This is a genomic window from Rugamonas sp., assembly GCF_025354735.1.
Lineage (GTDB): Bacteria > Pseudomonadota > Gammaproteobacteria > Burkholderiales > Burkholderiaceae_D > Rugamonas.
In genome coordinates, this window is the sequence record NZ_JANXMI010000054.1 from 1 (window position 1) to 49,291 (window position 49,291).

The following is a 49,291-nucleotide window of genomic DNA, read 5'->3' on the forward strand; positions in this document are numbered from 1 at the left end:
CACGCGCGCGTGGTGTGGCGATACGGCGGTTGCGCTTCTTTTGCGTATCGGAGATGCCTTTGGTGGCGCTGCCTTTGCGCTGGATATGCACACGCCAGCCATCTTGTTTCAGCTTCGCCTCCCGTTCGGCGGTGGGGTAGCGGCCGTTTTAATCCAGTGCAGCGAGATCACCGTTTAAAATTGACAGGGAGAAGTCGGCATGGGCCGAAACGCACACTTTTCACGGTTTCCTCGCCCCTTTTTCATACGCAGGACGCAACTTGGGTATGCGTGCGGCCAAGGGATCTACGCGCCAATACCAGGTTGGCCAAAGCGAACAACGAGTACAGCTGCGCAGTATTCTTGGCCAAGCCACGATACCGGACCTTGCGATGACGGAACAGGCATGTGACGACGTGGAAACAATGCTGGCCTTGGTCTGCTCCAGTTTTTCTTTGACGCGGCCCAGTTCGGTATTCTTGAGCACCTTGCGCAATCCAGCTCGCATGCCGGTGTGCCAGTCGACCTCTGTCGCCGCGTTTTCTGCCCGTTTGCCGACACCCTGGTAGCCGGCATCGCCAGGCACGACCTTCGTAAGAGAAAGTTGCGGATGACACCTTCATCATCTCAGGCGCCAAGTTATTCGACTGCCTGCTTTACGTTTTATCAGCGTGCGCCGAAAAAATTTTACTTTTCTATGGCGCCGAAATTTTTGAAGGATAGACCGATTTAATGATATGGAGCGGGGCGTGGCCTCGGCCTCCCCCCCTGGGGGGGGGGCGGCGGCGCCACAAGCCCTCCAGCGCGGCGATTCCTTCGCTGGCGGCAGGCGCAAGAACAAGCTTACCCGAGCGGCAGATGATGCGGCCGCACTAGCATATGCCAGTCCTTGTGCTCGTCCAGAATCAAGCCCACAGCCGATCGCACCGCCTGGCGCAAGGCGTGGGTGTCGGCCAAGGGATCGGACGCCTGGAGTGCCTGCCGGATCGGCGCCATCGCCTGCCCCAGTTCCAAGGCCAAACGGCGCTAGGTCGCTTCGAGGCGATAAGCCTCCGATTGCGCCAGTGCGCCGTGCAGCGATGCGCCCAACGCCGGGAAAAACGTCGTGACCAGCGTCAGTATCTTGGAATGCACCAGCAGATGGCTGGCCGCTCCCAGCGCGGTCAGGCCGAACAAGCAGGTATTGATGGCATGCACCCGATGCTGCAAGGCGTGCTGGCGCTCGGCAATGCGAGCGTGATACTGGCGCTGGCCTTCCAGCAAATCGGCCGCCCACTGCGCATAGGCCACCACGAATTGCGGGCTCAGCCATGCTTCGCGCAGCAGTTCGCCCACGCCCGCTTCATGCGCCGAGCACAAGGCGTCGATGTCCGTGCCAGTCTCGAGCTGGTGCGCCGGATCGAGTAGGCGGATGTACCAGTTAGTCGCAGTCGCCGCCGTTGAAAAATCGACCAGCGGTGCGATCAGCGGCAGATACCAGGCCAGTTCCGCCTGGGTGCGCGCGGCCAGCCATTGGCCCTGCCAATCCTGCTGGTGGCCGCGCCAATAAATCAAGCCGACCGACGCGATGACCAACAGTTCGGCCACCACCCACACCACCGAGAAGTGGCCCATGCCACTGGCCGCGTCGTCCCAGCCCAGCGCGAGCGGCAGCACCGCGCACAGCACCGCCACGGCGCTGAGCAGGTAGATGGCCCAGAAGGCGCTGCGATAGCGGTTGCCGTAGTCGATGGCGCGCGCATTGAACCTCCGGTGGCTGGCGGCGACCGCGTCGATCAGCGGGAGCAGGATGGCCGGCGGACGTGGCTCCGTCTGCGCCGGCGCGGGCGTGCGCGTCACGCCGGTCAACAGGATTTTTTGTATCGTGTGGTGCAAAGCCATGTCAGGAAGATTCCAAAATGTCGTAGGTGGCGGAGAAAATGGCGGGCGCCACCACGCCCAGCGTGCCGTCACCGTAATCGACCAGCCAGTCGCCCGCCTGCCCGGCCAGCGACGCCTGTTGATCGGCCAGCAGCACCGTGAACGGCGCCGCGACCGGCAGCGCCAGCACGTCGACCGGCAGGCTCAGATAGGTGCCGTCGGCGCCGGCCGCCAGCGCGCCCTGCGGCGCATATTTTCCGGCGAAGTGGGCGCGCGCCACCGGCCACTGTTCGCCGGCCAGGCCGGTGACGATGGCGTCGCCGGCGCGCGCCGGCACCGGGCCTTCGAGGGTAGCCACCACGCCGTCGGCGTCGGCAAAGCGCACCTGCACCGGGAAGGCGCGCTTGCGCGCCCGCACCCGCTCCGCCGCGTTCAGCAATGCAGGCTGGTAGCCGGGCGTGCCGGTGGCCTGGAACGACAGCGGCGCCGTCTTGTCGGTCATGACGCGCTCCCTGCGGCCAGGCCGGCGCGCGTGTTGAGCCGCATCTCGTCGGCGATGCGCCCGCGCCACAGGCGCACGGTGCGATAGGCCTGCATCTCCGCCGGCAAGCGGTCCAGCAGCGCCGCCGCTTCCTTCAGTTCGGCCATGCCGGCGGTGGGCTGGGTCAGCGCCGACACGTACAGGCTTTGCGCCAGTTCCATGCGCAGCGTCTGGTCGTCGCTGCCGGCGGCGATCTGCGCGCGCTGCTCGTCCAGCGCCAGCTTGACCAGCGCCCTCGCCTCGGGCAGCCGGCGCAGGCGCGCCAGCGCCAGCGCGTGCTCGGCGAGGAACACCGGCCGCGCCACATCGCTGATGTCCATGTTGTGTAATTTCAGCGCCGCGCCACTTTCGGCCTCGGCCCGCGCATAGTCCCCGGCCGCGAAAGCCTGGTGGGCCGCTGCACGATGAGCTATGAGCAGCGCTACCTGGACATAGAACAGGCTCACTCCGTGGCTTTGCGCCAGCAGGCCTTCGCTGCGTTGGCGTAGCTGGACCAGCGCCTGGGGCGATGCGGTGTCGCCGGCGATATCGGCAACGGCGATCTCGGAAGCCTCCCCCATCAACGATATCGCCAGCGCTTCACTGCTGTTCTTGCCAGATTTGAGCAACCGGAGATACCCGTGAAAACGCTCGATCATCGGGCCTATCTTGTCCCGCTCTCCGAGTTCGGCATGGATCGTCGCCATCTGGTAGGCATAAGTATATAGGTTGTTCGCCTGATAAGTGGAAGCGGCTTTGTTCTTATACAAGCTCCAGATCTCGTCCATGATCTCAGTAACTTCATGCGGCCGGCCCAGGCTGGCCAGCGCCCTGCCTTGCCACCCCAAGTCGATCACCACGGCATCGACGATGAACTGGTTGTCGGGATCGGAGCGCAAGGCCTCGCGCTGCATCGCCGCCGCGTTCGCAAAGATCTTCAGCGCGAGGCCGGCGTTCCTCTGTTGAAAAGCGAAAAAGCCGCGCATGAACCGCACCGCATCGCGCATGACCAGCGCCTGCTTGTGATTCGGCTGCCGCTGCAGCACCTGCGCGATGCCGAGCAAGTCCTCCTGCGCCAATGCTTCAGCGCGGGCATAATCCGTACTGTCGCCTCGGGCCTCGCACTCCTGCAGCCATTGGCCTGCTTTGAGGTAGGCGATCATCACCGGCATGCTGGCCCGACGCTCGGCGACGTCGCTCAGGACGGCGCGCGCGGCGTTCAACTCGACCACCGCACCATCCATGTCGTTAGAGGAGCGCAGCTTGATGTAACCGGCGCGGGTGCGCGCCCTGGCGTAGCTCAGGCGCGCGGCCTGCGAGGCTCCGGGCGCCAACGCGAGCGGCGAGGCCATGCCAACCGATCGATCAATCAATTTTTTCGCAGCGGTGAAATCATCGCCGGCGATGGCGGCAGAGGCACGCCCGTTAAGCGCGTCTGCGAGAACCAGCCGGTCCGCGTCGCTGGCCTTGCCGTCTGCGATAACGGGCTCGATCAGCGCGATGCTCCGCCTGTAAGTCAGGTCCGCCTCCGCCGCCTTGCCTTCATTTTCCTGCACGTCCCCCAAGCGCAGCAGCGCCCGGGCGTGATTGGCGTCGGTCTCGGCCGTGCGCATGGCCGCCGGCAGTCCCTGGTAATAGGCGCTGGCGCGCTTGGCCATTTCGCCGATCAACTCCAAGCGCCCCACCGGCGCCAGTTCCACATAAAAATCGTCGAGCAGGTAGCCGACCAGCTTCTCGGCACCGGCGCGCGAATTGACGGCCAGCGCCCGCGTTTCCTGCGCCTGCTTCATTTGACATACCCGAACACCGCGCTGCCGACCGACACCACCGTCAGCACCACGCAGCCGGCCGTGATCTGGCGCGCCCGCAACAGCGCCTTGCGGGTGGCGCGCTCGCGTTCGCGCTGGGACGCCAGCTTGCGCTCGGCGATACCGCGTTCCTCGCGCTCGTGGCGCAGCGCGCGGCTGGCCAGCACCACGCCGCACAGCACGTCGTGCGTCAGCTCGACCCGGCGCACGTCGAGCCGCTCCTCGATGCGCAACAGGCGCCGGTCCACCAGCAGCGCCAGCACGCTGTGCGCATCGGGCGCGGCGCCGGCCGCCGTCAAGGCATGCAGCACGCCCTCCTCGGCCACGTTTTCGCGGTAGCCCGACGCGGTCAGCAGCATGTCCTCGATCACGCTGCGCACGGCTTCCGGCTGCTCCAACAGCACGCGCGCATAAAAGTCGGACAGGATGCTGGCGTGCGAGCCCGCCAGCAGGTCGAGCGAAATCTCGTCGCGGCCGGCGGCGGTGCGCTTGTCGTTGAGCTCGCGGCAGATCAGGCTGAGCAACGACGGCTCGACCTGGGCGTGCGCCAGTTCCGCGCCCCCGGCCACGAAGCGCACGATCGCCGCCGCCACTTCCTCGGTCACCAGCCGGCCGCCCGGCCCGGTCACCGCCGCCAGCGCCTGCTGGCCGGTCATCGGCGCCAGGCGCATGCGGTTCTGGGTGATGCTGGGCATCGCGGCCTTGAGCGACTCCAGGTGCGCCAGATAATCCTCGCGCAGCGTGATCAGCACGCGGTAGTCGTTGCGCGCGAAGTCGAAGCGTTCGACCACGCTGTCGTCGTCCTCCAGCCGGGCCTCCAGCGCCGCCGACGGGCGGTTCTCCACCAGCTCGGCCAGGTCTTCCAGAAAGGCGGCCGCGCGCCGGCGGCCGCCGTCGTCGCCCTGCGCCAGCGTGAAGATTTCCTCGAACTGGTCGAAGATCAGCAGCGGCAGCAGGACCCGGCCGTCGGCGTCGTGCAGCACGTCGTCGCGGTGGTGGAAAAACTCCCACAGCGATTCGTCCTGCCCGGCCACGCCGGCGCGGCTCCAGGTGCCGGCGGCGGCCGTCTCGCGCAGGATCGCCTGCTTGATCTGCAGCGCGGGGCTGGGGGCGTCCGGTCCGTAGTCGATGCGCACGTACACCGGGCAGTAGCCCTCGGCGCGCAGGCGCGGCACCAGGCCGGCGCGCAGGATCGAGGTCTTACCCAGGCCGGACTGGCCGAACAGCACCGTCAGCAGCATGCGCTGGACGCGGCGCGCCAGTTCGGCCACTTCCTCCTCGCGGCCGTAGAAGAAGCCGCGCGTGGACTCGCTGAAGGACGCCAGGCCCAGCCAGGGATGACGCTGGTCGACCACGGCGTCGGTGGTGGGGAGCGGCGCGTTCATGCGGCGCTCCTGGCCTGCATGCCTTCGCGCAGGCGCGCGCCGAAGTCCGCCGTCACCTCGCCGCCTAGTAGGGCGGTGAAGTGCAGCGACAGGAACTTGTCCGGCACCAGCGCGTTGCCGGCCAGTGTGCCGTCGATGGTCACGGGCAGGATGAACAACGCGCCGTCGGCCATGTTGCGGGCGCGGTCGATGGCGTAGCTCCATTCGCGCCGGAAGTAGCCTTCGTGGCGGCCTTGGGTGCTGTCCGACACCACCGCGATGAAGTAGGAGCAGCGGCTGATATTGCGCTGGATCTTACGGTCGTAATCGTCGCCCGGCTCCAGCCGGTCCATGTCGAACCAGGTGGTCACGCCGGCCGCCTCCAGCCCCGCCTTGATGCGCTGCACGGCGGCGATATCGTCGCGCGCGTAGCTGATGAAGACGGCGTTGTCGGGCATCTCGCGCGCCGGCGGCAGGAAGCGTTGCGGCGCGACTAGCCCCCGGACCGACTGGCCTTGGATTTTTTGCTGGCGCGCGGACCAGCGCTCATACAGTTCGTCGACGAATTTTTCCGCGCCGCTGTACACCCGCGTGCGGACGCTGACCTGCTGCAGGAAGCCCATCAGCCGTTCGTCCTCGCCCGAGTGGCTGTCGGCGAGGATCTCGCCCACGTCGCGCGGATCGGACAGGCGTTGGCGCTTGGCCATGCGCAGAAACAGGCGCGCCAGCCAGTTCGAGAAATTGCTGCCGATGAACAGCAGATGGTTGTGCTCCAGTTCATGGAACAGCTTTTCCGGCGCCAGGTGGTCGCTTTGCAGCGCGCAGATGAATTCCAGCGTGTCCTCGTCCGAGATCACGTAGGTGGGTGAGGCGGCCACCTTGCCGAACAGGTGGTACACCACGGGACGCGCCAGCAGGTCACGCTCGCACGGCAGGTCGGCGACGCGGTTGGGCGCGTAGGCGATCACGTCGGCCGCTTCGTTGGCCAGCGCGCCGCCGAAGCGCTCGGCGTTCAAGGCTTCCTCCAGCATAGAGTCGAAGGTGGTGGTGACGAACAAGTTGAAGTCGCTGATCGCCGCCAGCCGCCGCAGCGCGCGCGGCGGGGCGAACGCCGCCTCGCGCAGGATGGCGCGCAGGCGCACATAGGCCTCCTCGCGCCGGCCGCGCATGGACAGGAACCAGCAGACCACGTCGTTCAAGGTGTAGGGCTGGGGCAGCAGCGTGGTGTCGACGTTGAGCTTGGCCGCCAGCTTTTCAGCGAGCCAGTCGTACAACAGACGCGGACCGGCGTCGGTCTCGACCTCCAGCAGTTCCGGGCCGATGATGGGAATGACGCGCTTGTCTTCGATGAAGGTCAGCAGATCATCCCATGCGTCATCGTCGAGAGTGACCGCTTGAAAGTGCGCTGGCGCGCTCATACTACGCCGCCTTGTCGCGGCGTAAAAGCTTCGGCAGTCTTCATTTGCTGTATCCCGTGGTGGCGCTAACGCGCCTGGTTGAACTTCGGCAGCCTATGAACAGTGCTTCCCAGACATCGCCTTGCATTTATTGCACGGCATATTAACATATGCCCAATCACCGCAATCCGCTGCCTTCCCCTCGCCACCGCAGACGTGACTTTTGGTCGGTGTCACTTTCCAGCGCCGGCAGGAAACCGTCGTGCGTGCTTTGTGCGGGCGACGGGTCGACGCGCAGCAGCGCCCTCCATTTCTGGCGCAGACAGGGAATGAACCATGCATAGTGCGCGCGCTCGGGCGTCTCGCGGGTCGACATGACGATGCCCACCTCGCCGCTTTTCAGCCACAGCAAGGCGCGTGCGCGCGGCATCACCATGCGTTCAAAACGACAGCCGCTGAGCCTGCCGAGTTCGTCGAGCAGGTCGTGATCGATGCCCTTGCCTTGCCACGACAGATAGCCGCTCTCGTACATCGCCACCCCTAGCGGCCGCTTGGGGCAGAGGTCGACGGCCGCGGCCGGATGCTGCGTCATCACCCACAGGATCAATAGCAGCGGCGCCAGGCTCGGCACTACGCGGCGCACGCTCCGGCGCTGCGGGGCGGGCAGGAAGAACGCATCGTGCAAGCCCTCCGCAATCTTTATCACATGGTAATTATCACACCCATCATGCCAAAACCAGCGCCGGCCGCGATGCCGTCCTTCGGGCCGGTCGGTCGCCTAAATTATTGCTTGGTGACAATTGGTGAGGAAGATTTTCACAAATACAAATATAATGTCCCCCCCATTTGTCCATCACCACCATCAGGGATTTCCATGTTCATCAAGACCAAATTCGCCGCCGCCGTCAGTGTTGCTTCCTTGTTGGCCGCATGCGGCGGCGGTGGCGGCGACGCCGGCTCGACCACGGCCCCGACGGCGCCGGTCAACGCCAGCTTCCCCATCCAGGGAGCGGTGATATCGGCCTATCTGCACGGCTTGCAACAGACCCTGAACGTCACCGGTTTCGCCTCCAGCGGCGCCATCACCACGCCGATCACCGGCGCGCTGACCTTCACCATCGGCCAGCCGCTGAGCACCACCTTCAACGGCGCCGCGGCCCTGCAAGTGACGCAAACCATCACCGGCAGCGTGGTCATCAACGGTCAATCGACGCCGCTCAATTCGACCGGCAACAATCTGCTCAGCCCCTCGTATGCGGAAGTCGGCAGCACCGGCAGCGGCAGCTATTGCGTGGCCTCGACGCCGGGCGCCTTCCCGGCCACGGCCAGCGCCGGCCAGACCGGCAGCATCGTGGCGAAGGCTTGCTATGCGGACAGCAGCAAGTCGTTCGGCATCGGCACCGAGACCCAGACCTACGCCACCAAGGCCGGCAGCGCCGCCAACACGCTGGACTTCCAGATCATCGACAACGTCTACAACGCCGGCGGCACGCTGACCGAGACCAGCGCGCTCACCTACACCATCAACAGCGCCGGCGTGCCGACGCTGACCCAGGTGCAACTGCAAGGCTCGGCCAGTGGCGTGAGCATCAACCTGACGGCGAAATAAGCCACATTGCCGGCGGCGCTCCGGTCGCCGTCGCGCCGCCCGGCCGCCACGGCCGCCCTCGCCCGCCGCGACGTTTTTTTCCGCGCGGCGCGGCAAGCATTTCCCAATGGAATTAAAAAAACGCTACAATGCAAGGGCGCCGTTCCCTGTCCCGCATGGCTGCCGATCGCACTACCGAGGGCCGTATCGCCGCCCTGACCATACCAGTATTCACTTTAGAAGAGGAGCTGCACGCCCGAGGCGCGCGGCCAATGAGCTTATGTCTGAGAAAACCACAGAATTCAGTTCCTACGGCAAGGATACGCCGGTGGGACGCCCCGATATCGACGGCCGCGCGGCCGTGTTTGTACCGAACGACAAGTTCGACCTGGAAAACAGCACCACCATCCGCAAGGGCGCGGGCATCGTCGGCTTCGGCAACCCGGACGGCTCGCTGACGGTCTATTTCGAAGCCAACCGCTTCGACGACAGCAGCCTGCACAAGTGGGAACACAAGACGCGCAAGGCTTATGAGCGCATGGTCATGGGCGCGCCCACGGTGTCCAAGTCCAAGATCGACGCCCGCATGATGGAACAGGTCGGCCACATCGACGGCACCGGCATACATCTGAAGCTGATGGAGCGCCTGCAACACTGGCTGGCCGTGTCGAACGCCAGCGACACGGCGCCGGCCGACGCGGTCGTGACGTGGAAGAACAACAATAAATAAGGGAATAAAGTAGACGCGAGGCATCGTCCTACACTTGATCGGACAAATTGCCGATACGCGCGGTCAGGCGCCATGTGTAATCTGGAGACATAGCACTTCGTCATCCACTCCGGGAGTACGACATGGCACACTATCTCCACCTCGCCTACGGCAGCATGCTGCTCACCCTGGCCGGCGCCTCCGCTTATGTGCTGTGCTCAGCCAACTTGCTTGACGATGCGACGTTGTTCCTGATCCGCTGATCCGCTGATCCGCCGATTTTCTGATTCGCTGTTATCCGCACTGCCGGCTCGGCAGGCGCCACGGTCGCCGTCGCCATGGACTAAAGCGCGCACACACATCCATATCAATATGCAAAAAGCCCTGCGGCGCGTGCCGCAGGGCTTTTTTTAAGGTCGCCGGCGATCAGCGGTGATGGTAGCCGCCCCGGCCCCATCCACCGCGGCCCCAGCCGCCGCCGCGGCAGCACCAGCCACCGAAGCCGAAGTCCAGGCCGATCGACACCGGCGGATAATAATAGGGCTGGTACGCCGGCGCCGCATACATCGGGGCCGACACATACACGGGCGCGGCATACACCGGCTCGGTCGTGTAGACGGTGCCCGGTTGCTGCGCCACATATTGCTGCGGCACGCCGCCCGGTCCCTGGTCAGCCAGCACGGTATGCCACTGATGCGGATCGTAATTGGCCTGCGGAGCGCTGTAATACACCGGCCCCGGCGGCACGACCGCGCAGCCCGCCATTACCGCCATCGCGGCCAAGATCAATAAGTGTTTCATCGAATTCCTCCTATTCCCAGCCCCCTACTATAAGGATTATTAAACGGGACGGCCGCTGATTTAACGGATTGTTACACTCAACCGCACAATGCTACACGCCTCAGATGAAGGGGATGTCGCAGGCGTCGAGCACCTGCCCGGCGGCATCGATACGGCGCACACAGATGTCATATGCTACGCCCAATTCCAGCACCACGTGCCGCACCTGCCCGTATTGCAATTGCAGGTGCTGATGCCACGGGCGCTGCGACTGCAAGGCCGCCACATCGGACGGTATCGCCATCGCCGCGTTCATTTCCGCCTGGTGCACTTCCTGGCGCCGCGCCACATCCTGCACCAGCGTCACGTCGAGCGCGACGCCGGACGGCCCATAGCTGATGCCGTCTATGCTGCGCTCGGCGCGCATCACGCCCCAGGCGCAGCTGCCGTCGGGCTGGCACTGGCGCAGCTGGGCCAGCGGAAACTGTTCGTGCGCGCCGCCGGGACTGAGCAGCGGCCAGCTGGTGCGCGCGCCGTCGCGCTTGCCGCTGAGCGGATTGGTCCAGCTCAGGCTGTTGACCACGGACACGGTCAATTGCTGGCGCGCCGGATCGTCGCGGCCGAGCATGGGCGCGCACGCCGACAGCAAGCAGGCCGCGCCGCAGGCGAGCAAAGACAGGTGCAACGGAATCCGCATGGTGACCCTTATCGTGTAGAAATAAATCAGGGTAACAGATAGGCGGGAAAGGCGGCACGCCGCTGGCGATCAGGGCGGGCCCGCCATCGGGAAGGCGCAGGCCGGGGTTGCGGCGCGCCGGAACGCGGGTCCCGGCTGCCGTAGCGGCCGGCGCGCGGGCGCCGACCGGGAAAATCAGATCAGTCCAGCTTCCAGGCGTAATCGACCTTGGTCCAGGTTTCGGCGGCGGCGCCGTCCTTGGTGCCCGGCTTGAACTTGCAGGCGCTCAAAGCCTTGACGGCGGCCTTGTCCAGATTCTTGTAGCCGCTAGACTTGTCGACCTTGGAATCGATGACGCTGCCGTCGGCCTTGACCAGGAAGCTCATCGACACCGTGCCCTGCTCTTCGTTCATCAGCGATGCCTTCGGATACTCGGCCTTGCAGCTCTTGGCGTCGAAGCTGGCGGCAACTTCGCCGGCAAACGCCACCGGCGCGCCCGTGATGAGCAGTGCCGCCAAGACGCTGAAGCAATGTTTGTTGATAGACATCTGACTTCCCCTCAATAGATAGAATACGGCGCCTTACAGCTTCCAGTCGTAAGCGACCTTGGTCCAGGTCTGCGCCACGGCGCCGTCCTTGGTGCCGGGCTTGAACTTGCAGGCGCTCAGGGCCTTGATGGCGGCCTTGTCCAGATTCTTGTAGCCGCTCGACTTCTCGACCTTCGATTCGATGACGTTGCCATCGGTGCCGACCAGGAAGGCCATGGCGACGTTGCCCTGCTCTTCGTTCATCAGCGACGCTTTCGGATATTCGGCCTTGCAGCTCTTGGCGTCGAAACTGGCGGGGACTTCGGCCGCGAAAGCGGCGGTGCTCAGGCCGGACAACAGGGCGGCGGCGATCAGGCTTTTCGAGATGGTGTGCATGTTTATTCCTACATTAAATAATTAAAACGGTTGATCTGCCGCGTCGCAGCGCGGCGGTGTGGCGATAAAAGGTGGGGCGGGATTAAAACTCTTCCCATTCGTCGCCGGCGGCGGCGGTGGCCGTGGCGGCGGCGGCAACTTTCTTGGCCCGTGGCGCGGGCGCCGGCACGGACGCAACCAGCTTGCGGGCCGGCGCGGCGCGCGGCGTCAGCGTGCGCACCGTCGCTTTCGGCGCGCTGACCAGGGCGCCGACCGGCGCGTAGCTCACGCGCTCCTCGCCTTCGACCAGCTTGAAGATGCTGACCACGCGCGACAGTTCGCCGGCCTGGTCTTGCAGACTCTGGGCGGCGGCGGCCGCTTGCTCGACCAGGGCCGCGTTTTGCTGGGTCATGCTGTCCATCTCGATGATGGAGTGGTTGACCTGTTCGATGCCGGCGCTCTGTTCCTGGCTGGCGTTGGCGATCTCACCCATGATGTCGGTGACGCGGCGCACCGAGGCGACCACTTCATCCATCGTCACGCCGGCCTGGCCCACCAGCTTGGTGCCGGCGCCGACTTTTTCGACCGAATCGTCGATCAGCAACTTGATTTCCTTGGCGGCGCCGGCCGAACGCTGGGCCAGGTTGCGCACTTCGGACGCGACCACGGCGAAACCACGGCCCTGTTCGCCGGCACGGGCCGCTTCCACGGCGGCGTTCAGCGCCAGGATGTTGGTCTGGAAAGCGATGCCATCGATGACGCCGATGATGTCGACAATCTTCTTGGCCGACGCGTCGATCGAGCTCATCGTGTCCACCACCTGCGACACCACGGCGCCGCCCTTGCGGGCCACGTCGGACGCGGTGGCGGCCAGCTGGTTCGCTTCGCGGGCATTGTCGGCGTTCTGTTTCACGGTCGACGTCAGCTCTTCCATCGCCGACGCGGTTTTTTCCAGCGCGCTGGCCTGCATTTCGGTGCGCGACGACAGGTCGATATTGCCGGCGGCGATTTCACGCGAGGCCGTGCCGATGGTTTCGGTGCCGGTGCGGACCTGGCCGACGATGCTGACCAGGCTGTCGCGCATTTCCTTCATTTCCGACAGCAGGCTGTCCTTGTCGTTGCTGTCCGTGTCGATGACGATGGACAGGTCGCCGTTGGCGATGCTGCCGGCGATGCTGGCCGTGTAATCGGGTTCGCCGCCCAGCTGCTTGAGCAAGCCGCGGGTGATGACCCAGGCCGCGACGATGGAAATGGCGACGGCCAGCACGCCCATGATAATCATGAAGTTGCGGGCGTTCGAGAAACCGCTGGCGGCGTCGGTCTGGACTTGCGCGTTGAGCTTGTCTTCCAGCGTCGCCAGTTGGTCCAGCGAGGTCATCCATTTTTTCTGGACCGGACGGATTTCCTTGATCAAGACCTTGGTCGCTTCTTCGGCCTTGTTGGCCAGCCACAGTTCCGAGGCCTTGGCGATGGCCGGCATGGCGGCCGTTTCGGCATCCTTGATCTCGGCCAGCAGCGCCTTCTCTTCCGGCGTCGCCTCGACGGCGAACTGGGTGCTCAGCTTTTGCTGGGCTTCATCGTATTTGCGGCCCTGTTCCTTGATGCGGTTCATTTCCGGTTCCATGTCGCCGGCGTCGCTCATCAAGGTCAAGATGCGCAGCGAGGTGACGCGGTCGCTGACATTGGCGCGCATGTCGATCACCAAGCGGGTGACGACGTTGTTCACGCCCACCACATGGTCCAGGCGGTCCTGGATCTGTGCCATGCGCGCAATGCCGACCACCGTCACGGCGACCAGGAACATCAACACCAGTGCGAATCCCAAACCGAGGCGCGTACCAACTTTCATTTTTGCTAAATTCATTTCGTCTTCTTCGTAAGTGACACTGTTGTTTAGAAATGTCGAAAAGCTGACGTGACTAGGTACGTAGCCCGACCGGTCCTTGTTGCTAGGCAATAACACCTGACAGTAGCAAACAATGACTGCGAATGCAAAAAATGCGGCTCCACCAGCAGCAAGCTGTCGCTTTTAAGCCGCAATATACAAACGGAAACCGGTGGATATGTGTGTATATTCAGCAATTATAGATGCGAAATTTGCCTCAAAGCAAGCAAAACCTGCCTCAATTTTACGCAAGCGAACTTTCTGCGTGGAAATACCAACACTGCCGTGCATTGCACGCCGAAAGCGCAAAAATCAGGCAAATTGTGGTAAACGGCTGGCAGCTTCGAGCAACAGGCGGGGATCGTTGGCGGCGAGCTTTTTCGAGTCGGACAAAACCTGACGGAACGCACGGGCGCCCGGCAAACCCTGCATCAGCCCCAGCATGTGGCGCGTGATGGAATTGAGCTTGACGCCCCGGGTGCCGAGGGCGAGTTGGGCCGTAATATACGGAATTATCGCTTCGAGCACTTCCTCGCGCGTGCGGGCGGCGCGCGCGTCGCCGTAGTAGCGCTGGTCGAAATTGGCCATCACATAGGGATTATGGTAAGCCTCGCGGCCCAGCATGACGCCGTCGACGTGTTGCAGGTGCAGGTCGATCTCGGCCTCGGTCTTGACGCCGCCGTTGAGTATGATTTCGAAGTCAGGAAAGTCGCGCTTGAGCTGATACACATAATCGTACTTGAGCGGCGGCACTTCGCGGTTTTCCTTGGGCGACAAGCCCTTCAAGATGGCGTTGCGGCCGTGCACGATGAACGTCGTGCAACCGGCGGCGGCGACGGTGCCGACGAAGTCGCGCACGAAGTCGTAGCCGTTGATGTCGTCGATGCCGATGCGGTGCTTGACGGTGACGTCGATGGTGACGGCGTCGCGCATGGCCTTGACGCAGTCGGCCACCAGTTGCGGCTCGGCCATCAGGCAGGCGCCGAACGCGCCCTTTTGCACCCGCTCGGACGGGCAGCCGCAGTTCAGGTTGATCTCGTCATAGCCCCACTGCTGGCCCAGCCTGGCGGCCGTCGCCAGGTCGGCCGGATCGCTGCCGCCCAGTTGCAGCGCGACCGGATGTTCCTCCTCGTTGAAGCGCAGGTGGCGTTCGACGTCGCCGTAGACCAGCGCGCCGGTGGTGACCATCTCCGTGTAGAGCCAGGTGTGCGCGGTGATCTGGCGGTGGAACAGACGGCAGTGGCGGTCGGACCAGTCCATCATGGGCGCCACGGACAGGCGGCGGCCGCGCGCGGCGCCCGGCAAGGCGGCGGCGGAGGCGGAGGGGGCGAACGATGGGATCACAGCTGAAGTCATGGCAATTTACTCAAGTCAAAGGCGGCGCCTCGCAGCGGCGAGGCCGAACCCGACATGATAGCGTTAAAAGCCCGCAACGTCAGAAAGCGGCCACGTTGGCGCCCCTGCCTCGACCGACGAGGCCGCGCCACGCCATCCTCGCGCCCAAAGAAAAACCCGCTGGCCGCGCGAGGCGAAACAGCGGGTTCTGTGCGGCGCCGGCCGGAGCCGGGCGCGTGCAGGCGACTATTACGCGTCGCGCGAGGCTTTCTTGCGCTCGTTCTCTTTCAAGAAACGCTTGCGCAGACGGATCGATTTCGGCGTGATTTCGACCAGTTCGTCGTCGGCGATGAATTCGACCGCGTATTCGAGCGACATCTGGACCGGCGGCACCAGGCGCACCGCTTCATCGGTACCCGAGGAACGCACGTTGGTCAGCTGCTTGCCCTTGATCGGGTTGACGACCAGGTCGTTGTCGCGCGAGTGGATGCCGATAATCATGCCTTCGTACACTGGATCGTTGTGGACCACGAACATGCGGCCGCGATCCTGCAGTTTCCAGATGGCGTAGGCGACGGCGGCGCCGTCGTCCTGCGAGATCAGCACGCCGTTGCGGCGGGCCGCCATTTCACCCTTGCTGTTGTCGACGGCTGCGTACTCGTCGAAGATGTGGCTCATCAGGCCGGTGCCGCGGGTCAGGGTCATGAACTCGCCCTGGAAACCGATCAGGCCACGGGCCGGGATGCGGTATTCCAGGCGCACGCGGCCTTTGGAATCCGATTCCATGTTTTGCAGGTCGCCGCGACGACGGCCCAGTTCTTCCATGACGCCGCCCTGGTTGGCTTCTTCCACGTCGACCGACAGCAGCTCGAACGGCTCATGGCGCACGCCATCGACCATTTTGTAGACCACGCGCGGACGCGACACGGCCAGCTCGAAGCCTTCGCGGCGCATGTTTTCGATCAAGATCGTCAGGTGCAATTCGCCACGGCCCGACACTTCGAAGATGGTGTCGTCGTCGGTCGGCGACACGCGCAGCGCGACGTTGGCTTTCAGTTCGCGGTCCAGGCGGTCGCGCAGCTGACGGCTCGTGACGAACTTGCCTTCGCGGCCGGCCAGCGGCGAGTTGTTGACCATGAAATTCATGGTCAGCGTCGGCTCGTCGACGGTCAGCATTTCCAGCGCGTCTGGTTTTTCCGGAGCGCAAATGGTCGAACCGATGCCGATTTCTTCGATACCGTTGATCAGCACGATGTCGCCGGCGACGGCTTCATCGACGATCACGCGGTCCAGGCCCTTGAAGTTCAAGACCTGGTTGATGCGGGCCTTGATCGGGGTCGAACCGGGACCGTTCATGACGATCACGTCCTGCAGCGCCTTGACGCGGCCGCGGGTGATGCGGCCGATGCCGATCTTGCCGACATAGGACGAATAGTCCAGCGAGGTGATCTGGAATTGCAGCGGACCGTCCTGGTCGTCTTCACGCGCGGGCACGTGTTTCAGGATCGCTTCGAACAGCGGCGTCATGTTGCCTTCGCGCGCTTCGGCGTCGAGGCTGGCGTAGCCGTTCAGGGCCGATGCGAACACGACCGGGAAGTCCAGCTGTTCATCGGTGGCGCCCAGTTTGTCGAACAGTTCGAACGTGGCGTTGATGGCCCAGTCCGGACGGGCGCCCGGACGGTCGATCTTGTTGATGACGACGATAGGCTTCAGGCCCAGCGCCAGCGCTTTGCGCGTGACGAAGCGGGTCTGTGGCATCGGGCCTTCCTGGGCATCGACCAGCAGCAGCACCGAGTCGACCATCGACAGCACGCGCTCGACTTCGCCGCCGAAGTCGGCGTGGCCTGGGGTGTCGACGATGTTGATGTGGGTGCCTTCGTATTCGACCGCGCAATTCTTCGACAGAATCGTAATGCCGCGTTCTTTTTCGAGGTCGTTCGAGTCCATCACGCGGTTTTCAACTTGCTGGTTGTCGCGGAAGGTACCGGACTGGCGCAGCAGTTTGTCGACCAGGGTGGTTTTACCGTGGTCAACGTGGGCGATGATGGCGATGTTGCGAATTGCGCGTTTTGTAGTAGACATGGTCGTTATATTTGCTGAAAAACTGCGGGGTGCGTACGGGCTGTACGAAGGTGTTCGATATGCTTCTTAGCTGCGGTGCTACGTGCTGTGATACTTGCCAATTTCTGGAACCGCGTAGTATAGCATGGCGCGCCGCAAGTCCCCGAAAAATGCTCGATATTTCAAAGAGTTGCTACGGCGCGGCGGGAACCGGGGCGGCCGGCGGGTGGGCCGTGGCGATCAGCCGCTCCGGCGCCAGCACGGCGTACTCCTGCACGTGGGCGGTGCCGAGCAGCTTGTCGCCGAGGTAGACGCGCACCCGGCCCGGCTCGGCCGGCAGCGCCACGTCTTCCTTGCCCAGCGCCAGGCGCTGGCCCTGCAAAAACCGCTGCGCCAATGCCTCGGTCAACTGTACGGCCGGAAAACTGGCCAGCAGCGCGTCGACCGGGGCCAGCAAGCCGAGCGGCGCCGGGTGGGCGATCAGGGCGTCCAGCGTCAGCATGCCGTCCATGGTCAGCGCGCCGACCTGGGTGCGGCGCAGCGCGTTGAGGTGGGCGCCGCAACCGAGCGCCTCGCCGATGTCCTGGCCCAGCACGCGGATATACGTGCCCTTGCTGCACCTGACGGACAGTTTCAGGAACGGCGCCTCGTAGGCGATCAATTCGAGCTTGTGGATGACGACGTTGCGCGCCTCGCGTTCCAGCGTGATGCCGGCGCGCGCGTATTCGTACAGCGGCTTGCCGTCACGCTTCAAGGCCGAGTACATGGGCGGCACTTGCGCGATCGGGCCGCGGAAGCGCGCCAGCACCGTCTCGATTTGTTCCAGTGTGACGTCGACCTCGCGCGTGGCGATGACCGCGCCCTCGGTGTCGCCGGTGTCCGTGGTCAGGCCCAGGTGAACGGTGGTGTCGTAGCTCTTGTCCGCTTCCAGCAAGTCTTGCGAGAACTTGGTGGCCTCGCCGAAGCACAGCGGCAGCAAGCCGGTGGCGAAGGGGTCGAGCGTGCCGGTGTGGCCGGCCTTCTTGGCGTTGAGCACGCGCTTGGCCTTGATGAGGGCGTCGTTGCTGGACCAGCCGACGGGCTTGTCGAGCAGCAGCACGCCGTCGACCAGGTCGCGGATTTTTTTAGGATGGTTTTGCTTCATGGGATGGCGTAGGCCGATGCTCGGTTAAAGATGGGACGCATGGCGCCGAATGCGCACACCGCGGCCGCGAAAAATCGGGACCTGGGCCGAAGGTCAGACCCCGATGCCAGGCGCCGTTCGATTACTCCGCGCCCTTGTCGGCCGCTTCGTTCGCTTCATCCGCTTCATCCGCGTCATCCGCCTCATCGTCCACCGGCGCCGCGCGCGCCGCCGCTTCGGCCGCCGCGTTCTCGTCGTCGAGCGAACGGCTGGCGTTGGCCTGGTCGATCAGCAGCGACAATTCCATGCCGCGCGAGGTCGACGTGTCGTGCACGAAGTGCAGCATCGGCAGCGTGTGGATGTGCAGGCGCTTGCCCAGCTGGCCGCGCATATAGCCGGCCGCCGCGCTCAGGCCGTCGACCGTATTCTTCACTTGTTCCTTGCTGTCTTTGAGCATGGTGAAGAAGACCTTGGCGTGCGCGTAGTCGGGCGTGACCTGCACTTCGGTGATGGTGATCATGCCGACGCGCGGATCTTTCAATTCGTAGGCGACGATTTCGGACAGGTCGCGCTGGATCTGGTCCGCCACGCGCAAGCCGCGCGCGGGTATGTTTTTGCTGTGCTTAGCCATTTCGGTATTGCTCTTCTTAAAATAACAAGTGGACGGGAGCATTATGCGCCCGTCCACCTGGTCCAACTAGTTCAATCTGATCTGCTTGATTACAGGGTACGAGCGATTTCCTGCACTTCAAACACTTCCAGCGTGTCGCCGACTTGGATGTCGTTGTAGTTCTTCAGCGACAAGCCGCATTCCAGACCGGCGCGCACATCTTTGGCGTCGTCCTTGAAGCGTTTGAGCGAGTCGATTTCGCCCGACCAGACCACGATGTTGTTGCGCAGCAGGCGAACCGAGGAGGCGCGCTTGACCACGCCATCGGTGACCAGACAGCCGGCGATGGCGCCCACTTTCGAGACCAGGATAACCTGGCGGATCTCGACCTGGCCGATGACGGTTTCGCGTTTTTCCGGCGCTAGCATGCCCGACATCGCCGCTTTGATCTCATCGATCGCATCGTAGATGATGTTGTAGTAACGGATGTCGACGCCGTTCGACTCGGCCAGCTTGCGCGCTTGCGCATCGGCACGGGTGTTGAAGCCGATGATGACCGCTTTCGAGGCCACCGCCAGATTGACGTCCGATTCCGTGATGCCGCCCACGCCGGCGTGCACAACCTGCACACGCACTTCCGAGGTCGACAACTTCTGCAACGACTGCACCAGCGCTTCTTGCGAACCCTGCACGTCGGTCTTGATAATCATCGGCAAGTTTTTGACTTCGCCTTCGGCCATCTGGTCGAACATGTTTTCCAGCTTCGCGGCTTGCTGCTTGGCCAGTTTCACGTCGCGGAACTTACCTTGACGGAACAGACCAATTTCACGCGCCTTGCGCTCGTCGGCCATGACCATGACTTCTTCGCCGGCGACCGGCACTTCCGTCAAGCCCTGGATTTCGACCGGGATCGAAGGACCGGCTTCGTTGATCGCCTTGCCGTTTTCGTCGAGCATGGCGCGCACGCGGCCATAGGACGAACCGGCCAGTATCACGTCGCCGCGCTTCAGTGTACCGGACTGCACCAGGATGGTCGCAACCGGACCCTTGCCCTTGTCCAGACGGCCTTCGATGACCAGGCCACGGGCCGGGGCGTCGATCGGCGCTTTCAGTTCCAGCACTTCGGCCTGCAACAACACTTGTTCCAGCAGCGCGTCGATGCCCTCGCCGGTCTTGGCCGACACCGGCACGAATGGCGATTCGCCACCGTATTCTTCCGGCACCACCTGTTCGGCGACCAGTTCCTGCGTCACACGGTCGACGTTGCCACCCGGTTTGTCGATCTTGTTGATCGCCACCACCAGCGGCACGCCGGCCGCCTTGGCGTGAGCGATCGCTTCCTTCGTTTGCGGCATCACGCCGTCGTCCGCCGCCACCACCAGGATGACGATGTCGGTGGCTTTCGCACCACGGGCACGCATGGCCGTAAAGGCTTCGTGACCCGGCGTATCGAGGAAGGTGATGATACCGCGCGGGGTTTCCACGTGGTAGGCACCGATGTGCTGCGTAATGCCGCCGGCCTCACCCGACGCCACTTTGGCGCGGCGGATGTAATCGAGCAGCGAGGTCTTGCCGTGGTCGACGTGACCCATGACGGTGACCACCGGCGCGCGCGGCTTGGACTCGAAGTGAGCGTGCTCACCCTGGTCGGCCAGCAGCGCTTCCGGATCGTCCTGTTCGGCGGCGAAGGCCTTGTGGCCCATTTCCTCGACCAGAATCATGGCCGTTTCCTGGTCCAGGACCTGGTTGATGGTGCACATCTGGCCCAGCTTCATCAATTGCTTGATGACTTCGGAAGCCTTGACCGACATCTTGTGCGCCAGTTCGGCCACGGTGATGGTTTCGGGCACGTAGACGTCTTTGATGACGGCTTCGGTAGGGGCCTGGAAATTGGTCTCGCGGTCGTCCGCATGCGATTGACGACGGCCACCCTTGGCGCCACCGCGCCAGCCGTCGCGGCCGGTCGATGGACCGCTGCGGCCCTTGTTCGCACCGCCGCCGGGGGCGCCGCGTTTTTTCGCGTCGTCCGACCAGGTCGACGAGACATTGGCCGACTTGATCGACTTCTTGTCGGCGGTGACAGGTTTCTTGTCGTCTTTTTTCTCGCCCGGCTTTTTATCGGCCGGCTTGTGCAGCGTGCCTTCGGCCACTTTCGGCTTGACGGCGACGACCGGCGCGACCGGCTCGGGAGCCTTGATCGCACGGCGCGGCGCATTCATCATGGCCTTGATCTGGGCGACTTCATCGGCCACGGCCTTGCGGGCGCGGTCGGTGGCTTCGGCTTTTTCAGCGGCTTCCTTGGCGACGACGGCGGCTTTTTTCTTCGCTTCGTCGGCGGCGGCCTTTTTCTTTTCCTCGGCGGCGCTGTCGGCGGCCGGTTCGGCACCGGCGGCCACGGCGGTCGCGGCGGCGGCGGCCTTGACGGCGGCTTTCTTCGCTTCGGCGTCGGCTTCCTTCTTGGCGTCCGCTTCGGCCTGGGCGGTCGCTTTCGCTTGCGCATCCTTCTCGGCGTCGAGCTTGGCCAGGTGCTCCTGCTTCTCGCGCAGGTCGGCTTCCTGACGGGCGATCAATTCAGCCTGCTTGCGGGCTTCCTCTTCGCGGCGGGCGACGTCGGCCGGATCGATGACCGGCGCGGCCGGCGCGGCGGCGGCCGGCGCGGGCACATCATCGCGCTGCACGAAGGTGCGCACTTTCTTGACGGCGACCTGGATCGTGCGCGACTTGCCCGTGGCGTCGGCCTGCTTGATCTCGGTCGTTTCCTTGCGCGTCAGTGTGATTTTTTTCTTTTCGGTGTCCGACGCTGCGCCGTGGGTGCGGCGCAGGTGATCCAAAAGCTTATCCTTATCATCTTTCGACAATGGATCTGACGTCGAACTTTTATCGACGCCGGCAGAACGCAGCTGCGTCAGCAGCAAGTCTGCAGGCATCTTCAGTTCGGTGGCAAATTGGGCTACGTTGTTACTCGCCATTCAGTCCTCTTTTCTATGTGTCGCGGAGATGATAAAGATACTCAAATTAAGCCTTTGCGGATTCGGCAAGACTCCATGCCTTGGCTTGCAAGCCTTTGGCACGGTCGTCGTACTTTGAGTCGACCAATTTCATCTCATCATCGGTCACATCGTCAAATTCACTCTTAATCAGTTCACGTGCGCGGTCGGCCGACAGGGCCAAAATCGCGCCGAATTCGTCGTACGCCAGTGCGGCAAATGCCGCCACCGTCTTGATACCGGACAGGCCCAGCTTGCCGGCGGTGACACGGTCCATGCCTTCCAGACCGACCAGCGCCTCGTCCATGCCTTCCAGACCTTCTTCCGAAGCGATCGCTTCGGTGACCAGCGCATCGCGGGCCCGGGTCCGCAGTTCGTTGACGGTGTCTTCGTCGAACGAGTCGATTTCCAGCATTTCGGAGATCGGCACGTAGGCGATTTCTTCCAGGCTGGCAAAGCCCTCTTCCACCAGGATGTCGGCCACTTCCTGGTCGACGTCGAGTTTTTCCATGAACAGCGCGCGCACGGCGGCCGTTTCCTGGGCTGCCTTGTCGGCCGATTCTTCGGCCGTCATGATATTGATCTTCCAGCCGGTCAGGTCGGACGCCAGGCGCACGTTCTGGCCGGAGCGGCCGATGGCGATGGCCAGGTTTTCCTCGTCGACGACGACGTCCATGGCGTGCTTTTCTTCATCGACCATGATGGACGACACATTGGCCGGGGCCAGCGCGCCGATGACAAATTGGGCCGGATCCTCAGACCACAAGACGATGTCGACGCGTTCGCCGCCCAGTTCGCCGGTCACGGCCTGCACGCGCGAACCGCGCATGCCGACGCAGGTGCCGATCGGGTCGATGCGCTTGTCGGCCGTGTAGACGGCGATCTTGGCGCGCACGCCGGCATCGCGGGCGGCCGATTTAATTTCCAACATGCCCTGTTCGATTTCCGGCACTTCCAGCTCGAACAGCTTCATGATGAAGTCGGGCGCGGTGCGCGACAGAATCACTTGCGGGCCGCGCATATTGCGGTCGATGCGCAGGATGAAGGCGCGGACGCGGTCGCCGATCCGCAGATTCTCTTTCGGGATCATCTGGTCGCGCGGCAAGCGGGCTTCGATCTTGCCGGACTCGACGATCGCGTCGCCGCGCTCCATGCGCTTGATGGTGCCGGTCACGAGCGAATCGCCGCGTTCCAGGAAGTCGACCAGGATCTGCTCGCGCTCGGCGTCGCGGACGCGCTGCAACACGACTTGCTTGGTGTCCTGGGCGAAGCGGCGGCCGAACTCGACGGACTCGATGGGCTCTTCGATGTGGTCGTCGACTTCGATGTCGGAAATCTGTTCCTTCGCTTCGAAGTGGAGGATTTCCTGGTCCGGCAGTTGCAGGCCGGCTTCATCGGGGACCACGTGCCAGCGGCGGAAGGACTCGAACTCGCCCGACTCGCGGTCGATCGAAACGCGGATGTCCACTTCGCCTTCATAGCGCTTCTTCGTGGCTTGCGCCAACGCGAATTCCAGCGCGCCGAAGACGACATCTTTATCGACGTTTTTTTCACGCGCCAGCGCGTCTACCAATAATAAAACTTCGCGACTCATGCTTTGCGTCCCTTAAAATCCACCTGCGGCACCAAGCGTGCCTTATCCACATCGGCGAGCGTAAACTCCAACAGCGCCGGACCATCTTTACCTTCAAATACCAAGGACAAATTCTCGCCATTGGGTTCCTGCAATTCGCCTTCGAACGACTTGCGGTTGTTCGAGTCGGGCATTGCAACGCGCAGCTTGACGATGACCTGATGGCCAGCGAAGCGCACAAAATCTTCCAGCTTGCGCACCGGGCGGTCGAGGCCAGGCGACGAGATTTCGAGACGTTCGTAAGGAATGTTCTCGACCGTCAGCAAATGCGACAGCTGATGGCTGACCGTGGCGCAATCCTCAACGGTGATCGGGCCTTTTTCTTCCGCGTCGGCGGCGGTGAAATCGATATACACGCGCAGCAGTCCGCGCTCGGCCCGTTCGACATCAACCAGCTCGTAGCCCAGACCGGCGACGGTCTTTTCAATTAGTTCCGGCAGCTGCAAGAAATTCTCCAAATCAAGGTCTGTTACTCGACAGACCATGCAAAACGATTTACCAAAAAAAAAATGGGCATCTGCCCATCTTCTTGTATTCCTAGCCAGATGAAAGCAGTTTTGAGCAGTCTTGGTAAGACTCCCCGCGAACAACTTTTCCTAGGCTGCCTATTATAACCGCTTATTGACTGCACCGCAATGCTGCACGGGCGGTGCAGACCGGCTTACAACAGTGCAAAAGTGGCTACAAAGGGCTAAAAGCGGGCAAAATACGTGCGACTCAAGCTTTGCGGCGACGCGGCGTGCCATGGTCGATGGCACCGCCGCGCGGCGCCTGGCCACGGCGCGCGCCGCCGGCATTGCCGAAACCGAAAGTGGTCTGCAAGGGGTCCGGCTGACGGGGGCGCTGCGGACCATTGCCGCCCGGCTGGCCGCCACCGGCACCGGCACCGCCCTGGCCCTGGCCGCGGGCCTGACCTTGCGGACGCGCCTGGCCATCGAAGGCGGTACCGCTAGGACGGCCACCACCGTAACCGGCCGGACCTTGCGGACGCCCGCCGGGACGGCCGGAACCTTGCGGCGCACCGCCCGGACGACCGGAACCCTGGCCGGCGCCGCCTGGACGGCCCTGGCCCTGATACTGGCCCGGTGCGCGTCCCGCGCCGCGCGGCGCTTTCGGGAAGGGATCGGCGTTTTTGTTGCTGACATCGGCGCGATTGCCGTTGGGCTCGTCGCGCTCCTCACGGTCTTCGCGGCCCATGGCGCCGCGTTCGGTGCCGCGCTCATTGCCACGGCCCGGCTTCTGGCCGCCCCGTGCCGGCGCGCGGCCATCGGCCTCCGGCGCGCCTTTTTTCTCGACGCCGTAAATCGCCATGAAATCGCGCACGCCGTTTTCTTCCAGCTCTTCCCAGCGGCCGCGTTTCAGGTTGCTCGGCAAAGACATCGCGCCGTAGCGGGTACGGATCAGGCGCGACACGGTCAGGCCGATGGCCTCGAACATGCGGCGCACTTCGCGGTTGCGGCCTTCGCCGATGACCACACGATACCACTTGTTGATGCCTTCGCCGCCGCCGTCGGCGATCTTGGAGAAGTTCGCCAAGCCGTCGTCGAGCTCGACGCCGGCCAGCAGTTTCTGGCGCATGCCCTCTTCCAGCTCGCCCAGCGTGCGCACCGCGTATTCGCGGTCGATGCCGTAGCGCGGGTGCATCAGGCGGTTGGCCAGGTCACCGGAGGTGGTGAACAGCAGCAAGCCTTCGGTGTTGAAGTCGAGGCGGCCGACGGCCAGCCACTTGCCAGCCTTCATCGTCGGCAGGCGGTCGAACACGGATGGACGGCCGTCCGGATCGTCGTTGCTGACGATTTCGCCGGCAGGCTTGTGATAAATGAGCACGCGCGGCGGCTTCTTGCTGACGCGGCGCTGAATCAGCTTGCCGTTGATGCGGACGTGATCGGTCGCCAGGATGCGCTGGCCGATGTGAGCCGGTTCGCCGTTCACCGACACGCGGCCGGCGACGATCAATTCTTCCATGTCGCGGCGCGAACCGAGACCGGCTTCGGCCAGCACCTTGTGCAGCTTGGGCGCATCGTCGTCGGAGGTCAGGTCGCGGCGCACGGCGGCCTTGGCCAGCACGCGGCCCTTGAGCGGCTCCTCGCTGTCGAAGGCGTCCGAGGTGACGAAGGAAAACACGTCGTCGTCACCGTCGTCGTCGGCCGAGGGCGCGGCGCCGCGCGGCTGCTGCAGCTTGCCGCCCTTGCCGCGTGGCTGACCCTGGCCCGGTTTGCCGGGGCCGCGCGCTTCGCTGCGCGGACCGCGTTCGTGGCGTGGCTTGCCGTCTTTCGGCCAAACACCCTCGGCGTCGGCGGCCGCTTCGCCTTCGACGGCGACGACCGGCTCGGGACGCGGCATCGATGCTTCACGGGCGGCGCGCTGTTCGCGCATCTGGCGCGGGCCGCGCGGCGGACGCGGGCCACGGTCGGCGCGCTCGCCGGCGGCGGCAGGAGCGGCGGACGCTTCAACTGCCGGGCTTGCCGAACCGGCGCTGGCGTCGGCTTCGACGGCGGCCGCCGCAGCCTTGGCGGCCGGTTTGGCGCGGGCTTTTTTCACAGGCGCATCGGCATCGGCGGCGGCAACGGCGGGCATGCCATCGGCCGGCGCGGCGGCGCTGTCGGCCTTGGGCTTGCGTTTCGGCTTGGCGGCGGGCGCCGCGCCACCATCGGCTGCGGCCGCGGTGGTCGCGTCGGCTTCGATCTGGGCTTTGGTGCGGCGCTTAGGCTTGGCGACCACTTCGGCGGCGATGTCGCCGGTGACTGTCTCTTTGGTATTAGGATTGTTCATTATTCGTTTCTTGGTTGTGCTCAGCGTCAACCGTTAAATCTGGCGCAGGGTCAGGAGTTTCGGTGTCGGGGTCGTGGCTGGTGTCCGGGCTTGCTGCCTCGCGCTCCGCGCCAACTGCTTGCGCGGCGCTGCGCGCCGCTTTGTCAAAATTGTCTTGCAGGGCCTTTTCCAGCGCTTCCATATCCGGACCGCCGCCCTGCCCCTCGCTAATTTGCTGCAACGGCGGCAGCTGGGACAGCGAATTCAATCCCAAATCATCCAAAAACTGCTTGGTCGTGCCCAGCAAGGCCGGCCGTCCCACCACGTCGCGATAACCGATGGCGTCGACCCAACCGCGGTCTTCCAGCATCTTGATCGTCTGCGAATTGACGGCAACGCCGCGTATCTCCTCGATGTCGCCCCGCGTCACCGGTTGACGGTAGGCGATGATGGCCAGCGTCTCCAGCGTCGCGCGCGAGTAGCGGCTCGGCTTTTCGGGACTCAGGCGGTCCAGATAGACCTTCATTTCCGGCCGGCTCTGGAAGCGCCAGCCCGTCGCCAGGCCCACCACTTCCACGCCCTTGCCGGCATAATCGGCGCGCAATTCTTCCAGCAGTTGCTTGATGGTGTCGGCAGCGACGCCATCGCTGCGCGGCCGGCCCTGGTCGTCAACTTCGACAAACAGCTTTTTCAGGCTGTGGATAGACAAAGGCTCATGCGCGCATAGCAAGGCGGTTTCGAGGACTTGTTTAGCCTCAGCTGTATTCATAGCACTCTTGTGGTTGCATTTATATGCAAGAAAGAACTCAATTACCTTCAGTGAGGCGGTGGGCCGGCATCATCGATGTCGCCTGGCTAGAAATACTCGCTGAAGCTGTTTTTTCCGACGCCCTGGCCGATGCGCGCTGAGCGGGAGTCATACCGGTGGCGAGAACTGCCACCGACGGCCTGCGGTATCCCGCAGCAACCGTTGATTTCATTGAAACGCATTCCTGGCGTCGCGCTTTCGGGCGAAAACGAACACGAAAAACTGGAACGTGACTAGCCGCTTCATCCAACACAGCGAATTGTACCTGATAAAATCGTCAAAAGCGCATTTTGCTGTGCGGATAAGTCAATGTCCTATCCCACGGCTTACGATTTGGCAAGCTTTTCCGATAAAATTGCAGAAACACCAACGAAAGCCGGATAGTCGGCCGTCACCACAAACGTCGGCACTTGCGCCAGATAGTCGGAGAAGCGGCCTTTTTGCTCGAAACGGCGGCGGAAGCCGGAAGCGTCGAAGCGCGCGCCCAGCTTGGGCACGATGCCGCCGCCGATATAGATGCCGCCCTGCGCGCCCAGCGTGATGGCGACGTTGCCGGCGATGGTGCCCAGCATGCCGCAAAAGTTTTCGATGGCGGCGTCGCACAGCGGGCACTCGCCGGCCAGCGCGCGGCGCGTGATTTCCGGCGCCGCGATGTCGGCCGGCGGCACGCCGGCCTGGTCGGCCAGCGCGCGGTAGATCAATTCGATGCCGGCGCCGGACAACATGCGCTCGGCCGACACGTGCTTGAACTCGCGCCAGGCGAATTGCAGGATGGCCACTTCGGTTTCATTGGCTGGCGAAAAGGTGACGTGGCCGCCTTCGCTGAGCAGCGCGGTCCAGCCGGTGGCGGACGGGATCAGGCCGGACACGCCCAGACCGGTACCGGCGCCGACCAGGCCGATGGTGCAGTCCGCCACGGCTGCGCCGCCGCCGACCTGGTGCTTCTGCGTGGCCGACAGCAGCGGCAGCGAGCGGGCCAGCGCCGTGAAATCGTTGACGACCAGCAGCGTGTCGAAACCGCACTCCTGGCGCAGCGCCTCGATCGAGAATTCCCAGTGATGGTTGGTCATGCGCACGAAATCGGACGTGACCGGATTGGCGATGGCGATGGCGCCATGGCGGATATTGTCGATGCCGGCGCCGGCCACCGTCGGCGACGCCAGGTAGGCCAGCAGCGCGGCGGCCAGCGACGGATAGTCGGCGCACGGCAGCACTTCGATCTTCTCGATCCGGCCCGGCGCCAGTTCCAGCGCGAAGCGCGCGTTGGTGCCGCCCACGTCCGCCAGCAAATGAGGGCCGTCGGCAAAACCGGCGTGGAGGGAGTGTGGCGCAGGGGAGGACAAGACGGTCATGGTTGGCAGAAGATAGTTGAGGGCTAAGCTTAATGGATATAGCCAGCAGGACGCAAGCCCGGATTGTAGTTTTAGTACACCAGAGCAGGGGCAGCGCCTTGATCGTGACACGTGGGATGCGCAACGAGCAGGGGCCGGGAACGTTCTACTACCGCTTCCGGCATCGGCAGCTTGCGCTTATTGCTGTATACCCTGACTGAGTTCTTCCACCACTTCCAGCGGCGCCGGCGCGAAGGCGGCGTTCCACGCGTCGAGGCCGCCGTGCAGCGGTTTGGCGCGCTTGTAGCCGTGGGTGTGCAACTCCTTGGCCACGTGGGCGGCCGAGACGTCGTTGGGGCAGCTGCAATAGACGATGATGTAGCGGTCTTTCGGCAGCGATGCGATGGCCGGGATGGGCTCGCCGCCGTTGAAGATCAGCGCGCCGGGAATGGCCGGCTCCAGCATCTGCGCCGTCACGCTGCGGGCGTCGACCAGCACCGGTTCCAGGCCCTGGTCTATCAATTTCTGCAACTCTTCGACGGTGATGCGGTCGACCTGCACCGACTGGTGGAAGCGCTTGCGCTCGACATACTTGAACGACACGAACATCAGCAGCAGCACGCCGAGCACGATCAGCGCCGTCGTGCCCATGGTGCTGAGGATGTCGAGCACCTGGTCGATGCTGGTGTGGAAGAAGGAGCCGATGCCGATGCCGGTGCCGCTCCACATCAGGCCGCCGGCGATGCTGAAGCTGAGGAAACGGGCGTTGCTGGTGCCCATAGCGCCGGCCAGCGGCGGCGCGATCGTGTTGAAACCGGGAATGAATTTGGCGACCACCAGCGCTTTCGGACCCCAGCGGTTGAAGTTGTCCTCGGTCTGGCTGACGCAGTAATCGGGCGACAGCGAGATGCGGCACAGCAGCTTGAGGATGCGCTTGCCATAGTGGCGGCCGGCGCGGAACCAGAAATAATCGCTGATGAGACAGGCCACCATGCTGACGACGAGCACGGACGCCCAACTGGTGTCGCCGTCGACCGACAGCGCGCCGGCGACGATCAGCAGGGGGAAGGCCGGGATCGGCAAGCCTATCTGCTCGACCAGAACCACGGCGAACACAATCAGTACGCCGTATTGTTGTAGCAGTAGTATTAAGTTCGCCATAACAGATATCTTATCTCAAAAACCGAATGTCGGCGGCGCGGGCTCGCGCGGTCGTATCAAAGTGGCACACCCCGGGGGATGGCCGACAGCAGCGCCTGCGTGTACGGGTGCTGCGGCTGGCGGTACAACTGGTCGGCATCGGCCATTTCCACCACCCGCCCTTGATGCATCACCATCACCTGGTCGGCCATGTAGCGCACCACCGCCAGGTCGTGCGAAATGAAAATATAGGACAGGCCCAGTTCGTCCTGCAAATCCTGTAGCAGGTTCAGCACCTGCGCCTGCACCGACACGTCCAGCGCCGACACCGATTCATCGCAGACCAAGATGTCGGGCTGCATGGTCAGGCAACGGGCGATGGCGATGCGCTGCCGCTGGCCGCCGGAGAACTCGTGCGGGTAGCGGTGCAAAGCATGTGCGGGCAATCCGACTTTTTCCAATAGTAAATATGCGGCGGCCGTGCGGGCGCGGTCGTCGGCGCCGATGCGGTGGATGCGCATCGGCTCGAGCAGGATCTGGCCGACCGTGAAGCGCGGGTTCAGCGAGGCGTAGGGGTTCTGGAAAATGATCTGGATGCGGCGTTTGTAGGGCCGGTACTGGCTGGCCGACATCGCCAGCAGATCGCGGCCCTCGAACAGCGCGCTGCCGCCGCTGGCCCGGTGCAGCCGCAGCAGCGTCAGGCCGAGCGTGGTTTTGCCGGAGCCCGATTCGCCGACAATGCCCAGCGTCTTGCCGCGCGCCAGCGTGAACGACACGTCCTTGACGGCCTGGAATTCGCGCCGGCCGAACCAGCCGTCGCGCAGCTGGAAGCTTTTGCTGAGCTGGTCGACCACCAGCAGCGGCGTGTCGCCGGCCGCCGAACCGCGCACGCGCTGGGGTGGGTGGGCGGCGGCGCCCTGCCCGCCCGCCAGTGCGGCGCCGGCCAGATAGTCGCCGATCACGGGCAGCCGCCACGGCCGCGCGTCCAGCGGCGGCCGGCAGTGCAGCAGCGCGCGCGTGTAGGCGTCCTGCGGCCGCTCGAAAATCTGCCGCACGGCGCCGGCCTCGCGCACTTCGCCGTGGCGCATGACGATGACGTGGTCGGCGATCTCGCCCACCAGCGCCAGGTCGTGGGTGATGAACAGTATCGACATCTGGCGCTTTTTTTGCAGCGCGGCGAGCAGCGCCATGATCTGCTTCTGTATCGTCACGTCGAGCGCCGTGGTCGGCTCGTCGGCGATCAGCAGTTTCGGTTCGCAGGCGATGGCCATGGCGATCATCACGCGCTGCTGCTGGCCGCCGGACAGCTGGTTCGGATAGGCGTCGATCTTGTGCGCCGGATCGGGAATGCCGACCTCGTCGAGCAGCGCCAGCGTCCGCAACCGCGCTTGCCGCCCGTTCATGCCCATGTGCAGGCGCAGCACCTCGGCGATCTGGTAGCCGACCGTAAACACGGGATTGAGCGAGGACATCGGTTCCTGGAAAATCATCGCGATATCCTTGCCGCACAGGGCGCGCCGTTCGCGCGGCGTCAGTTGCAGCAGTTCGCGGCCGTCGAAGACGATGCTGCTGAGCGCGTCGACGCTGCTGTTTTCCGCCGGCAGCAGCCCCATCACCGCCAGCGCGCTGACCGACTTGCCGCTGCCCGATTCGCCCACCAGCGCGACGGTGGCGTTGCGCGGCACGCCGAAGGAAACGCCTTTGACGGCCTCGAAGCTGCTGTGCCGGTCGATCCGGAAGCCGACGCGCAGGCCGCGCACTTCCAGCAACGGGGTCGGATCGTTCGTCATGGCCGCCTCATTTCACTTTGGGGTCGAGGGCGTCGCGCAGCGCGTCGGTGAACAGCGAGAACGCCGTCACCAGCAACGCCATGGCGACGGCGGCGGCGCTGAGCTGCCACCACTTGCCGAGGATGAGTTCGTTCTGCGCCTCGTTCAGCATGCTGCCCCACGACACCACGCCGACCGGCACGCCGAAGCCGAGGAAACTCAAGATCACCTCGGCCTTGATGAAGCCGACCACCAGGATGGACATTTGCACCAGGGCCACGTGGCTGACGTTGGGGAAGATGTGCGAAAACATCTTGCGCCAGTCGGAGGCGCCGATGGCGTCGGCCGCCATCACGTATTCGCGTCCCTTGTGCTTGATGTACTCGGCGCGGATCAGGCGGAACGGGCCGGTCCAGCCGGTCAGGCCGAGGATCAGCACGATGGTCAGCACGCCCTTCTGTTGCAGTACGGCGGCCACGGTCAAGATCATCAGCACCGAGGGGATGGCCGTGAAGACGCTGTAGAACCAGTTGAAGAAGTCGTCGACGAGGCCGCCGTAATAGCCGGCCACGGCGCCGAACGCCGTGCCCAGCGCCACCGCCAGCGCGGCCGCGACGAGGCCGACGACGATGGAGGTTTCGCCACCCTTGACGGTTTTTTTCAGGATGTCGTGGCCCCATTTGTCGGCGCCGAACGGCAGCGTCGGGCGGCGCGGCGCGGCGGCGTGGCGGCCGGACTTGGCGAGGCCGGCGCGCAGGTCGGCGAGGTCGGAGGCCAGCGGATCGCTCAGGCCGTAGAGCTCGGGCGGCGCGTCCGGCGTGCGGCCCAGTTGCGCGCGCAGGGCGGCGATGTCGTCGGCCAGCGGGTCGAACACGTTGACCGGGGCCGGCAAGGCGCCGGCCGCATCGAACGCGCCGCGTTCGCTGTCCATCCGCGCGCCGCGTTCCTTGTCCATCCGGGCGCCGCGTTCGCTGTCCATCTGCGCGCCGCGTTCACCGTCCGACTGCGCGCCCAGCCACGTCGGCGGCGCGTAGTTGACGCCGACCTCCTCTTCCCAGTCCGATACGATCAGGCCGCTGGCCGACAGCGCCACCATCAGCAGCGCCGCGACCACGACGGCCAGAGCCGCCATCGCCACGCGGTCGGCCCGCAGGCGGCGCCAGGCGAGCGCCCACAAGCCCGATGCGCGCCGGGCGGGAGGATAGGGCGATGTCGTCATGCCTGTCATGGCTTCCTGTTTCAACTGAGCTGGACCCGCGGATCGACGGCCTGGTACAGCAGATCGGTCAGCAGGTTGAACACCATCGTCGCGGCGGCCACATACACGGTGATGGCTTTGATGACGGGGAAATCGCTGCGCTCGACGGCCAGTATCACTTCGCGCCCGATGCCGGGGATGCCGAAGAAGCGCTCCAGCAGGAAGGCGCCGATCAGCAGCGCCGGCAGGTTGGACATGACGTAGGTGATGATGGGGATGGCGGCGTTGCGCAGCACGTGGACCCACAAAATGCGGCCTTCGCTCAGGCCCTTGGCGCGCGCGGTGCGCACATAATCCTGGCCGGCCTCGTCGAGCACGAAGCTGCGGAACAGGCGCAGCGTCGGCGCGATGGAGACGGCCAGCCCGATCAGGATCGGCAGCGGCGCGTAGCGCAACAGGTTGCTGGACAGGCTGTCGCCCCAGCCCTGCACCGGGAACAGGCCCAGCTTGTACGCCAGCCCGTACTGGAACACGATGATGTAGACCAGGATGCTGACCGACATGCCGACGGTGCAGGCGATCATCAGCAGCCGGTCGGTCAGCGAGCCGCGCACGAAGGCGATGGCCAGCGCCAGCGCGATGCCGATCACGGTTTCCAATATCGTCAGCGGAATCAGCACCGTCAGCGACGGCCCCAGCCGCGTCGTGATGATGTGGGCCATGGTCTCGCCGGTGGACCAGCTCTGGCCGAAGTCGAAGCTCACGATCTGTTCGATGAATATCCCCAGCTGCACGTAATACGGCCGGTCGACGCCGAGCTGGTGGCGGATGTTGGCGATGCTGTCGGCATTGGCCATCTTGCCGGCCAAGATATAGGCCGGATCGCCGCCCACCCAATTGAACAGGATGAACACAAGCAGCACCACGCCCAGCATGGTGGGCACCATTTGCCACAGGCGGCGCAGGATGTAGGCGAGCATGGTCAGCGGTCCCGGCGGCGGCGGTTAATGGGAGTCATGCGCGGAGTCCTGCGCGGAAGCCGGCGCGGCACGGCGGTCGGCGTCGATGTCGAGATACTGCCACTCCTGGAAAAAGATCGGGTGCTTTTTAAAGCCGAGCACGGCCGGCTGCGCCAACATATTGCGGTAGCGCGAATACGCCATCATCGCCACGCCGTTGATTTCCAGCTGGCGCGCCATCTTGTGGTACAGCGCGTCGCGCGCGGGACCGTCCGCCAGCTTGCGGCTGGCCTCGTACCACTGATCGTACTGGGCGTTCTTGTAGCAGGCGTTGTTGTTCTGGTAGACGTTGGGGCCGTAAAACAGCTGCATGAAATTATCGCCGTCCGGATAATCGGCCAGCCACTGGTAATTGCGGGTTTGCAGCTTGCACAGCGTCTCGGCCTTCTGGATGTCGCTGAACTGCATGCGCTCGTTTTCCATGTGGATGTGCAGCGCGTTATAAGTCTTGCGCCACATCTCGCCCAGCAGCACGCCGGCCGCCTCGTTGCGCGAGGCGTAGTGGATCAGCAGCGGCTTGCCGTCGGGCAGGCGGCGCCAGCCGTCCAGGCCCGGCTTGTAACCATAGCGGTCCAACAGCTCGTTGGCCAGCGCGGGATCGTATTTCAGCAGGCTTTTGTAGTGCGGATCCTGGCCGGCCACGCCGGGAGGAATCGGGAAGTCGAGGCGCAGCGCTTCGCCGTTGAGCACCAGCGCGATTTCCTCGTCGACGTTGTGGGCCATGGCGATGGCGCGCCGCAGCGCGATCTTTTCCTTGCTCAGCCCGCCCAGCACGGGGTCCATCATGTTCCAGTAATAATAGGTCAGGTCGGGATCGACGATGCGCGACAGCTGCACGCCGCGCGCGGCCAGCTCCGGGCGCAGCTTGCCGTCCAACAGCGCCTTGGGCGCCAGCGGACCGTCGAGCCAGAACAGGTCGGCCTCGCCGCTGTTGAAGGACAGCCAGCGCGACTGGTCCTCCAGCTGCACCGTCACTTCGATGCGGCCGATCTGCGGCATCTTCTTACCCTGCATCTGGCGCACGATGCGCCGGTCGTCGGCGTCGTCGCCGGCCTGGAAATTCCACACGGCCGGCACGTGCTCCTTGTTTTCATCGAGCACGATGCGGCTGCCGCGCACCCACTCGCCGAGCTGGTAGAAACCGGTGCCGACCGGATGCGAGGCGACCTCGCCTTTGGCGTCGCCGTACATGTCGACCACTTCGCGCGCCACCGCCGACAGCGGCACGAACGCCAGTATCATGCCGAGGTTGAAATCGGGCGCGCTCAGGTGGATGCGCAGCGTGTAAGGGTCGATCACTTCCAGGCCGGCGACCGGGCGGTCGTAATCGAAATGGCCGCTGAGCCTGGCCTGCCTGGCCAGTTCGTCGAGGCCGGCGATTTTTCCCTCCAGCATCCAGGTGTGCGGCGACGCCAGCCTGGGGTCGAACAGGCGCTTCCACGAATAGACGAAGTCGGCCACCGTCAGTTCGCGCCGCCGGCCTTTGAAGGCCGCGTCGGGCGTGAAATACTGGCCCTTGAGCAGGTGGATCAGATAGGTTTTGCCGTCGGCCGACACCTGCGGCAGCGCGGCCGCCTGCGGCGCCAGCTTGACCGGCCGGGCCAGGTAATCGTAGGTGAACAGGGTGTCGAAGATCGCTTGCGTGATGTGGCCGGTGTACAGGTCGCGGCTGACGGCGGGGTCCAGGCTGGTTTCGGCGGCCGGCAAGATGGTGCGCAACACCTTGACCGGCGCGGCCCCGACCGCGCAGGCGGCCGCGCCAAAAAACACGGCGCAGCAGACGAGGCCGAACCAACGCGGAAGCCGAGGTAATTTCATGCCATCCCTTGAATGATGATGCGCGTACGATAACGCATATTGCGTCCGCCGCCCACCTCAAACGAGAAAATGTCGCCGCAATGTATACGCGCGGCGCGCCCCGTCCTTATCCGCCCCTTAGCCGATCACAGATCGTCGGACCGCAAGCGGCGCTGGCGCACGGCGGCGGCCAAGCCCTGCAGCACCTGCACGCTGCTGTCCCAATCGATGCAGCCGTCGGTGACGGACTGGCCGTAGACCAGTTCCTTGCCCGGCACCAGGTCCTGGCGGCCGGCCACCAGGTGCGATTCCACCATCACGCCGACGATGCGGCTGTCGCCGCCGGCCACCTGGGCGGCGATGTCGGCGCAGACCGGGATCTGGTTGGCCGGATTCTTCGAGCTGTTGGCGTGCGAAGCGTCTATCATCAGGCGCGCGGCCAGGCCGTGCGCGGCGATGGCCTGGCACGCCTCTTCGACGCTGGCGGCGTCGTAGTTCGGCGTCTTGCCGCCGCGCAGGATGATGTGGCAATCCTCGTTGCCGTTGGTCGACACGATGGCCGAGTGGCCGCCCTTGGTCACCGACAGGAAATGGTGGGGCTGCGACGCCGCCTTGATCGCTTCGACGGCGATCTTGATGTTGCCGTCCGTGCCGTTCTTGAAGCCGACCGGGCACGACAGCCCCGACGCCAGCTCGCGGTGCACCTGCGACTCGGTGGTGCGGGCGCCGATCGCGCCCCAGCTGATCAGGTCGGCGATGTATTGCGGACTGATGACGTCGAGGAATTCGGTGCCGGCCGGCAGGCCCAGCTCGTTGATGTCGCGCAGCAGCTCGCGCGCCATGCGCAGGCCGTCGTTGATGCGGAAGCTGTTGTCCATATAGGGATCGTTGATGAGGCCCTTCCAGCCGACCGTGGTGCGCGGCTTTTCGAAGTAGACGCGCATGACGATTTCCAGCTCGCCGGCCAGTTCGCGGCGCAGCTGCACCAGGCGGCGCGCGTATTCCATGGCCGCCTTGGGATCGTGGATGGAGCACGGGCCGACCACCACCATCAGGCGGTCGTCCTGGCCGTGCAGGATGCGGTGCAGCGCGAGGCGGGCGCCGGCGGCGGTCTGCTCGGCTTGCTCGGTGCAGGCGAATTCGCGGATCAGGTGCGACGGCGGGGTCAGTTCCTTCATTTCGCGGATGCGCAAGTCGTCGGTGCGGGGCATGGTGTTTCTCCTCTGTGTTACGTCGGTACGAATAAAAAAAACCGCCATCGCTGGCGGTTTTTTAGGATTTGCTGGGATCTCGTTATGCTGCTACGTGAACCGGCCGCCACTCCACCGCCTTGGGGTTGGAATTGCTAAAATAAAAATAGCCGGTAAAGAAAACAGAGCTGTGCATGAACGCGATCGATAAGCTGGTGAAAAGTGTTGAACGACTATAGCAACGATCACGCCGGCTTGGCAAGCTGATTATCGGTAGCCGCCCAGGCCGCCGCCACGCCGCCCCTCAGGCCGTGCCGCCGACGGTCACGCCGTCCACGCGCAAGGTCGGCTGGCCGACGCCGACCGGCACGCTCTGGCCTTCCTTGCCGCACACGCCGACGCCCGGATCGAGCTTCATGTCGTTGCCTATCATCGAAACGCGGTTCAGCACCTCGGGACCGTTGCCGATCAGCGTGGCGCCCTTGACCGGATAGGTGACCTTGCCGTTTTCGATCATATACGCTTCGCTGGCCGAGAACACGAACTTGCCGTTCGTGATGTCGACCTGGCCGCCGCCGAAGTTGACCGCGTACAGGCCGTTCTTGACCGAGGCCAGGATTTCTTCCGGGTCCTTGTCGCCGGCCAGCATGTAAGTGTTGGTCATGCGCGGCATCGGCAGGTGGGCGAACGATTCGCGGCGGGCGTTGCCGGTGACGGGCATCTTCATCAGGCGCGCGTTCATGGTGTCCTGGATGTAGCCCTTCAGGATGCCGTCCTCGATCAGCGTGGTGCACTGGGTCGGGTTGCCTTCGTCGTCCATGTTGAGCGAACCGCGGCGGTCGGCCAGCGTGCCGTCGTCGACCACGGTGACGCCCTTGGCGGCGACGCGCTCGCCGATGCGGCCCGAAAACGCCGACGAGCCCTTGCGGTTGAAATCGCCCTCCAGGCCGTGGCCGATGGCTTCGTGCAGCAGGATGCCGGGCCAGCCCGGTCCCAGCACGATGGTCATGGGACCGGCCGGGGCCGGCCGCGCGTCGAGGTTGACGACGGCCGCCTTGACGGCGTCGGCCGCGTATTCTTCCAGCAGCGCGTCGCTGAAATAGCCGTAGTCGTAGCGCCCGCCGCCGCCGGACGAACCCATCTCGCGGCGGCCGTTCTGTTCCACGATGACGGTGACGGACACCCGCACCAGCGGCCGGATGTCGGCCGCCAGCACGCCGTCGCTGCGCACCACCAGCACCACGTCGTACTCGCCGGCCAGGCCGGCCATCACCTGCACCACGCGCGGGTCTTTGGCGCGCGCCATCTTTTCCACGCGCTCCAGCAATTTGACTTTCGCGGTGGCGTCGAGCGAGGCCAGCGGATCGTGCGGCAGGTACAGCGAGCGGCCGCCCTGCTGCGTCATGGTCGAGGCGATCTTGACCTTGCCGGAACCGGCGCGGGCGATGGTGCGGGTGGCGGCGGCGGCGTCGAGCAGCGCGCTTTCCGAGATCTCATCCGAATAGGCGAAGGCGGTCTTGTCGCCGGAAATGGCGCGCACGCCGACGCCCTGGTCGATCGAGAAGCTGCCGGTCTTGACGATGCCCTCTTCCAGGCTCCAGCCCTCGTTCTTGGTGAACTGGAAGTAGAGGTCGGCGTAATCGACCTTGTGGGTGAACATGGTGCCGAGCGCCTTGAGCAGCTTGGCCTCGTCCAGGCCGAACGGCGTCAGCAGCAGATCGCGCGCGACGGCCAGGGTGGACAGATTCGGTTCAAATGGGATCATGGTGGTGTCTTTTATCAGTGTGGTGCAGATGGTGTCTTGCCATTGTAGAGGATACGCGGACGCGCCGTTACATGGTGCGGTGTTTCAGGGCCGGCAGGCTGGCGCGCACGCTGTCGATGAACAGCGGGTCGAGGTCGCCGTGCACCACGGCCTCGCCCTCCGCGTGCACGGCCTTGATGCCGCCCCAGGGATCGATCAGCATCGAGTGGCCCCAGGTGCGGCGGCCGTTCGGATGGGTGCCGCCCTGGGCCGCCGCCAGCACATAGCACTGGTTTTCGATGGCGCGGGCGCGCAGCAGCACTTCCCAGTGGGCCTGGCCGGTGGTGTAGGTGAAGGCGGCCGGCACCACGATCAGCGCGCACGGCCCCATGGCGCGGTACAGCTCGGGGAAGCGCAGGTCGTAGCAGACCGACAGGCCGACCCGGCCCAGCGCCGTGTCGACGACGCCGACGTGGCTGCCCGGCACGATGGTGCGCGACTCGTCGTACGATTCCGTGCCCTTGGTGAAGCCGAACAGGTGGATCTTGTCGTAGCGGCCCGCGTGCTCGCCCCGCGGGTTGTAGACCAGCGTGGTGTTGAGCACCTTGCCCGCCTCGCCGGAGCGCAGCGGCAGCGTGCCGCCGATCAGCCAGACGCCGTGTTCGCGCGCCATGGCGGCCATGAAATCCTGGATCGGGCCGGCGCCGGGCGGCTCGGCCTGGGCCACCTTGTCGGTGTCGGCCAGGCCCATGATGGCCCAGTATTCGGGCAGCAGCACCAGCGCCGCGCCGCGGTCGGCGGCCTGGGCGATCAGGCGGCGCGCGGTGGCGATATTATCCGCCACCGACGGCGAGGAAATCATCTGTACTGCTGCGACTGTATTCATGGTCGTATCACCGCTCGGTTGTAGTGTTGTGTGGATTAATTGCCGGCCTTGGCCGCCTCCAATTTACCACCATCGAGCTTGGTGACCACCGGCGCCTTCCACGGTCCCGTCACCTGCATCTGGTAGGTCAGCGCCTTCATCACCGGCGTGCTGAGGAAAAGCTGGGCCAGGAAGCTGCCGATGCCGATCACCGGGTTGACGGCCAGCGCATACACCAGCGGCGCCGTGCCGAGATTGACTTCGGGTATCACCACCACGTGCAGATTGGTCGATTCGTTGGCGATGTCGGCACTGCCGTCCATCAACACGGTGGCGGCGACGCCGTGCATTTTCAAGTTGTCGGTCTTGACGATGCCGCGGTTGATGCTGGCGTTGGCCGTGATGCCGTCGAAGGCCAGGCCTTCCGAAAAGATGTCGTGGAAATCGAGCTTGAGCAGATGCGGCAGCGCTTGCAGGCTGAGCACGCCGAGCAGCTTGGCCGCGCCCGGATCCTGTTTCAGGAACTGGCCTTTTTCCACGTTCATGGCGATCTGGCCCGACAGCGTGGGGATGTCCAGCGAGTACGGTAAGCCCTTCCACGCGATGTCGCCGCTGAGCTTGCCCTTGCCGTTGCGCACGGTGCCGGCGAAGCCGAGGCGGTCGAGCAGCTTGCCGGCGTCGGCGATGTCGAGCACGAAGTTCAGGCTGGTGTCGTGCACGCCGTCTTTGGTGGTCCACTTGCCGCTGCCGGTCAGCGTGCCGTCGGCGTTGGCCAGCGACAGCTTGCTGACGCGCCATTCGCGCGAGGCCGTGATGAGGGCGTTGTTGGCCTGCAAATCGAGCCGGCCCAGCGGCTTGTTGAACAGCTCGAAGCGCTCGGCGACGATGTCGAGCGCCGGGATGGTCGGCGCCACGCTGCCGGCCTCGAGCAAGTCCTTGACGTCGTTGGCGGCCGACTCCGGGATGATGAGCGAGGACAGCCGCGCCGTCACCTTGCCCACGCCCTGCCCTGTCACCGAATCGCTCCAGGTGACATAGCCGGACGCCTGCGCGGCGTCGACGCTGGCCTGCCACACGCCCTTCTGGCGGCTGACGCCGATGACCACGTTGTCGAGCTTGCGGGAGCCGACGATCAATTCGCTGCTGCGGGCGGCCACGCTGTCGGGCACCACGTACTGGCCGAAGTCGGCGCCCTCCTCGCCGGGCCGGGGCGGCTCGGCGGGGCCGGCGATGCTGCCGCCCAGGTCCAGCCAGGAATCGACGTTGAGCGCGCGCAGGCTGACGTTGAGCATCATGCCGCTGTCGGGCTCGGGCGCGGGCGCGTTCACGCCTATGCCGCCGTGCACCAGCTTCCACGGCGCCTTGCCGATTTTCTGGCGCACATAATGGGCCGCGACGGTGTTGCCGAGGCTGATGCGGATATCGTCGCGGGCCACGCCCGGTTCGGTGGCGGCCGCCTCGTTCATGGCGAAGTGGATGGGCAGGGCGTCGGCCGGCGCTTTTTTCAGCGGCGCCGGGAAGTCCAGGCCGAGGCCGGCCAGCGTCGAATCGACCAGCACCTGCACCTGGTGGTCGCGCACCGTGACCTGGCCGGTGTAGCGGGTGGCGCCGTTGAAGTGGCCGGCCAGGCGCTGCATCAGCGGCGCCGGATAATTCTTGCGGAAACCGTCGGCCGTGATGTTGCCGCCCAGCTTGACGACGATGGCGCCGTCGCGCTGGGTGCCGCCGGCGATGGCGAGCGGGCCGCCGAGGAAGCTGCCGCCGAGCGCGTTGAGGTTCACGCCGCGCTCGCTGAATTCTATCTTGCCCTGCGCGCCCAGCAACGGCGGCAAATCGTCGAACAGGGTGACGTCGGCGCCCAGCAGCTGCAAGCCGCCCTGCACCTTGGCGTCGGCCAGGTGGGCCAGCGGCAAATGCAGCTTGAGCGCCAGCCTGGCGTTGCCGGTGGCCTGGGTCTGCTCGGTGACATTGCCTATCCATTCCAGCACCGGGCTGGCGGCCACGTATTTGACGAACTCCTGCATCGGCGCGGCGGCGCTGCCGTCGATGTCGAGCAGGGAATCGTGCGAGCCCAGCTCCGGTATCACGGCCTTCACGGCGCTCAGCGCGACGCCGGCCGTGCGCGCCGTCTCGGCATTGATTTCCATGCGCCGGCCTTCGACCACGATGCTGCCGTGGATGGCTTCGAGCAGCGGCCACAGCGGCGACTTGCCATCCTTGGACAGATGGTTGGGCGTGTAGTTGAGGATGCCGTTCTCGATGCGGCCGGCGACGCGGAATTCACCGCGCGCCTTGTCGGCCGCCGTCGTGCCGGCGAAGGGGAATTGCGCCAGGTCGCCGCGCAGGCGGATGTTGACGTCTTGCGCGACGCCGCCCTGCAAGGCGCCGGTCAGCCAGGCGCGCAGCTCGGCGTGGGTTTGCAGCGGCAGGTAGCGGTCTATCTTGTTCAGCTCGAAGCCGTTCAGCCTGCCGGTGAAATCGACCTTGCCGCCGCCCTTGCCGTTGAGCGCCATCAGGTCGCTGCCGGACAGGGAACCGCTCAGGCCGCGCTGGACGAAATCGAGGGCGTCGATTTGCAGCAGCAATTTATTTTCGGCCGGGAAGGACCAGCTGGCCTGCATATTCAGCTGGTCGAAGGGCATGGCCGGGTCGCTGAAATAATCGGGCATCTGCAACACCAGCGCCGTCGAGTTGAGGCTGAAGCTGCCGCCGTGCTCGGTGGCGTCGATGGCGCCGCTCAGGTTGTCGAAGCCGGGGATGGCCGGCAGCGCCGTGATCGCCGGCGCGTGGGCGCTCTTGGCGACGGCCAGGCGCGGCGGCTGGGCCCGCATGCCGAGGCCGGCCAGCTGGCCCTGCACGCGGTACGATTGCAGCGCCGGATAAGCGCCCTGCCACTGGGCGGAAAAATCGATCAGGCGGCCGCGCGGCGCGAAGTCGGCCAGCATCTTGCGCTGCGCCGCGCTCAGCGGCAGATGCTCGACCAGGCCGGCCAGGGTTTGCAGGTCGAGCAGCTGGGCGTGGATTTCGGTCTGCTCGGGCACGCTGGCGTCGGCGGCCGTGTAATGTTCGGACAGCGAGGTCGGCGCCAGCGTCATGCCGTCGCGCGTGGTCAGCGAAAAATTGGCCAGCTCGATGCGGTGGCCGCGCGTGCCGAAGGCCGGGTGGCCGATCAAGCCCGGCGTGCCGGCCGGGAATTCCTCGCGCGCCGACACGCGGCCGCTGACCTGCACCAGGTCGAGCGCCGGCAAGTCGGGACCCAGCAGCGCCGTCAGGTTGCTCAGGCCGATGTCGGCCGTGAAGCCGGCCAGCTTGCCCTGGTCCAGCGTGACCCAGGCCCGCAGCGAACCACGGCCCGAGCTCAGGTCCAGCGGATACGTCAGATAGGTTTTCCAGGCCGCCAGGTCGGCGCGGCGCAAGTCGGCGTAGATTTCGCCTTTCCACAGCGCCATGTTGGAGATGTGCTCGGAAAACGCCGGATGGTCGAAGTCGGCGCGCAAGTCGAGCGGCGCGCTCAGCGCGGCCGGCGGCGTGGCCTGGAGCGCGAACTGGTGGCGGCGCCACTGGTTGCGCAGCAGCAGGTTGACATTCTCCAGCGCCAGCGGCGGCGTGCCGCGCAAGCCGTCGCTCCAGGCCAGCCGGCCTTCGCGGATGACGATTTCGCGCTGCGACAGCAGCCAGTCGGCGCCCTTGCCGTCGCCCGGCTTGGCGGGGTCGAAGTAGACGCCGGCCGCGTACAGCTTGCCGTCCGCATCGCGCCGCACGGCCAGCTCGGGCCGTATCAATTCCAGCGACTCGAAGCGCACGCCGGTGCCCAGCACGGTCCACCACGACAGCGTGGCCGACACGCTCGGCAGCGCCAGTACCTGCTTGCCGGCGGCGTCGCGCAGCACCACGTCGCCGAGGAACAGATTGGGCCGCAAGCCATTCCACGAGGCATAAATGCGGGAGATCGACACATCGTTGCCGACGGCGCGGCTGGCCATGCGCTCGATATCGCCCTTGTAGTGTTCGATATTCGGCAAGACGGCGTAGCGCAGGGTCAGGAACAGGACGGCGAAGGCGAAGTAAAGCAGCAGCGTCAGCTTGACGGTGAAACCGAGCACGTGGTGCGTGGCCAGGTTGCAAAAGCGATAGGCGGCCAGAAGCCGGTGCCAGCGCACGGCCAAGGGCACGTTGCCTGTCACGGTCTTCTCCGACGGTTTTTGCATCAATAAGCTAATAAATCCGGCCCGGCGTAAAATAAATCGCTAAAATCGTCCCACCTGGCGTGATGCATCCAAGCAAACCCTGCTACGGCCACCCGACAGTGCGGTGCGGCCCTGCTCGGACACGGGCTGACGTCCCGCGCAGCAATTCTACCGCATACACCGGCGCCTCAAGCCGTAATTACGGCCCTCAGGCCCGCGCCACAGCAAGGAAACCGCCTTTCATGACCGCCATCGCAACGACTTCACCATCCCGTTTTTACCAGCGCTGGCTGGCCGCCGCCCCGGAACGGGCCGCAAAAGTGGAGGAGTTGGCGCAATTATCGCTTGTCGGGATGAATTTCGCTGACTATCTGGCAAAAGAAAGCGCCGCCGGCCTGCCGCTGGGCCGGGCCATGCGGCGCCTGCGCAACCTAGTGGTGTGCGCACTGATCCGGCGCGACCTGGACGGCCGCGCCGACCTGGCCGAGGTGGTCGCGACCATGACCGCCTTCGCCGACTTCGCCATCGCCCGCCACCTGGAGGCGCTGGACGCCGAACAACGCGCCGCCCACGGCACGCCGACCGACCACGAATCGGGCCTGCCGCAGCAACTGATGGTGTTGGCCATGGGCAAGCAAGGCGGCGGCGAACTGAATGTGTCGTCCGACATCGACCTGATCTTCGTGTATGCCGAGGATGGCGACACGGTGGTGAGCGAAGCGGGCCAGCGCGGCTTGTCGAACCATGAGTATTTCATCCGGCTGGGCAAGAAGTTGATCGCCGCATTGGCGGAGATCACCGAAGATGGCTATACTTTCCGCGTCGATATGGCCTTGCGGCCGAACGGCGGCTCGGGACCGCTGGCGGCCAGCCTCGGCATGGTCGAGCAATACCTGATCGTGCAGGGCCGCGAATGGGAGCGCTACGCCTGGGTCAAGGCGCGCGCCGTCACCGGCCGCGCCGACGACATCGCCGCGCTCGACGCCATCGTGCGGCCGTTCGTGTTCCGGCGCTACCTCGACTTCGGCGTCATCGACGCCATCCGCACCATGCACGCCCAGATCCGCGCCGAGGTCAACCGGCAGGAACGGCTGCACCCGGACCGCAGCAACAACGTCAAGCTGGGCCGGGGCGGGATCCGGGAAATCGAATTCCTGGCGCAAGTGTTCCAGCTGATACGGGGCGGGCGCGACGCCGCGCTGCGCGACCGCTCAACGCGCACCACCCTGCGCACCATCGGCGATAAATCCCTGCTAAGCGCGGACATCGTACGCCAACTGCTGGCATCCTACACCTTCCTGCGCAACCTGGAACACCGCCTGCAATACCTGGACGACGCCCAGATCCACACGCTGCCGGCCAACGACGCCGACCGCCTGGTGGTGGCGCAAATGATGGGCCTGCCCGACACGGCGGCCTTGCTGACGCGGCTGGAAGCGCACCGCGCCTTCGTCGCCGGCCAGTTCGATGAAATGTTCGCCGACAAGAGCAGCGGCAGCGAAAACGATATCGACCCGCGTTCCAGCAACGAATGCGCCGATCCCGACAACCGCGAAGCGATCGAGGCCCGGTTCGCCGCGCTCGGCTTCGTCGACCCGGCCGGCGCCGCCAACCGCCTGATCGCCACTTGGCGGGCGCCGCGCCTGCAATCGCTGCCGGAAGCGAGCCGCAACCGCCTGGTCGCGCTGGTCAACACGGCGCTGCCGCTGATCGCCCTGTGCGCGCAGGAGTCGACCGGCGGCAATGCGCAGGCCACGTTGGGCCGGCTGCTCGATTTCCTCGAAGCCATCGCGCGCCGCTCGGCCTATCTGTCGCTGCTGACCGAATATCCGCACACACTGACGCGCGTGATCCGCATGGTGCACGCCAGCGGCTGGGCCGCCACCTTCCTGACGCAACATCCCATCCTGCTCGACGAATTGCTCGACGACCGGGTCCGCAACGCCGTGTTCGACCCGGCCGCGCTGGCCGTCGAGCTCGACCAGCAACTGGCCGGCGCCGCCGGCGACACCGAGCGCCAGATGGATATCTTGCGCGAAGTGCACCACGCCCAGCTGTTCCACCTGCTGGCCCAGGACTTGGCCGGCGACCTGACGGTGGAAAAGCTGGCCGACCATTTGTCGGCGCTGGCCGATACCATCGTCGCGGCGGCCGTGCCGGCCGTGTGGCGGACGGTGGCCACGCGCCACCGCGAGGTGCCGCGCTTCGCCGTGATCGCGTACGGCAAGCTGGGCGGCAAAGAACTCGGCTACGTCTCCGATCTCGACGTCATCTTCCTGTTCGACGACGCCGACCAGGACGCGCCGGCCTTGTACGCCAAGCTGGCCCAGCGGTTCATCACGTGGATGACGTCGCACACCTCGGCCGGCATCCTGTTCGACATCGATATCGCGCTGCGGCCCGACGGCGCCAGCGGCATGCTGGTGTCGAGCGTGGCCGCCTTCGAGCGCTACCAAAGCTCCTCGGCCTGGATCTGGGAACACCAGGCGCTGACCCGGGCCCGCTTCTGCGCCGGCGATGCGGCCATCGGCTTGCGCTTCGAGCAAATCCGCGACGCCGTGCTGGCGCGCCCGCCAGCCGACGGCCTGAAGGCCGAAGTACTTGCTATGCGGCAAAAAATGCACGATGCCCACCCCAACCATTCCAACTTGTTCGACTTGAAACAAGACGCCGGCGGCATGATCGACATCGAATTCATCGTCCAGTTCCTCGTGCTGCGATATGCGGCGACGTTCCCGCAGTTGACTGCGAACATCGGCAACATTGCACTGCTGAAATTATGCGCCACGCTCGTCCTGATAGACGCGGCGCTGGCGGACCAGGTTGGCGATGCGTATCGGCAACTTCGCAAGCTGCAACACCAGCTGCGTCTACAGGGCCAGGATCTGGCCCGGGTCGAACCGGCACAGGTGGCCGCGCATGCCGCGTGCGTGCGGCAGTTATGGAACGCTATTTTTAATTGAACACCGCGACGGCAACGGGCATTCTTAATTGACGTGTATATTTATCTTTCCGTTATGGAATGGAGATAAAGATGAAAGCACTATTGGCCGCAGTCGCAGTCAGTATTAACATCAGCATTCTGGCCATACCCGGCGCCGCGTTCGCGGCCGATAAAGGCACGGCGGCCGAGGCCATCGCCATGGTTAAAAAAGCCGTCGCACTGATTAAATCGGACGGCAAGGAAAAAGCCTACGCCGCCTTTTCCGACCGCGCCAATACCAGCTTCCACGACCGCGATTTATATATCTTTGTTTATGACTTGAATGGCGTGGCTGTGGCGCACGGCAATAATCCCAAGATGGTCGGCAAACCTTTAATTGACCTGAAAGATAATGAGGGCAAACCACTGGTGAAAGAAATGGTCGACGTCGCAAAACTCAGGGGCAGAGGCTGGGTCAAATATAAATGGCCGAATCCTGTCGCCAAAACGATCGAATCCAAATCCAGCTATGTGGAACGAGTGGACGATGTGCTGGTCGGCTCGGGCATTTACAAATAACAGCGCGCCCCCGGCTACGCTGTAGCGACAATACAGGAATGGAGTGCCCGGCATCGACGGCCCGGCACTCCATTTTTTCATCGCTGAAAGCGGGTCCGCAGCACGTTGCATCATTTTGCCGGGCTACGATCTTGAATTCATGCTATTTTTTAGCTTGAACAGATCAATTATCAGCATGCTATCGCCTCGCATCCCAGCGCTCGGGCAAGCCAGTCCAAAAGGGCCGCTTCAATCACGTGAATAAAAAAATGCCCCCCGGCTTATCGACGGGAGGCATTTTTATGACAGCGCAGTTTATGCGCTGTTTTTAAGTGATTACTTGGCAGTCATCAAGGCGACGGTGGTATCGAGCATACGGTTCGAGAAGCCCCATTCATTGTCGTACCACGACGATACTTTCACCAGGCGACCATTAACTTTGGTCAGCGTCGAATCGAAATTCGACGAGGCCGGATTATGGTTGAAGTCGATGGACACCAGCGGCTCGGTCTGATAAGTCAGAATGCCGTTCAATGCGCCTTCCGAAGCCGTCTTCAAAATGGCATTGACTTCGTCCACCGTTGTTTCACGCGAGGCGATAAACGTCAGGTCGACCAGCGAGACATTAATGGTCGGAACGCGAATCGCGAAACCATCAAGCTTGCCATTCAATTCCGGCAGCACCAGGCCCACCGCCGCGGCGGCGCCGGTTTTGGTGGGAATCATGCTCATCGTGGCGGAACGGGCACGGCGCAGATCTTCATGCCATACGTCGGACAATACCTGGTCGTTGGTATAAGCGTGAACCGTGGTCATCAAACCGTTTTCCACACCGATGGCATCGTTCAATGGCTTGACCAGCGGCGCCAGGCAATTGGTGGTGCACGACGCGTTCGAGATCACGGTGTCGGTCGATTTCAGCACGTGCTGGTTGACGCCGAACACGATGGTGGCGTCGACATCCTTGCCGCCCGGTGCGGAAATGATGACTTTCTTGGCGCCGCCTTTCAGGTGGGCCGACGCTTTTTCCTTGGTGGTGAAGAAGCCGGTGCATTCGAGCACGACGTCCACGCCCAGCTCGCCCCACGGGATTTCCGCAGGGTTGCGCTGCGCGAAGACGCGGATGGCGTCGCCGTTGACGATCATATTGTCGCCTTCGACCGTGACGGTGCCGGGGAACTTGCCGTGGGCCGTGTCGTAACGGGTCAGGTGGGCGTTCGACTTGGCATCGCCGAGGTCGTTGATCGCCACGATCTGGATATCTTGTTTCTTGCCGCCTTCGTAGAAAGCGCGCAGTACATTGCGGCCGATGCGGCCATAACCATTGATTGCAACTTTGATCGTCATACTTTGCTCCTGATTAAAAGAAACTACAGCAATAAATTATGCCACGAGTACGGATTTGACTTTGGCGACGACATTTTCCACCGTGAAGCCGAAGTGCTTGAACAGCACGTTGGCCGGGGCCGATTCGCCGAAGCTGTCGATACCGACCACGGCGCCTTCCAGACCGACGTATTTGTACCAGAAATCGGTCACGCCCGCTTCGATGGCGACGCGCGGCACACCTTTGGTCAACACGCTGGCCTTGTAGGCGGCGTCCTGACGGTCGTACACGTCGGCCGACGGCATCGACACCACGCGCACGGCGATGCCGTCGGCGGCCAGCGCGCTGGCGGCGGCGACGGCCAGTTCGATTTCGGAGCCGGTGGCGATCAGGATCGCCTTGGCGTCGGCCACGTCGGCCAGCACGTAGCCGCCGCGGGCGATATCGGCGATCTGCTGCGCGGAACGCTCCTGGTAAGGCAGGTTCTGGCGCGTGAAGATCAGCGTCGACGGGCCGTTCTTGCGCTGCACCGCAGCGCCCCAGGCCACCATCGATTCGACGGTGTCGCACGGACGCCAGTTGTCCAGGTTGGGGATCAAACGCATCGACGAGACGTGCTCGACCGACTGGTGGGTCGGGCCGTCTTCGCCCAGGCCGATGGAATCGTGGGTGAACACGAAGATCGAGCGCAGTTTCATCAGCGCGGCCATGCGCAGCGCGTTGCGGCTGTAGTCCGAGAACGTCAGGAAGGTGGCGCCGAACGGCAGATAACCGCCGTGCAGCGCAACGCCGTTGATGATGGCGCTCATGCCGAATTCGCGCACGCCGTAGCTGATGTGATTGCCCGGCTTGCCGGAACGCAGGGAGACCGACTCTTTCCAGTTGGTCAGGTTGGAGCTGGTCAAATCGGCCGAGCCGCCCAGGAATTCGGGGAACACCGGGGCCAGCGCCTGGATCGCGTTCTGGCTGGCCTTGCGGGTGGCGATGTTTTCTTTCTTTTCGACGCAGGCGGCGATGGCGGCGGCCAGCGTGGCGTCGAAGGCGGGCGGCAGGTCGCCGGCCATGCGGCGCAGTAATTCCGCCGCTTGTTCGGGGAACTGCGCGCTATAGGCAGCGAACGTCGCCGACCATCCCGATTCGCATTCGGCGCCGGCGGCTTTCGCGTCCCAAGCGGCGTACATGTCGGCCGGCATCTCGAATGGTGCGGCGTCCCAGCCGATGTAGGCGCGGACGGCGGCGACTTCCTTGTCGCCCAGCGCGGCGCCGTGAACCTTGTCGCCGCCCTGCAAATTCGGCGAACCCTTGCCGATGATGGTCTTGCAGCAGATCAGGGTCGGCTTGTCGGACAGCTTGGCGGCGGCGATCGCGGCGGCCACGGCGGCAACGTCATGGCCGTCGACGGCCGGGATCACGTTCCAGCCGTAGGCGGCGAAGCGGCCTGGCGTGTCGTCGGTGAACCAGCCTTCG

General features: G+C 64.5%; 36 protein-coding genes and 1 pseudogene. 4 read left to right on the top strand and 33 right to left on the bottom strand.

The genetic code is table 11. The features are described 5' to 3' along the window. Window positions 1-242: 242 nt before the first annotated feature. From Q0S71_RS05730 to Q0S71_RS05760, 7 genes and pseudogenes are all read right to left on the bottom strand, one after another. Window positions 243-407, bottom strand: a pseudogene (locus Q0S71_RS05730) (IS5/IS1182 family transposase); the annotation flags it as partial. A 598-nt stretch (window positions 408-1,005) separates the two neighbouring features. Next, entirely contained in the window at window positions 1,006-1,860 is an 855-nt protein-coding gene (locus tag Q0S71_RS05735; RefSeq protein ID WP_295992701.1) for a hypothetical protein, read from the bottom strand. 1 nt (window position 1,861) lies between these two features. Further along, a complete protein-coding gene (locus Q0S71_RS05740) occupies window positions 1,862-2,341 on the bottom strand; it encodes a PGDYG domain-containing protein (RefSeq protein WP_295992704.1) in 480 nt (159 codons plus the stop codon). Next, on the bottom strand, window positions 2,338-4,149 hold the full coding sequence (locus Q0S71_RS05745; RefSeq protein WP_295992706.1) for a hypothetical protein: 1,812 nt from the start codon (window positions 4,147-4,149) through the stop codon (window positions 2,338-2,340). Before Q0S71_RS05745 ends, Q0S71_RS05740 begins: the two co-directional genes overlap by 4 nt. Continuing rightward, complete coding sequence (locus tag Q0S71_RS05750; RefSeq protein WP_295992709.1) at window positions 4,146-5,552, bottom strand: hypothetical protein; 1,407 nt, start codon at window positions 5,550-5,552, stop codon at window positions 4,146-4,148. Before Q0S71_RS05750 ends, Q0S71_RS05745 begins: the two co-directional genes overlap by 4 nt. Continuing rightward, window positions 5,549-6,949 carry a toll/interleukin-1 receptor domain-containing protein gene (locus tag Q0S71_RS05755; protein WP_295992712.1) on the bottom strand — a complete coding sequence of 467 codons (1,401 nt, stop codon included), beginning with the start codon at window positions 6,947-6,949 and terminating at the stop codon, window positions 5,549-5,551. Before Q0S71_RS05755 ends, Q0S71_RS05750 begins: the two co-directional genes overlap by 4 nt. A 157-nt stretch (window positions 6,950-7,106) precedes the next feature. After that, entirely contained in the window at window positions 7,107-7,613 is a 507-nt protein-coding gene (locus tag Q0S71_RS05760) for a hypothetical protein (protein ID WP_295992715.1), read from the bottom strand. A 189-nt stretch (window positions 7,614-7,802) separates the two neighbouring features. On the opposite strand from Q0S71_RS05760, the gene Q0S71_RS05765 reads away from it, so the two are divergent. Further along, window positions 7,803-8,537, top strand: a complete 735-nt coding sequence (locus Q0S71_RS05765; protein ID WP_295992718.1) for a hypothetical protein — start codon at window positions 7,803-7,805, stop codon at window positions 8,535-8,537. Between the two features lie 259 nt (window positions 8,538-8,796). After that, a complete protein-coding gene (locus Q0S71_RS05770; protein ID WP_295992720.1) occupies window positions 8,797-9,246 on the top strand; it encodes a hypothetical protein in 450 nt (149 codons plus the stop codon). A 405-nt stretch (window positions 9,247-9,651) separates the two neighbouring features. Here Q0S71_RS05770 and Q0S71_RS05775 read toward each other — a convergent pair whose 3' ends face one another. From Q0S71_RS05775 to Q0S71_RS05890, 24 genes are all read right to left on the bottom strand, one after another. Next, on the bottom strand, window positions 9,652-10,026 hold the full coding sequence (locus tag Q0S71_RS05775; RefSeq protein ID WP_295992723.1) for a hypothetical protein: 375 nt from the start codon (window positions 10,024-10,026) through the stop codon (window positions 9,652-9,654). Between the two features lie 100 nt (window positions 10,027-10,126). After that, entirely contained in the window at window positions 10,127-10,702 is a 576-nt protein-coding gene (locus Q0S71_RS05780; RefSeq protein WP_295992725.1) for a hypothetical protein, read from the bottom strand. Between the two features lie 179 nt (window positions 10,703-10,881). Further along, the gene (locus tag Q0S71_RS05785; protein WP_295992727.1) at window positions 10,882-11,229 is read right to left on the bottom strand and encodes an energy transducer TonB; all 348 of its coding nucleotides are present in this window, start codon (window positions 11,227-11,229) and stop codon (window positions 10,882-10,884) included. Between the two features lie 33 nt (window positions 11,230-11,262). Next, window positions 11,263-11,604 carry an energy transducer TonB gene (locus Q0S71_RS05790; RefSeq protein ID WP_295992730.1) on the bottom strand — a complete coding sequence of 114 codons (342 nt, stop codon included), beginning with the start codon at window positions 11,602-11,604 and terminating at the stop codon, window positions 11,263-11,265. An 82-nt stretch (window positions 11,605-11,686) separates the two neighbouring features. Beyond that, window positions 11,687-13,447: a methyl-accepting chemotaxis protein gene (locus tag Q0S71_RS05795; RefSeq protein ID WP_295992732.1), complete on the bottom strand. Its 1,761-nt coding sequence runs from the start codon at window positions 13,445-13,447 to the stop codon at window positions 11,687-11,689. Window positions 13,448-13,780: 333 nt separating this feature from the next. Further along, window positions 13,781-14,824, bottom strand: a complete 1,044-nt coding sequence (dusA, locus tag Q0S71_RS05800) for a tRNA dihydrouridine(20/20a) synthase DusA (protein ID WP_295992735.1) — start codon at window positions 14,822-14,824, stop codon at window positions 13,781-13,783. A gap of 228 nt (window positions 14,825-15,052) precedes the next feature. Continuing rightward, on the bottom strand, window positions 15,053-16,885 hold the full coding sequence (gene typA / locus Q0S71_RS05805; protein ID WP_295992737.1) for a translational GTPase TypA: 1,833 nt from the start codon (window positions 16,883-16,885) through the stop codon (window positions 15,053-15,055). Window positions 16,886-17,057: 172 nt separating this feature from the next. Beyond that, the gene (gene truB, locus Q0S71_RS05810) at window positions 17,058-18,008 is read right to left on the bottom strand and encodes a tRNA pseudouridine(55) synthase TruB (RefSeq protein WP_295992739.1); all 951 of its coding nucleotides are present in this window, start codon (window positions 18,006-18,008) and stop codon (window positions 17,058-17,060) included. 121 nt (window positions 18,009-18,129) lie between these two features. After that, window positions 18,130-18,618: a 30S ribosome-binding factor RbfA gene (gene rbfA, locus Q0S71_RS05815; protein ID WP_295992741.1), complete on the bottom strand. Its 489-nt coding sequence runs from the start codon at window positions 18,616-18,618 to the stop codon at window positions 18,130-18,132. Between the two features lie 89 nt (window positions 18,619-18,707). Next, window positions 18,708-21,566, bottom strand: coding sequence for a translation initiation factor IF-2 (gene infB, locus Q0S71_RS05820; RefSeq protein ID WP_295992743.1), 2,859 nt, complete (start codon window positions 21,564-21,566; stop codon window positions 18,708-18,710). Between the two features lie 46 nt (window positions 21,567-21,612). Continuing rightward, complete coding sequence (gene nusA, locus Q0S71_RS05825) at window positions 21,613-23,178, bottom strand: transcription termination factor NusA (protein WP_295992745.1); 1,566 nt, start codon at window positions 23,176-23,178, stop codon at window positions 21,613-21,615. Continuing rightward, window positions 23,175-23,663, bottom strand: coding sequence for a ribosome maturation factor RimP (gene rimP, locus Q0S71_RS05830; protein ID WP_295992748.1), 489 nt, complete (start codon window positions 23,661-23,663; stop codon window positions 23,175-23,177). The genes nusA and rimP overlap by 4 nt, the downstream gene beginning before the upstream one ends. 271 nt (window positions 23,664-23,934) lie before the next feature. Beyond that, entirely contained in the window at window positions 23,935-25,989 is a 2,055-nt protein-coding gene (locus Q0S71_RS05835; RefSeq protein WP_295992751.1) for a pseudouridine synthase, read from the bottom strand. Then, complete coding sequence (gene scpB / locus Q0S71_RS05840; RefSeq protein WP_295992753.1) at window positions 25,976-26,737, bottom strand: SMC-Scp complex subunit ScpB; 762 nt, start codon at window positions 26,735-26,737, stop codon at window positions 25,976-25,978. Before scpB ends, Q0S71_RS05835 begins: the two co-directional genes overlap by 14 nt. Window positions 26,738-27,102: 365 nt before the next feature. Next, window positions 27,103-28,128, bottom strand: coding sequence for a glucokinase (locus tag Q0S71_RS05845; RefSeq protein ID WP_295992755.1), 1,026 nt, complete (start codon window positions 28,126-28,128; stop codon window positions 27,103-27,105). A gap of 177 nt (window positions 28,129-28,305) precedes the next feature. Next, window positions 28,306-29,268: a VTT domain-containing protein gene (locus Q0S71_RS05850; RefSeq protein ID WP_295992757.1), complete on the bottom strand. Its 963-nt coding sequence runs from the start codon at window positions 29,266-29,268 to the stop codon at window positions 28,306-28,308. Between the two features lie 56 nt (window positions 29,269-29,324). Then, entirely contained in the window at window positions 29,325-31,037 is a 1,713-nt protein-coding gene (locus tag Q0S71_RS05855; RefSeq protein ID WP_295992759.1) for an ABC transporter ATP-binding protein, read from the bottom strand. 7 nt (window positions 31,038-31,044) lie between these two features. Next, the gene (locus Q0S71_RS05860) at window positions 31,045-32,235 is read right to left on the bottom strand and encodes an ABC transporter permease (protein ID WP_295992760.1); all 1,191 of its coding nucleotides are present in this window, start codon (window positions 32,233-32,235) and stop codon (window positions 31,045-31,047) included. A 20-nt stretch (window positions 32,236-32,255) separates the two neighbouring features. Continuing rightward, complete coding sequence (locus tag Q0S71_RS05865; RefSeq protein WP_295992762.1) at window positions 32,256-33,194, bottom strand: ABC transporter permease; 939 nt, start codon at window positions 33,192-33,194, stop codon at window positions 32,256-32,258. A 24-nt stretch (window positions 33,195-33,218) separates the two neighbouring features. Beyond that, on the bottom strand, window positions 33,219-35,051 hold the full coding sequence (locus Q0S71_RS05870; RefSeq protein ID WP_295992764.1) for an ABC transporter substrate-binding protein: 1,833 nt from the start codon (window positions 35,049-35,051) through the stop codon (window positions 33,219-33,221). Window positions 35,052-35,176: 125 nt separating this feature from the next. Continuing rightward, the gene (aroG, locus tag Q0S71_RS05875; protein WP_295992767.1) at window positions 35,177-36,241 is read right to left on the bottom strand and encodes a 3-deoxy-7-phosphoheptulonate synthase AroG; all 1,065 of its coding nucleotides are present in this window, start codon (window positions 36,239-36,241) and stop codon (window positions 35,177-35,179) included. 283 nt (window positions 36,242-36,524) lie between these two features. Next, on the bottom strand, window positions 36,525-37,985 hold the full coding sequence (tldD, locus tag Q0S71_RS05880; protein ID WP_295992770.1) for a metalloprotease TldD: 1,461 nt from the start codon (window positions 37,983-37,985) through the stop codon (window positions 36,525-36,527). Between the two features lie 67 nt (window positions 37,986-38,052). Continuing rightward, window positions 38,053-38,850 carry a carbon-nitrogen hydrolase family protein gene (locus tag Q0S71_RS05885; protein ID WP_295992772.1) on the bottom strand — a complete coding sequence of 266 codons (798 nt, stop codon included), beginning with the start codon at window positions 38,848-38,850 and terminating at the stop codon, window positions 38,053-38,055. 35 nt (window positions 38,851-38,885) lie between these two features. Next, window positions 38,886-43,013 (bottom strand): YhdP family protein, encoded by a 4,128-nt coding sequence (locus Q0S71_RS05890; RefSeq protein ID WP_367185279.1) that lies wholly within the window; start codon window positions 43,011-43,013, stop codon window positions 38,886-38,888. A 245-nt stretch (window positions 43,014-43,258) separates the two neighbouring features. Between Q0S71_RS05890 and glnE the strand changes: the two genes are divergently transcribed. Together glnE and Q0S71_RS05900 are read left to right on the top strand one after the other, a co-directional pair. Continuing rightward, a complete protein-coding gene (glnE, locus tag Q0S71_RS05895; RefSeq protein ID WP_295992777.1) occupies window positions 43,259-45,979 on the top strand; it encodes a bifunctional [glutamate--ammonia ligase]-adenylyl-L-tyrosine phosphorylase/[glutamate--ammonia-ligase] adenylyltransferase in 2,721 nt (906 codons plus the stop codon). A gap of 71 nt (window positions 45,980-46,050) precedes the next feature. Continuing rightward, the gene (locus Q0S71_RS05900) at window positions 46,051-46,518 is read left to right on the top strand and encodes a cache domain-containing protein (RefSeq protein ID WP_295992781.1); all 468 of its coding nucleotides are present in this window, start codon (window positions 46,051-46,053) and stop codon (window positions 46,516-46,518) included. 315 nt (window positions 46,519-46,833) lie between these two features. On the opposite strand, the gene gap is transcribed toward Q0S71_RS05900, so the two are convergent. Both gap and Q0S71_RS05910 read right to left on the bottom strand, forming a co-directional pair. Continuing rightward, on the bottom strand, window positions 46,834-47,844 hold the full coding sequence (gene gap / locus Q0S71_RS05905; protein ID WP_295992783.1) for a type I glyceraldehyde-3-phosphate dehydrogenase: 1,011 nt from the start codon (window positions 47,842-47,844) through the stop codon (window positions 46,834-46,836). Window positions 47,845-47,880: 36 nt separating this feature from the next. Then, window positions 47,881-49,291: transketolase C-terminal domain-containing protein (locus tag Q0S71_RS05910; RefSeq protein ID WP_295992786.1), on the bottom strand; the 1,411-nt coding region annotated here is incomplete at its 5' end.

Coding starts and splice junctions, on each gene's coding strand:
- Q0S71_RS05885 (WP_295992772.1), bottom strand. CDS start 38,850: ATGAATACAGTCGCAGCAGTACAGATGATTTCCTCGCCGTCGGTGGCG.
- Q0S71_RS05860 (WP_295992760.1), bottom strand. CDS start 32,235: ATGACGACATCGCCCTATCCTCCCGCCCGGCGCGCATCGGGCTTGTGG.
- Q0S71_RS05765 (WP_295992718.1), top strand. CDS start 7,803: ATGTTCATCAAGACCAAATTCGCCGCCGCCGTCAGTGTTGCTTCCTTG.
- Q0S71_RS05855 (WP_295992759.1), bottom strand. CDS start 31,037: ATGACGAACGATCCGACCCCGTTGCTGGAAGTGCGCGGCCTGCGCGTC.
- nusA (WP_295992745.1), bottom strand. CDS start 23,178: ATGAGTCGCGAAGTTTTATTATTGGTAGACGCGCTGGCGCGTGAAAAA.
- Q0S71_RS05755 (WP_295992712.1), bottom strand. CDS start 6,949: ATGAGCGCGCCAGCGCACTTTCAAGCGGTCACTCTCGACGATGACGCA.
- Q0S71_RS05865 (WP_295992762.1), bottom strand. CDS start 33,194: ATGCTCGCCTACATCCTGCGCCGCCTGTGGCAAATGGTGCCCACCATG.
- glnE (WP_295992777.1), top strand. CDS start 43,259: ATGACCGCCATCGCAACGACTTCACCATCCCGTTTTTACCAGCGCTGG.
- Q0S71_RS05770 (WP_295992720.1), top strand. CDS start 8,797: ATGTCTGAGAAAACCACAGAATTCAGTTCCTACGGCAAGGATACGCCG.
- Q0S71_RS05790 (WP_295992730.1), bottom strand. CDS start 11,604: ATGCACACCATCTCGAAAAGCCTGATCGCCGCCGCCCTGTTGTCCGGC.
- dusA (WP_295992735.1), bottom strand. CDS start 14,824: ATGACTTCAGCTGTGATCCCATCGTTCGCCCCCTCCGCCTCCGCCGCC.
- Q0S71_RS05745 (WP_295992706.1), bottom strand. CDS start 4,149: ATGAAGCAGGCGCAGGAAACGCGGGCGCTGGCCGTCAATTCGCGCGCC.
- Q0S71_RS05845 (WP_295992755.1), bottom strand. CDS start 28,128: ATGACCGTCTTGTCCTCCCCTGCGCCACACTCCCTCCACGCCGGTTTT.
- infB (WP_295992743.1), bottom strand. CDS start 21,566: ATGGCGAGTAACAACGTAGCCCAATTTGCCACCGAACTGAAGATGCCT.
- Q0S71_RS05850 (WP_295992757.1), bottom strand. CDS start 29,268: ATGGCGAACTTAATACTACTGCTACAACAATACGGCGTACTGATTGTG.
- Q0S71_RS05740 (WP_295992704.1), bottom strand. CDS start 2,341: ATGACCGACAAGACGGCGCCGCTGTCGTTCCAGGCCACCGGCACGCCC.
- rbfA (WP_295992741.1), bottom strand. CDS start 18,618: ATGGCTAAGCACAGCAAAAACATACCCGCGCGCGGCTTGCGCGTGGCG.
- typA (WP_295992737.1), bottom strand. CDS start 16,885: ATGTCTACTACAAAACGCGCAATTCGCAACATCGCCATCATCGCCCAC.
- Q0S71_RS05870 (WP_295992764.1), bottom strand. CDS start 35,051: ATGAAATTACCTCGGCTTCCGCGTTGGTTCGGCCTCGTCTGCTGCGCC.
- Q0S71_RS05735 (WP_295992701.1), bottom strand. CDS start 1,860: ATGGCTTTGCACCACACGATACAAAAAATCCTGTTGACCGGCGTGACG.
- Q0S71_RS05775 (WP_295992723.1), bottom strand. CDS start 10,026: ATGAAACACTTATTGATCTTGGCCGCGATGGCGGTAATGGCGGGCTGC.
- tldD (WP_295992770.1), bottom strand. CDS start 37,985: ATGATCCCATTTGAACCGAATCTGTCCACCCTGGCCGTCGCGCGCGAT.
- Q0S71_RS05750 (WP_295992709.1), bottom strand. CDS start 5,552: ATGAACGCGCCGCTCCCCACCACCGACGCCGTGGTCGACCAGCGTCAT.
- Q0S71_RS05785 (WP_295992727.1), bottom strand. CDS start 11,229: ATGTCTATCAACAAACATTGCTTCAGCGTCTTGGCGGCACTGCTCATC.
- scpB (WP_295992753.1), bottom strand. CDS start 26,737: ATGAATACAGCTGAGGCTAAACAAGTCCTCGAAACCGCCTTGCTATGC.
- Q0S71_RS05900 (WP_295992781.1), top strand. CDS start 46,051: ATGAAAGCACTATTGGCCGCAGTCGCAGTCAGTATTAACATCAGCATT.
- aroG (WP_295992767.1), bottom strand. CDS start 36,241: ATGCCCCGCACCGACGACTTGCGCATCCGCGAAATGAAGGAACTGACC.
- Q0S71_RS05835 (WP_295992751.1), bottom strand. CDS start 25,989: ATGAACAATCCTAATACCAAAGAGACAGTCACCGGCGACATCGCCGCC.
- Q0S71_RS05780 (WP_295992725.1), bottom strand. CDS start 10,702: ATGCGGATTCCGTTGCACCTGTCTTTGCTCGCCTGCGGCGCGGCCTGC.
- gap (WP_295992783.1), bottom strand. CDS start 47,844: ATGACGATCAAAGTTGCAATCAATGGTTATGGCCGCATCGGCCGCAAT.
- Q0S71_RS05795 (WP_295992732.1), bottom strand. CDS start 13,447: ATGAATTTAGCAAAAATGAAAGTTGGTACGCGCCTCGGTTTGGGATTC.
- truB (WP_295992739.1), bottom strand. CDS start 18,008: ATGAAGCAAAACCATCCTAAAAAAATCCGCGACCTGGTCGACGGCGTG.